This window comes from Zhongshania borealis (genome assembly GCF_039539625.1).
GTDB classification, from domain to species: domain Bacteria; phylum Pseudomonadota; class Gammaproteobacteria; order Pseudomonadales; family Spongiibacteraceae; genus Spongiibacter; species Spongiibacter borealis.
Map to the genome: position 1 here is coordinate 518872 of NZ_BAABDM010000002.1, position 57549 is coordinate 576420.

Annotated in this window: 56 protein-coding genes (2 of these 56 cut by a window edge); 29 read left to right on the forward strand and 27 right to left on the reverse strand. The window is 52.1% G+C overall.

From position 1 onward, the window contains the following. Together glnE and ABD836_RS08705 are read left to right on the forward strand one after the other, a co-directional pair. Positions 1–1667: the 3' portion of a bifunctional [glutamate--ammonia ligase]-adenylyl-L-tyrosine phosphorylase/[glutamate--ammonia-ligase] adenylyltransferase gene (glnE, locus tag ABD836_RS08700; protein WP_344934682.1), read on the forward strand. The gene continues 1258 nt to the left of window position 1, outside the view; the window shows 1667 of its 2925 coding nt (coding positions 1259–2925); its start codon lies off the left edge, out of view; the stop codon is at positions 1665–1667. A 44-nt stretch (positions 1668–1711) separates the two neighbouring features. Next, positions 1712–2638 (forward strand): branched-chain amino acid transaminase, encoded by a 927-nt coding sequence (locus tag ABD836_RS08705; protein ID WP_344934684.1) that lies wholly within the window; start codon positions 1712–1714, stop codon positions 2636–2638. Positions 2639–2680: 42 nt separating this feature from the next. Here the strand turns inward: ABD836_RS08705 and ABD836_RS08710 are convergent, their stop codons facing one another. Further along, positions 2681–3121 (reverse strand): hypothetical protein, encoded by a 441-nt coding sequence (locus ABD836_RS08710; RefSeq protein ID WP_344934686.1) that lies wholly within the window; start codon positions 3119–3121, stop codon positions 2681–2683. Positions 3122–3327: 206 nt separating this feature from the next. On the opposite strand from ABD836_RS08710, the gene ABD836_RS08715 reads away from it, so the two are divergent. The 3 genes from ABD836_RS08715 to ABD836_RS08725 are packed head-to-tail and all read left to right on the forward strand — an operon-like array spanning position 3328 to position 6426. After that, on the forward strand, positions 3328–4644 hold the full coding sequence (locus tag ABD836_RS08715) for a glycosyltransferase family 4 protein (RefSeq protein ID WP_344934688.1): 1317 nt from the start codon (positions 3328–3330) through the stop codon (positions 4642–4644). After that, positions 4631–5347: a class I SAM-dependent methyltransferase gene (locus ABD836_RS08720; protein ID WP_344934690.1), complete on the forward strand. Its 717-nt coding sequence runs from the start codon at positions 4631–4633 to the stop codon at positions 5345–5347. Before ABD836_RS08715 ends, ABD836_RS08720 begins: the two co-directional genes overlap by 14 nt. Then, positions 5344–6426: a prenyltransferase/squalene oxidase repeat-containing protein gene (locus ABD836_RS08725; protein WP_344934692.1), complete on the forward strand. Its 1083-nt coding sequence runs from the start codon at positions 5344–5346 to the stop codon at positions 6424–6426. Before ABD836_RS08720 ends, ABD836_RS08725 begins: the two co-directional genes overlap by 4 nt. A 48-nt stretch (positions 6427–6474) precedes the next feature. Here ABD836_RS08725 and ABD836_RS08730 read toward each other — a convergent pair whose 3' ends face one another. Continuing rightward, complete coding sequence (locus ABD836_RS08730) at positions 6475–9594, reverse strand: efflux RND transporter permease subunit (protein WP_344934694.1); 3120 nt, start codon at positions 9592–9594, stop codon at positions 6475–6477. Between the two features lie 3 nt (positions 9595–9597). Next, positions 9598–10659 (reverse strand): efflux RND transporter periplasmic adaptor subunit, encoded by a 1062-nt coding sequence (locus ABD836_RS08735; protein WP_344934696.1) that lies wholly within the window; start codon positions 10657–10659, stop codon positions 9598–9600. Positions 10660–10825: 166 nt separating this feature from the next. Between ABD836_RS08735 and ABD836_RS08740 the strand changes: the two genes are divergently transcribed. Both ABD836_RS08740 and ABD836_RS08745 read left to right on the forward strand, forming a co-directional pair. After that, positions 10826–11299 (forward strand): septal ring lytic transglycosylase RlpA family protein, encoded by a 474-nt coding sequence (locus ABD836_RS08740; protein ID WP_344934699.1) that lies wholly within the window; start codon positions 10826–10828, stop codon positions 11297–11299. Between the two features lie 82 nt (positions 11300–11381). Next, entirely contained in the window at positions 11382–11870 is a 489-nt protein-coding gene (locus tag ABD836_RS08745; RefSeq protein WP_344934702.1) for a P-loop NTPase family protein, read from the forward strand. A 59-nt stretch (positions 11871–11929) separates the two neighbouring features. Here ABD836_RS08745 and argH read toward each other — a convergent pair whose 3' ends face one another. After that, complete coding sequence (gene argH / locus ABD836_RS08750; RefSeq protein ID WP_344934704.1) at positions 11930–13333, reverse strand: argininosuccinate lyase; 1404 nt, start codon at positions 13331–13333, stop codon at positions 11930–11932. Between the two features lie 18 nt (positions 13334–13351). Beyond that, complete coding sequence (locus ABD836_RS08755) at positions 13352–13474, reverse strand: hypothetical protein (RefSeq protein WP_344934706.1); 123 nt, start codon at positions 13472–13474, stop codon at positions 13352–13354. A gap of 55 nt (positions 13475–13529) precedes the next feature. On the opposite strand from ABD836_RS08755, the gene ABD836_RS08760 reads away from it, so the two are divergent. From ABD836_RS08760 to tmpT, 11 genes are all read left to right on the forward strand, one after another. Beyond that, positions 13530–15167, forward strand: coding sequence for a hypothetical protein (locus ABD836_RS08760; RefSeq protein WP_344934707.1), 1638 nt, complete (start codon positions 13530–13532; stop codon positions 15165–15167). Between the two features lie 146 nt (positions 15168–15313). Beyond that, a complete protein-coding gene (locus tag ABD836_RS08765) occupies positions 15314–16393 on the forward strand; it encodes a sensor histidine kinase (RefSeq protein WP_344934709.1) in 1080 nt (359 codons plus the stop codon). Further along, a complete protein-coding gene (locus tag ABD836_RS08770; RefSeq protein ID WP_344934711.1) occupies positions 16390–17136 on the forward strand; it encodes a LytR/AlgR family response regulator transcription factor in 747 nt (248 codons plus the stop codon). Before ABD836_RS08765 ends, ABD836_RS08770 begins: the two co-directional genes overlap by 4 nt. Positions 17137–17248: 112 nt before the next feature. After that, on the forward strand, positions 17249–18199 hold the full coding sequence (gene hemC, locus ABD836_RS08775; RefSeq protein WP_344934714.1) for a hydroxymethylbilane synthase: 951 nt from the start codon (positions 17249–17251) through the stop codon (positions 18197–18199). Next, positions 18177–18968: a uroporphyrinogen-III synthase gene (locus ABD836_RS08780; RefSeq protein WP_344934717.1), complete on the forward strand. Its 792-nt coding sequence runs from the start codon at positions 18177–18179 to the stop codon at positions 18966–18968. Before hemC ends, ABD836_RS08780 begins: the two co-directional genes overlap by 23 nt. A gap of 61 nt (positions 18969–19029) precedes the next feature. After that, on the forward strand, positions 19030–20190 hold the full coding sequence (locus ABD836_RS08785) for a uroporphyrinogen-III C-methyltransferase (RefSeq protein ID WP_344934720.1): 1161 nt from the start codon (positions 19030–19032) through the stop codon (positions 20188–20190). After that, complete coding sequence (locus ABD836_RS08790) at positions 20187–21413, forward strand: heme biosynthesis HemY N-terminal domain-containing protein (protein WP_344934722.1); 1227 nt, start codon at positions 20187–20189, stop codon at positions 21411–21413. The genes ABD836_RS08785 and ABD836_RS08790 overlap by 4 nt, the downstream gene beginning before the upstream one ends. Positions 21414–21421: 8 nt before the next feature. Continuing rightward, a complete protein-coding gene (locus ABD836_RS08795) occupies positions 21422–21733 on the forward strand; it encodes a tetratricopeptide repeat protein (protein ID WP_344934724.1) in 312 nt (103 codons plus the stop codon). A 91-nt stretch (positions 21734–21824) separates the two neighbouring features. Continuing rightward, positions 21825–22373, forward strand: a complete 549-nt coding sequence (locus ABD836_RS08800; RefSeq protein WP_344934727.1) for a glycoside hydrolase family 108 protein — start codon at positions 21825–21827, stop codon at positions 22371–22373. A gap of 79 nt (positions 22374–22452) precedes the next feature. Beyond that, positions 22453–23130, forward strand: coding sequence for a YoaK family protein (locus tag ABD836_RS08805; RefSeq protein ID WP_344934729.1), 678 nt, complete (start codon positions 22453–22455; stop codon positions 23128–23130). 47 nt (positions 23131–23177) lie between these two features. Further along, a complete protein-coding gene (gene tmpT / locus ABD836_RS08810) occupies positions 23178–23816 on the forward strand; it encodes a thiopurine S-methyltransferase (RefSeq protein ID WP_344934731.1) in 639 nt (212 codons plus the stop codon). Positions 23817–23968: 152 nt separating this feature from the next. On the opposite strand, the gene ABD836_RS08815 is transcribed toward tmpT, so the two are convergent. The 13 genes from ABD836_RS08815 to ABD836_RS08875 form a co-directional block, all read right to left on the reverse strand. After that, positions 23969–25159, reverse strand: a complete 1191-nt coding sequence (locus ABD836_RS08815; protein ID WP_344934733.1) for a hypothetical protein — start codon at positions 25157–25159, stop codon at positions 23969–23971. A gap of 3 nt (positions 25160–25162) precedes the next feature. Continuing rightward, positions 25163–26338: an MbnH family di-heme enzyme gene (locus tag ABD836_RS08820; protein ID WP_344934735.1), complete on the reverse strand. Its 1176-nt coding sequence runs from the start codon at positions 26336–26338 to the stop codon at positions 25163–25165. Between the two features lie 8 nt (positions 26339–26346). Then, positions 26347–27237, reverse strand: coding sequence for an MbnP family copper-binding protein (locus ABD836_RS08825; RefSeq protein WP_344934737.1), 891 nt, complete (start codon positions 27235–27237; stop codon positions 26347–26349). A gap of 343 nt (positions 27238–27580) precedes the next feature. Beyond that, complete coding sequence (locus ABD836_RS08830) at positions 27581–29218, reverse strand: TIGR03545 family protein (RefSeq protein ID WP_344934739.1); 1638 nt, start codon at positions 29216–29218, stop codon at positions 27581–27583. Positions 29219–29358: 140 nt separating this feature from the next. Beyond that, on the reverse strand, positions 29359–30018 hold the full coding sequence (locus ABD836_RS08835) for a 2Fe-2S iron-sulfur cluster-binding protein (protein ID WP_344934742.1): 660 nt from the start codon (positions 30016–30018) through the stop codon (positions 29359–29361). Then, positions 30018–30641 carry an RdgB/HAM1 family non-canonical purine NTP pyrophosphatase gene (gene rdgB, locus ABD836_RS08840; protein WP_344934744.1) on the reverse strand — a complete coding sequence of 208 codons (624 nt, stop codon included), beginning with the start codon at positions 30639–30641 and terminating at the stop codon, positions 30018–30020. The genes ABD836_RS08835 and rdgB overlap by 1 nt, the downstream gene beginning before the upstream one ends. A gap of 12 nt (positions 30642–30653) precedes the next feature. Continuing rightward, positions 30654–31127 carry a DUF4426 domain-containing protein gene (locus ABD836_RS08845; RefSeq protein ID WP_344934746.1) on the reverse strand — a complete coding sequence of 158 codons (474 nt, stop codon included), beginning with the start codon at positions 31125–31127 and terminating at the stop codon, positions 30654–30656. A 22-nt stretch (positions 31128–31149) separates the two neighbouring features. Next, complete coding sequence (metW, locus tag ABD836_RS08850; protein ID WP_344934748.1) at positions 31150–31740, reverse strand: methionine biosynthesis protein MetW; 591 nt, start codon at positions 31738–31740, stop codon at positions 31150–31152. Continuing rightward, positions 31730–32893 (reverse strand): homoserine O-succinyltransferase MetX, encoded by a 1164-nt coding sequence (gene metX / locus ABD836_RS08855; protein ID WP_344934751.1) that lies wholly within the window; start codon positions 32891–32893, stop codon positions 31730–31732. The genes metW and metX overlap by 11 nt, the downstream gene beginning before the upstream one ends. A gap of 49 nt (positions 32894–32942) precedes the next feature. Further along, complete coding sequence (locus ABD836_RS08860) at positions 32943–33242, reverse strand: DUF167 family protein (protein ID WP_344934755.1); 300 nt, start codon at positions 33240–33242, stop codon at positions 32943–32945. 13 nt (positions 33243–33255) lie between these two features. After that, positions 33256–33843: a YggT family protein gene (locus ABD836_RS08865; RefSeq protein ID WP_344934757.1), complete on the reverse strand. Its 588-nt coding sequence runs from the start codon at positions 33841–33843 to the stop codon at positions 33256–33258. Positions 33844–33848: 5 nt separating this feature from the next. Then, complete coding sequence (gene proC, locus ABD836_RS08870; protein ID WP_344935025.1) at positions 33849–34667, reverse strand: pyrroline-5-carboxylate reductase; 819 nt, start codon at positions 34665–34667, stop codon at positions 33849–33851. A gap of 122 nt (positions 34668–34789) precedes the next feature. Beyond that, entirely contained in the window at positions 34790–35503 is a 714-nt protein-coding gene (locus ABD836_RS08875) for a YggS family pyridoxal phosphate-dependent enzyme (protein WP_344934759.1), read from the reverse strand. A 150-nt stretch (positions 35504–35653) separates the two neighbouring features. On the opposite strand from ABD836_RS08875, the gene ABD836_RS08880 reads away from it, so the two are divergent. Next, complete coding sequence (locus ABD836_RS08880) at positions 35654–36688, forward strand: type IV pilus twitching motility protein PilT (RefSeq protein ID WP_344934761.1); 1035 nt, start codon at positions 35654–35656, stop codon at positions 36686–36688. A 37-nt stretch (positions 36689–36725) separates the two neighbouring features. Beyond that, positions 36726–37892 (forward strand): PilT/PilU family type 4a pilus ATPase, encoded by a 1167-nt coding sequence (locus tag ABD836_RS08885; protein WP_344934764.1) that lies wholly within the window; start codon positions 36726–36728, stop codon positions 37890–37892. Positions 37893–37899: 7 nt separating this feature from the next. Here ABD836_RS08885 and ruvX read toward each other — a convergent pair whose 3' ends face one another. Genes ruvX through gshB form a run of 4 tightly spaced genes read right to left on the reverse strand, consistent with a single transcriptional unit; the run spans position 37900 to position 40788 of the window. Next, positions 37900–38319: a Holliday junction resolvase RuvX gene (gene ruvX / locus ABD836_RS08890; RefSeq protein ID WP_344934767.1), complete on the reverse strand. Its 420-nt coding sequence runs from the start codon at positions 38317–38319 to the stop codon at positions 37900–37902. 12 nt (positions 38320–38331) lie between these two features. Next, positions 38332–38901 carry a YqgE/AlgH family protein gene (locus ABD836_RS08895; protein ID WP_344934769.1) on the reverse strand — a complete coding sequence of 190 codons (570 nt, stop codon included), beginning with the start codon at positions 38899–38901 and terminating at the stop codon, positions 38332–38334. Between the two features lie 46 nt (positions 38902–38947). Further along, complete coding sequence (locus ABD836_RS08900) at positions 38948–39826, reverse strand: energy transducer TonB (protein ID WP_344934771.1); 879 nt, start codon at positions 39824–39826, stop codon at positions 38948–38950. Next, the gene (gene gshB / locus ABD836_RS08905; RefSeq protein WP_344934773.1) at positions 39823–40788 is read right to left on the reverse strand and encodes a glutathione synthase; all 966 of its coding nucleotides are present in this window, start codon (positions 40786–40788) and stop codon (positions 39823–39825) included. Before gshB ends, ABD836_RS08900 begins: the two co-directional genes overlap by 4 nt. A gap of 245 nt (positions 40789–41033) precedes the next feature. On the opposite strand from gshB, the gene pilG reads away from it, so the two are divergent. The 6 genes from pilG (at position 41034) to ABD836_RS08935 (ending at position 50493) form a co-directional block, all read left to right on the forward strand. Beyond that, on the forward strand, positions 41034–41429 hold the full coding sequence (gene pilG / locus ABD836_RS08910; RefSeq protein ID WP_344934775.1) for a twitching motility response regulator PilG: 396 nt from the start codon (positions 41034–41036) through the stop codon (positions 41427–41429). A 91-nt stretch (positions 41430–41520) separates the two neighbouring features. Beyond that, entirely contained in the window at positions 41521–41883 is a 363-nt protein-coding gene (gene pilH / locus ABD836_RS08915) for a twitching motility response regulator PilH (RefSeq protein WP_344934777.1), read from the forward strand. Between the two features lie 29 nt (positions 41884–41912). After that, entirely contained in the window at positions 41913–42452 is a 540-nt protein-coding gene (locus ABD836_RS08920) for a chemotaxis protein CheW (RefSeq protein ID WP_344934780.1), read from the forward strand. Positions 42453–42497: 45 nt separating this feature from the next. Next, entirely contained in the window at positions 42498–44531 is a 2034-nt protein-coding gene (locus ABD836_RS08925; RefSeq protein ID WP_344934783.1) for a methyl-accepting chemotaxis protein, read from the forward strand. 107 nt (positions 44532–44638) lie between these two features. Beyond that, on the forward strand, positions 44639–50026 hold the full coding sequence (locus ABD836_RS08930; protein WP_344934785.1) for an Hpt domain-containing protein: 5388 nt from the start codon (positions 44639–44641) through the stop codon (positions 50024–50026). Further along, on the forward strand, positions 50023–50493 hold the full coding sequence (locus ABD836_RS08935; RefSeq protein ID WP_344934787.1) for a hypothetical protein: 471 nt from the start codon (positions 50023–50025) through the stop codon (positions 50491–50493). The genes ABD836_RS08930 and ABD836_RS08935 overlap by 4 nt, the downstream gene beginning before the upstream one ends. Before the next feature lie 16 nt (positions 50494–50509). On the opposite strand, the gene ABD836_RS08940 is transcribed toward ABD836_RS08935, so the two are convergent. Both ABD836_RS08940 and argA read right to left on the reverse strand, forming a co-directional pair. Next, positions 50510–51235 (reverse strand): 16S rRNA (uracil(1498)-N(3))-methyltransferase, encoded by a 726-nt coding sequence (locus ABD836_RS08940; RefSeq protein WP_344934790.1) that lies wholly within the window; start codon positions 51233–51235, stop codon positions 50510–50512. Position 51236: 1 nt separating this feature from the next. Beyond that, a complete protein-coding gene (gene argA / locus ABD836_RS08945) occupies positions 51237–52547 on the reverse strand; it encodes an amino-acid N-acetyltransferase (RefSeq protein ID WP_344934793.1) in 1311 nt (436 codons plus the stop codon). Between the two features lie 207 nt (positions 52548–52754). Here argA and ABD836_RS08950 point away from each other — a divergent pair, with 207 nt between their 5' ends. Continuing rightward, entirely contained in the window at positions 52755–53423 is a 669-nt protein-coding gene (locus ABD836_RS08950; RefSeq protein WP_344934796.1) for a 2OG-Fe(II) oxygenase, read from the forward strand. A 10-nt stretch (positions 53424–53433) separates the two neighbouring features. On the opposite strand, the gene ABD836_RS08955 is transcribed toward ABD836_RS08950, so the two are convergent. Continuing rightward, positions 53434–54051, reverse strand: coding sequence for a class I SAM-dependent methyltransferase (locus ABD836_RS08955; protein WP_344934798.1), 618 nt, complete (start codon positions 54049–54051; stop codon positions 53434–53436). A 212-nt stretch (positions 54052–54263) separates the two neighbouring features. Here ABD836_RS08955 and ABD836_RS08960 point away from each other — a divergent pair, with 212 nt between their 5' ends. Then, positions 54264–54926, forward strand: coding sequence for a glutathione S-transferase family protein (locus ABD836_RS08960; RefSeq protein WP_344934800.1), 663 nt, complete (start codon positions 54264–54266; stop codon positions 54924–54926). A gap of 25 nt (positions 54927–54951) precedes the next feature. On the opposite strand, the gene ABD836_RS08965 is transcribed toward ABD836_RS08960, so the two are convergent. Next, positions 54952–56835, reverse strand: coding sequence for an ATP-binding cassette domain-containing protein (locus ABD836_RS08965; RefSeq protein ID WP_344934802.1), 1884 nt, complete (start codon positions 56833–56835; stop codon positions 54952–54954). A gap of 33 nt (positions 56836–56868) precedes the next feature. On the opposite strand from ABD836_RS08965, the gene ABD836_RS08970 reads away from it, so the two are divergent. Beyond that, on the forward strand, positions 56869–57390 hold the full coding sequence (locus ABD836_RS08970) for a TIGR02444 family protein (RefSeq protein WP_344934804.1): 522 nt from the start codon (positions 56869–56871) through the stop codon (positions 57388–57390). On the opposite strand, the gene ABD836_RS08975 is transcribed toward ABD836_RS08970, so the two are convergent. Next, on the reverse strand, positions 57387–57549 hold the 3' portion of the coding sequence (locus ABD836_RS08975; protein ID WP_344934807.1) for a hypothetical protein. The gene runs 602 nt beyond the window's last position; the window shows 163 of its 765 coding nt (coding positions 603–765); its start codon lies beyond the right edge, outside the window; it ends in the stop codon at positions 57387–57389. The two genes, ABD836_RS08970 and ABD836_RS08975, sit on opposite strands and share 4 nt — an antisense overlap.

Genomic DNA, 57549 nt, shown 5'->3' on the forward strand with positions numbered 1-57549 from the left:
AATTACCGAGCGAAGATGATGAGCGCTGTGCGCTAGCATTGGCAATGGGTTTTGATGGCGACTGGGCTGCTTTTGAAAGCGAGTTAAGCGCGCACCGCAGTAGAGTGAGCCGCTGTTTTGCGAATGTGATTGCGCCGGCCGAGACCGAGCATGAAAACCCGCGTTTAAGTCATGACCGCTGGCGGACGATGCTTGATGATCTGCAGCTAGATTCAGTGCGAGAAACCCTCGAAGAGGCAGGATTTGACGCAGCGGAGGAGGCGGCGCGCTTATTGGTAGCTCTGTTAAAAGGCGCCAGTGTGCAGCGTATGCAAGGGCGTGGGCGCGACCGACTGTACGCCTTGTTGCCCTTGTTGCTAGAAGATTTAGGGGGAGTGTCGGCGCCAACGGCGACCTTGCTGCGCCTAATTCCCCTCATTGAAGCGGTGCTGCGCCGCACCGCCTACTTGGTTTTGCTCATCGAAAATCCCGGAGCCCGGGGGCGTTTGGTTGAATTGTGTGACGCCAGCCCGTGGATTGCACGTCAGCTTGCCGGCCATCCGGTGCTGTTGGATGAATTATTAGATGCGCGCAGCCTGTATTCCGTGCCCGAGCAAAGCGCGATGGAAAGCGAGTTGCGCCAACAGTTATTGCGTATCGAAAGTGATGATCTGGAAGCCCAAATGGAGGCTTTGCGATATTTTCGTCTTGCCCACGTATTGCGCGTGGCCGCTTCGGAGGCCACCGATAGCCTGCCGCTAATGAAAGTGAGTGATTACCTCACTGCGATAGCGGAAGTGGTGTTGGCGGCGGTATTGGATATCGCTTGGCAAAACTTGGTGGATAAACACGGTAGCCCAGCGCCGGCGGGGGATGATCGCCGCCACTTTTTGGTGTTGGGCTACGGGAAGCTGGGTGGTATCGAGCTAAGTTACGGTTCGGACCTCGACTTGGTGTTTTTACATGATCTACCGGCCAATGCGATGACCGATGGCGCCAGACCAGTGGATGCGGGGTCATTTTTCACCCGCCTTGGTCAACGCATTATTCATATTCTTACCGCGACAACGCGACTCGGTGACCTGTATGAGGTTGATATGCGTCTGCGACCTTCGGGTAATTCGGGCTTACTAGTATCATCTTTCACTGCGTTCAGCGAATACCAGCATAAGCAAGCGTGGACCTGGGAGCATCAGGCATTGGTGCGGGTGCGTGCCGTTGCCGGCGACGACGTTTTGGCGAAAAAATTTGCCAAATTGCGCCAGCAAATTTTGTGTATTCCCCGAGCTCAGGACGAGCTTGTTAGCGAAGTCATTGCCATGCGCCAGAAAATGCGCGATCACTTGCTGTCTGGAGTGAATAAAAGTGCCGAATTTGACCTTAAACAAGGTGAGGGAGGTATCGTTGATATTGAATTTATGGTGCAATATGCCGTTTTAGCATGGTCACATCAGCACCCACCGCTTACACATTACACTGATAACATCCGCATACTGGAATCACTGAATAATAACGGTCTGATTTCGAGCGCGGATACCCAGGCACTGATTGACGCTTACAAGGCGTTTAGAAGTCAGGCGCATCGCCTCAGCTTACAAGAGCAGAAGGGGCGGATTGCCATTACGGCATTGGGCGCGGAGCGGAAAAATGTCAGTCGACTCTGGCAGCAACTGATGTTGTCTACTTAATTTTGTTTTTTTGCTTGCCCGCTTATTTTGAGGAGTAACACGCGATGTCCATGGCTGATCGTGATGGCCTGATTTGGTTTGACGGCGAAATGGTTCCTTGGCGCGATGCCAAAGTCCACGTATTAACGCACACCTTGCACTATGGCATGGGCGTGTTTGAAGGCGTGCGCGCCTATAAAACAGAAGACCGTGGCACCTGTATTTTCCGTATGCAGGAACACACTGACCGCCTATTTCGTTCGGCGCATATAATGCGTATGCAAATGACGGTAAGCAAAGAACAGGTTAATGAAGCGCAACGCGCGGTGGTGCGTGAGAACGGTTTAGAAGAAGCCTACCTGCGGCCAATGTGTTTTTACGGCTCAGAAGGCATGGGTCTGCGCGCCGATAACTTAAAAATGCACGTTATTGTTGCCGCTTGGGATTGGCCTAGCTATATGAGCCCTGAAGCGCGGGACAATGGTATTAAAGTGCGGTGTTCTTCTTATACCCGCCATCATGTCAATATCTCCATGTGTAAGGCGAAGGCCAACGGCCACTACATCAACTCGATGTTAGCGCTGCGTGAAGCGCTCGACAGCGGTTGTGAAGAGGCCTTGCTGCTAGATAACGAAGGTTATGTTGCTGAAGGCAGTGGCGAGAATATCTTTATTATCCGCAACGGTAAAATTTTTACCCCAGAACTCACTAGCTGCTTAGATGGCATTACCCGTAATACCATCTTTGAATTCGCCAAGGAGTTAGGGCTGGAAGTTGCGGAGAAGCGGATTACTCGCGATGAAGTTTACGTGGCAGATGAGGCTTTTTTCACTGGCACCGCGGCAGAAGTACTGCCGATTCGCGAATTAGATGGTCGGGTGATTGGCGCTGGTAAGCGCGGTCCGATTACCACGCAACTGCAAACCATGTACTTCGATCAAGTTAAGGGTCGTCGTGAGCAATTCCCCGAGTGGTCCACACCTGTTCGTTGATTTGTTCTGATATAGCTGGGTGGCTTATCGCGCTCAGCTATGTCATTCCGCAGAATATTTGCATTCCCCGCGAATTATAATTTCGTTCAACACCGCGTATTTATCAATCACCGTATAGCCGTTCGGGCAATACTCTTTCAGACGTGGGTGCTCACTTAAAAAGTAGTCAGCCCGTTTTAGCTGGGCTTCTTCGCCTTCGGCCCGGTCATTGTTGCGGTTTTGGCCGCCACCGGCGCGGGGTTTTTGTTTTTCTCTAAATAGCGGCAAGGTATAGCGAAAGAGGCGAATGTCGTCGCCTTTAATCGTAGTGTCCAATAAACCGACCTCTGGCCCCGCACCCGTTGTGCAAGCAGACAAGATAAATAATGCGATAAGGCTGGTCTTTTTATAGTGGCGTAAAGCAATTCTATGCATTGCTAACAGGGTCTCTGTAGGGGTTGATTGGCCATTGGCGAGTGTAACATGACAAAGTCTTAATGCCATTGCAGGGCCTATGGGGCATCGCGAGTGGATTTATGGGCATGCCAAAGTTAGAATCCTGTTACTCGATTGCGGCATTCTTCGATAAGATGACAGCTAAAAGGGCTATTTGTTCTTAAACGTCGTCTGGCTAGGCTGTTGAAAAGCCGCTGCGTTAGCGCTGAAGAATCCCAAATTTCCATAAAAGACGAATAACAGCGACCCCTGATATGGCGTTAACACCCACAGCAGCCTCTTCCTCTGACTCCGCTTTTAGCGCCAAGGTAATTCCACTCGACGAGGCGCGGCCAAAGCGTGCTTTGAAAGTTTGCTTACTTGGCTACCGAAGCGCGCCTTTTGGCGGCGGCCAAGGGATATACCTCAAATACCTGAGTAAAGCCTTAGTTGAGGCGGGGCATACTGTCGACGTGATCTCTGGCCAGCCGTATCCGCATCTTGATCCTCGGGTGAAGCTAATCAAGATGCCTGGCATGAATTTGTTTGAAACCGGCCTTGGCTCAATTCGCCCGCATCACTTACGTTCAATGACCAATATTATTGAGTGGAGCGGTAAACTGACGGGTGCGTTTTCTGAGCCCTATTGCTTTGGTCGGCGGGTGGTTAAATACCTCAATAAGCATGGTCGGCACTACGATATTATTCATGATAATCAGTGTCTTAGCTATGGCATGCTAGAATTGCAAAAGCGCAAATTTCCGCTAATCACCACCATTCATCACCCGATAACCAGTGATCTAAAAATTGCCTTAAAAGCCGCTAAAAACTGGCGAGAACGGGTTTTGATCAAGCGCTGGCACAGTTTTTTGATCATGCAGCGCCAGGTAGCGCGTCAATTGCATCATGTGGTGACAGTGTCGGAGCGCTCGCGGCAGGACATTGCCGTTGCCTTTGATATGCAACCGGCGGGCATTAGCGTGGTATTAAACGGCATTGATACCGAAGAATTTCGCCCGCTGCCAGATGTCGTTAAAAACCCCAACAGGGTAATGGCGGCGGTGTCCTCAGATCAGCCCTTAAAAGGTATGCGCTATTTGCTTGAGGGCGTAGCGAAAGTACTGCCGAAATACCCCGATTTAGAATTGCTACTGGTTGGCCAGCCTAAAGAAGGTGGCGAGAGTAGCAAACTCATCCACGACTTGGGTTTAAGCAAACATATTCGCTGCGTTAGCGGTATTAGCACCGAGGACTTAGTGGGCTTCTACAACGAAGCGTCGGTGGTTATTGTGCCCTCAGTTTACGAAGGTTTTGGCTTGCCTGCGGGTGAGGCTATGGCTTGCGGAACCGCCTTGATTTCCACCGACGGTGGCGCGCTGCCAGAGGTGGTTGGTGACGCCGCTATGCAGGTGCCGGTGCGGGATAGCGCAGCAATTGCCGAGGCTTTGGAGACGCTGTTGGCCTCGCCCAACATGCGCGAGCAATTAGCGGCGGCTGGCCGCCAACGCATAGAAGAACTATTTTGCTGGCGCCGTGCGGCTCAGCAAATGACCAATTATTACTGGCAGGTGCTACAACGTGAAAACAGTTGATTTCCGTCATTTCCACCTGAACCGTGGCGATAGAGTATTAGACTTGGGCTGCGGCGAAGGCCGTCACGTTATCTCGGCGTACGTCGAAGGTGATATCACTGCGGTTGGCGTGGATTTGTGTCTGAATGATCTGCAAACCGCACAGACGCGCTTTGCAGACTTTAATGAGCCTGCGAACGAGCACAAAGCATTTGGCCTGGCCAACGCAGACGCCTTAAATCTGCCCTTTGCCGACAATAGCTTCGATAAAGTGATTTGCTCAGAGGTGCTTGAGCACATTCCGGATTACGCGGCGGTTCTCAAGGAAATCGAGCGCATCCTCAAACCTGGCGGTTTATTTTGCGCCAGCGTCCCCCGGGCTTGGCCAGAGCAAATTTGTTGGGCATTGAGTGAGGCTTACCATAAAGTTGAGGGTGGTCATTTACGCATTTTTAAGGCCAGTCAATTGCGTAAGCAAATCCAGAACTTGGGCTTTCGCTTTTATCGTCGCCATTGGGCACATGCATTGCATTCCCCTTATTGGTGGTTGAAGTGTGCATTTTGGGACGGCCAAGACAGCAATCCGCTGATCAAGCAGTATCACCGGTTTTTGGTCTGGGATTTAATGGATCGCCCACTGTTCACCCGCACCTTAGAGGCGGGATTAAATCCGGTACTGGGTAAGTCTGTGGTGATGTATTTTGAAAAGGCGACCCCGGCATGAGTGGTTTATTTTTAAGTAAGGGACTGTTTCCGCAGGAGTTCTTTAAGCCGACCGTGGACTTTTTGGTTCGCGCGCAACAGGCTGACGGCAGTATTCCATGGTTTGAGGGCGGCCATGCTGACCCATGGGACCACGTTGAATCGGCGATGGGACTGAGCATTGGTGGTGAATTTGAAGCCGCCGAAAACGCTTATCGCTGGCTTAAAAACACCCAGCTCGACGACGGCAGCTGGTGGGCGGCTTATCGCGAGGGAGAAGTTGATAATCACGAGCGCCGTGAAACCAATTTCGTTGCCTACGTTGCTACAGGGGTTTGGCATCACTTTTTAATTAGTAAGAACCGGGCATTTTTGCGCGAAATGTGGCCCTGTGTGCAGGGCGCAATTGAATTTGTATTGGCCCAGCAGTCAGCGCATGGGGAGATCAATTGGGCGGTAGATGCCAATGGCGACGCCATGTGCGACGCATTGATAACTGGCTGTTCTTCGATTTATAAGAGCTTAGAGTGTGCGGTGAATATCTCCGTGGCGCTGGGTTCGCCGCGGCCGATATGGCGTGATGCGCGACAGGCACTGGGCGAGGCGCTGCGTAAAAAGCCTGAGCGATTCGACCGTACGTGGGAAAGTAAATCGCGTTACTCAATGGATTGGTTTTACCCAGTACTAAGCGGCGCGATACCACCAGCTAAGGCCGGGGCCCATCTGCAAAAGCGCTGGGATGAGTTTGTTGAGCAGGGCTTAGGGTGTCGCTGTGTGTCAGACGAACCATGGGTTACGGTGGCGGAGTCTTGCGAACTAACCATGGCGCTGCTAGCTGCTGGAGATCATGCCCGTGCCGTTATGGTCTACAGCTGGCTGCATCAATGGCGCGAGAGTAATGGTGAGTATTGGACCGGCTACCAATTTGCCGAAGATCTATTGTGGCCAGACGAGCGCCCAACCTGGACCGCCGCAGCGATATTACTGGCGGCAGATGCACTAACGGAATACACCGCTGCGCATCGTTTGTTTAAAGACGTTTGTATGTTGGATGTCGATGCGGCCGAGCATATTACAGAAAAAAGCCGAGTGCGGGTTTAAGTCTGGAGCGCTAAGCGACGAACAACTCTCGTCGCTTAGCGCTTGCCGCTAGAGATATTCAGTGCTTTCTTTGTCTTCGTTTTCTGCCAACTCCTTTGCTAACTTCCGGGCTACCGCCTGCGGTGAAGCGCTATTCGCCGCGAGTAGTTTGTAGGCCATCGGAATAACAAACAAGGTGAGCAGCGTCGCCGCGCTGACCCCAAACACCACAACAATACCAATTACATAGCGGGCCTCGCTGCCTGCGCCAAAAGCCAGTAATAGCGGCACTGCACCCATTACCGTTGTGATCGCTGTCATCGCAATAGGTCGTAGCCGTTGTTTGGCCGACTGCAAAATAGCGCGGTCAAATTCCATGCCTTGATCCCGCAGTTGGTTAGCAAACTCCACCAGTAAAATACCATTCTTAGCGGCCAAACCCACCAGCATGATGAGCGCTATTTGACTGTAAATATTTAAGCTTTGATCGAATAAATATAAGCCAAACAATGCCCCAGCTATGGCAAGCGGAACGCTGAGCAAGATAATGAAAGGGTGAATAAAACTTTCAAACTGGGCGGCGAGTACTAAGTAGACGACGAGCAGCGCCAGCGCAAAGCTAAAGTAAATGCCGCCACTGGTGTCATGATAATCTAATGATTGGCCTTTGTAGTCGATTAGCGCCGTGGGAATTTTGTCGGCGACGATGGCCTCGAGTGATGCAAGTGCTTCGCCCAAGGTATAGCCGTCGGCTAAGCTGGCGTCGATGGTTATAGCGCGGATTCGGTTGTAACGGTTTAGCACCGCCGCGTCGCCACGCTCGATCACCGTCACTAGATTGGCGAGGGGAATTAAACTGCCCGTGGTGGCTGAGCGCACGTAAATATTATTGAGGTCCTCAGGGCTGCGTTGATTTTCAGCCTCGCCCTCTACAATAACGTCATACTCTTCGCCGGCCATCATAAAGGTCGTTACGCGGCGTGAGCCGAGTAACGTTTCTAAGGTCCGATTTATTTCAGTGGCGTCGACCCCAAGCGTTGCGGCGCGGTCACGGTTGATATTGATCGCCAGTTGCGGTTGAGTTTCACGGTAGTCGCTGTCGATACTCACTAAGCCTGGGTTCTTTCGGGCTTCGCTAATTAAAATATCTCGCCATTTGGCCAGTTCTTGGTAATCGCTGCCGCCGAGCACGAATTCTACTGGCTTGTTAAAGCCGCCGCCCAGAGATTGAGGTGTAATTGGGAACACCGACAAGCCGGTGAAGTCTGCTAGGCGCTTGCGAATATCCGTGACAATCTCTGACACGGGGCGGCGCTCAGACCAATCGGCCAGCACCATAATACTGGTGGCTTCATTGTAGATGTCTGCGCCACCACGGCCGCCGGGCGCCCGTATCAAAAAGCGCTTAATCTCACCACCGTCAACCAGCGGCATCAATCTGGATTCGACCTCAGCCAATTGCCGGGTGGTGTAATTGAATGAAGACCCCTCGGGTGCGCGTATTGCTAAAATAACTAGGCCGCGATCTTCTTTTGGCGCGAATTCGGAGGGCACGGTTTGCAGCAAAAGCCCGCAGGCAAGAAACGTGAAGACTAGGGCGCCAGCGGAAATGATAGGGTGGCGCAGGCTACGGCTTAAAAGCTTGCCATAGTGGGTTTCCATACTTTGTAGCAAGCCTTCGACAAAGTTGGCGAGGCCGCCGTGAATGGCTTCGCGCCTGAGCAACCATGCACATAGCACGGGTGACAATGTCAGCGCTACAAGGCTCGAAAACATAACAGCGACGGCCATAGCCACGGCGAACTCACCAAACAGTCGACCGACATTGCCCTCTAAAAAGCTGATAGGCACAAATACTGCGACTAATACTGCCGTGGTGGCTAGCACCGCAAAACCTACTTGACGACTGCCTCGATAGGCGGCAACCAGCGGTGACTCACCGCTAAGTAAGCGGCGGTGGATGTTTTCGAGTACAACAATACTGTCGTCAACAACCAGTCCAATGGCCAATACCAGGGCGAGTAAGGTCAGCAGGTTTACGGTATAGCCAAGGGCGTATAAGACTGTAAAAGTGGCGATCAGCGAAATGGGTACCGTGAGCGCGGGCACCAGCATGGCGCGAAAATCACCGAGGAATAAAAAGATGACTAAAACCACTAGCGCGGCAGCAATGAACAAGGTGCTATAAACCTCGCTGATTGCACTCGCAATGAATACCGAGCTGTCAAAACTCGAGTGTAATTCAACGCCGGGTGGCAGAATTTTGCGTATATTCTCTGCCTCAGCCCTTACCGCGACAGCGACCGCCAAGGTGTTCGCTACACTTTGTTTTACAATACCGAGGCCGACCATTGGCACGCCGTTACCACGGAATAGATTGCGTTCTTCGTCTGAGCCCAATTCAACTCGGGCCAATTCCTTTAGCCGTAATAGATAGCCATCGTCTTCCCGCTTTACGACGAGATTTTCAAAGTCGCTGGCACTGAGGTAGTGACGATTAATTTTAACCACAAAGTCACGGTCGATTGACTTTAAAAACCCCGCGGGGAGCTCGACGTTCTCGTTGCGCAGTGCGGTCTCAATATCGGCCACGGTTAAATTGCGGGCTGCCATGGCTTCGCGGTCGAGCCAGATACGCATCGCATACGCGGGGCCGCCGCTGACACGAACACTCGCCACGCCGTCGAGAACTGCAAATCGGTCGACCAAATAGCGCTGGGCATAGTCGGCTAATTCCACGGAGCTATGGTTCTCTGACGTCAGGTTATGCCACATGATTACCTGTTCGTCGGCATCGGTTTTCCGAACCTCGGGAATGTCGGCTTCATCGGGAAGATTGTCGAGGGCGCCAGAAACGCGGTCGCGCACGTCATTGGCGGCAGCATCAATGTCACGAGTTAATTCAAACTCAATATTGATCGACGAAAAACCATCGCGACTGCTTGAATTAATCGTTTTAATGCCTTCGATACCGGCAATACGATCTTCAATAATTTGCGTAATACGGGACTCGACCACCTCTGCCGACGCACCAGTATAAGTGGTGCGTATCGACACGATAGGCGGGTCGATGTCGGGGTATTCGCGCAGCGGTAGCCGCTCAAACGCGAGGAGGCCAAAGGCGAGTAAAAGTAGGCTGATGACCAGTGCAAAAACCGGTCGTTTTATGGCGGTATCACTGAGCAACATAAATTAATCGCGCTCCTGTGGTGCAACTGCCATACCGGGTTGCAGTCTGCCATAGCCTTCATAAATAAGTTTATCGCCCACCGTAACGCCGCTGCGAATCTCGACAAAGCCGGGCTTGCGAATGCCAATTTCAACTTTGCGCTGCTCTGCTTTATTCTCGCCGTCCATGAGCCAAATAAAGTGCTCTAACTGCACGCTTTGCAGTGCAGATTCTGGCACCACAATACCCTGTCGCTCAGCGGTAATAAGGTCAATCTTCATTAGCATGCCGGGCTTTAGCCGTCCGTCCGGGTTTTTGATCAGCGCACGCACCTTGAGGCTACGGTTGATCGGGTCAATGCGGCTGTCGATGGCTGAAATTTGGCCGTTAAAGTCTTCGTTTAAGGCCTCGCTTTTGGCAACAATCAGCTGCTCCAAGGCGACAGCGCTGATATTTAAGCTTGGAATAGAAAAGTCCAAACGCATCACGCTGAGATCATCAAGACTGGTAATCCGCGTGCCGGGGCTGAGTAAGGCGCCGGGACTGAGTTCGCGCAAACCCACTACGCCACTAAAGGGCGCGCGGATACTGCGCTCTTCAATAAGCGCGGTAATTTCGGCGATTTTACTTTTAGCGCGTAGCTTTGAAGTTTGACGCTGGTCGTACTCAGTTTGTGCGGCAGATTGTTTGGCGAGTAAACCTTTGAGGCGTTTCAGTTCTCGCTCATGTTCTGCCAAATCGGCCTGCGCTGATTTCAGCTGTGCGGCTTCTTCGGCTTGCTCTAGCGTCACCAATAGCTGCCCTGTTTTAACGCGCTGGCCGTCGTCAAAATGTAGGCTTTGAATTTTCTCTGTGACATTGCTGCTGATATCTACTGATTCCCGTGCGAGCAAGCTGCCCAGTGCTTGAAGCCGGGATTGCACGGTTTCAAGTTTTAAGGTCTGTATTTTCACTGGCGTTGCGGGTCGCGCTTTAGCGGCGGCCTCCGGTGCGGGTTGGCAGGCTATCAAGCTTATGCTGAGAGAGCACACGCTAAAGTAGGGCAGGATTACGTTTAAAAAATGACTGCGGTCAACGCCGAACATCGGTGCCTTTCTCCCTGAAATGGATCGCGTTAGCGAATGACGTAGTGGATATAACTGAGAATAATATTTAGCGCGTGAATACTGCTATAGACTGCTAATGTAACGGCTGAGACGTTATTTTTCAAAGCTTAATAAGAAGTATTTTCAATTGGATTGGTCAGACAGCATGACTGATGTACAAGGGCTTTATGTGTCATTGCGGCGTAAACGTGGATTTTTTGTGTTACTTATCAATCGTCTAAATGGATATAAAATGCGTATTTTCTTAAGAAGTCTGTCGGTTTTTAGTATCGTCATGTTTGCTTCAGCCTGTAGTTCGGTTCAGCAAAGTGATGGTGGTGGACGCAGTTATAGCGAATCAGGTATGGCATCATTTTATGGTGATGAATATGTAAACCGTCAGACCGCGAGCGGCGAGCGATATCAACATGATTTAAAAACAGCCGCGCATAAAACGCTGCCATTCGGTTCAGTAGTGAGAGTGACAAGCAGCGATAATGGTAAAAGCGTTGTTGTGAAAGTTAATGATCGCGGCCCGTTTGTAAAAGGCCGAATTATTGATCTCTCCAAGTCGGCGTTTAATGCCATAGGCAATAGCACTTCTGGTCTGATACATGTTGATATTGAAGTGATACCCTAGCTTGCCAGCTTACTCTGTAGGACTGGCGCGAGAGGCTTAGCCATAGGGAATCTATAGAATAATTTAAGCGAGAGATTAAATTGTGAAAAGGATTTTAATTTTTGGAAATTCGGGCTCGGGAAAGTCGACGCTTGCAAAAAAGCTGTGTGAAAGCAAGGGTTTGGCTCACTTAGATATGGATACGCTAGCGTGGGACAACACCGTGCCTCCACAACGAAAGTCGCTAGATGAATCTATTTGCCAAATACGGGAATTTATCGATTCTAGTGAGAGTTGGGTTGTTGAGGGTTGTTACGCCGATTTACTAGAACAGTTGCTCCCGCTTTGTGATGAATTAATTTTTATGAATTTGCCACTTGCCGAATGTATCGCCAATGCTAAGGCGCGGCCATGGGAATCACACAAATACGAATCGAAAGCTGCGCAGGATGCGAATCTTGAAATGCTGATCGAATGGATAAAACAATACGATCAGCGGACGGATGAATTTTCTTATTCGGCGCATCGTCGTCTTTTTGACGATTTTACCGGGCCAAAACGAGAGTTTAATGCTAACGATCAAGGGGAATAGTTCTGTTCTGTGAGGATTGCCAGTTTGTTGGCAACCCTCACTACGTTGCTCAGTAGCAATTAGCTTTTGCGAAGCTCGAGCCGTGCTAAAGCTCGCTCGCCTGCGGCAAGTACTTGCTTGGGGGCAGTGCCGCCAATGTGATCTCGGGCATTGACCGAGCCTTCTAAAGTCAGCACGTCAAACACGTCTTGTTCAATATCGGCGCTAAAGGTTTGCAATTCAGCAAGACTCATTTCCGATAGGTCTTTGTTTTCGGCTATGCCATAGGCAACTGATTTGCCGACAACTTCGTGAGCGTCACGGAAGGGCAAGCCTTTGCGTACTAAATAGTCGGCGAGATCGGTCGCAGTCGAGAAACCGCGCATAGCCGCTTCTCGGGTAACGTCGGCGTTCACGGTAATTGCGGGAACCATGTCAGCGTAGGCTTTTAGGCAGTCTTTAACTGTATCGATAATATCGAACAGCGGCTCTTTGTCTTCTTGGTTGTCTTTGTTGTACGCCAGCGGCTGTGATTTCATTAGTGTTAATAAACTAATCAAATGGCCGTTCACCCGACCGACTTTGCCGCGAATGAGTTCAGGTACGTCTGGGTTTTTCTTTTGGGGCATGATCGATGAGCCAGTGCAGAAGCGGTCTGGCAATTCAATAAACTTGAACTGGGCCGAGGTCCACAGCACCAGTTCTTCGCTGAACCGTGACATATGCGTCATAAGCAAACTCGCTGCCGCGGCGAATTCAATGGCAAAGTCGCGGTCGCTGACCGAGTCCAGCGAGTTCTCGGTTGGGCGGTCAAAACCCAATAATTCGGCACTGTAGTGGCGGTCGATGGGGTAAGTGGTGCCAGCTAATGCGGCGGCGCCAAGGGGGCATTGGTTTAAGCGGGCGGCGCAATCTTGGAAGCGACTATAATCCCGCTCAAGCATTTCGTTCCAGGCTAACATATGATGACCAAAGGTCACTGGCTGGGCGGTTTGTAAATGGGTGAAGCCCGGCATAATGGTGTTGGCTTCGCGTTTCGCCAATTCAATTAGACCCTGCTGCAGGCGGCTCAATTCGATAACAATTAGCGCTAACTCATCGCGTAAATAGAGGCGGATATCGGTGGCGACTTGGTCGTTGCGAGAGCGGCCGGTGTGCAACTTTTTACCGGTAATGCCGATTTTGTCGGTGAGCCGCGCCTCAATATTCATGTGCACGTCTTCAAGACTGATCGACCACTCAAAGCGACCGCTGAGAATCTCGGCGCGAATCTCCTCTAGGCCTTCTTGAATTTTGCTGAGCTCGTCGGTGGTTAATACGCCGACCTTGGCAAGCATGGCGGCGTGTGCGAGTGAGCCATTAATATCGTGATGATACAGGCGCTGATCAAAGCTAACGGACGCCGTAAAGCGTTCTACGAACTGGTCAGTGGCCTCAGTAAAACGGCCGCCCCAGGGCTTAATGCTCGGATCTTTGTCACTCATTGCGCTGTAGTTCCTGTATCACTTAGCTGCGGACACACTCTTTGGCTTTGCGCCGTAGGGACCGTCAGCGGTTGAAAAGCCGCCATTATAGCAGTTTTGTTGGCGGCCGCCTGTGCGGCCGTCATGTAATAAAGTTGTCATAGGCCGTCGCCATACTGCGCTTCCTGAAAATAGGCTAATAACAGAAGGGTGCGCAATGACCGACATTAGTTCCCCCCGCGCGAAACTGGTGGAAATGCTCTGGCAGCTGAAGTTGGGATACGACAAACAGGGCGACAAGGGCGTTCGTTATATCCACTTTAATACCCTATTAAATGACCCAGCCTACCGCAAAGAGTTAATTGACCAGGCGGCGGTGAGCAGCAACGCCGAAATAAGCGAGCTGGGCTTGGCCCTGCGTCGTATTAATATCAATACCGCGCTTACGCAGGGGCGTCACGAACGACGGGTGACGACTATGAACCCGGACATTGCCGAAACCATTGGTTTTAAAGCGCCGTCCTCATCGACTACGTCTTCTTTACGTAAATTTCTATTGATTGCCGCCGTGCTAATGCTCGGCGGCTTGGTGGGCGCGGGCATCTTTAGCGATGAGCTAAAAACGCGGTATAGCGGTACGCAAGTAGTGAGTGGCTCGCTACAGGGTGAGCAGTTGTGGACGGCTGACAAGACCTGGGTGCTCGATGGCATTGTGTACCTTGAAGCGGGCGGGCGCTTGGTCATAGAAGCCGGCACGGTTGTGCAGGGGCGCGCGGCTAGCGCTTTACTGGTAACCCGTGATGCAACGATACACGCGCGTGGAACCGCGAGTGCGCCAATCGTCTTCACCAGCGCGGTGGCGCCGGGCAAGCGTCAGGCTGGTGATTGGGGCGGTTTAGTTTTACTGGGCAATGCGCCGGTAAATAATGCAGATGCGCATATAGAAGGCTTGGATGCGGGCGATACCCGCGGCCTATTTGGCGGCCAAGACGCCACGGATAATTGCGGTGTTTTGGAGTTTGCTCGTATTGAATTCGCTGGCTTTGAGGTATACGCCAATAATGAGCTAAATGGTCTAACCTTGGGTGGCTGTGGCAGTAAAACCATTATTCGTAATGTGCAGGTGCACCGTGCCTTGGATGACGGAATCGAAATTTTTGGCGGCAATGTCGACCTCCGCCATATATTGATTACTGGTGCGGCGGACGACTCTCTAGACTGGGACATGGGCTGGACCGGTCGAGTGCAGTTTTTGCAAGTTCAGCAATACCCTGGTGTGGGCGACAATGCTTTTGAGGCCGACAATGACGCTCGCAATTATTACGCGGAACCGGTGTCGGAACCGACCTTTTACAATGTCACCTTGCAAAGTATGCAGAGCGGTGACAAGCACCAGCGCGCAATGACCTTGCGGCGGGGAACCGGTGGTCATTTCCACAATATGCTTATTGATGGATTTTCGGGTGAAGCCATCGACATAAAAGATCGCAGCACGGTGGAGCGTATTGAGAGCGGTCAGCTTAGTTTTGGCGGCATACTTATTGCTGACATCGGTAGTGGTGGTCGCAGTTATTTCGCCGCTGAGACGGGAGATCAAGACGATGATGGTGGTTTTGATGAGGCGGTCTACTTTAGCGCAAAGGCGGATCTAGGGACTAGCCCCCAATTCGTTCATCGATTGCAGGGCGAAACCGACCACGACTATCGGCTCGCGGCGAGTTCACCGGCGAGAAACCATTCCCAGGGAATTCCGCAGGGTGAATTTTGGGATGAGGCTGCTAATTATCGCGGGGCGTTCCGGCCGGGCGCGAATGTGATGTGGACAGAGGGTTGGACGGCCTACCCAATTAACTGAGGCTGATACGCGATTGCGGGTTTGGGCCGTGCTCGCGGGCAAGGCCTCAACTGATTGTATTCGCGCTATTTTTTGAATATGCGCTCTTCCGTATGCCTGCTATGCTCTTAGTTTACCCAGCTAAATTATTGACATAGGCAGGCACTGTGCAGCGACGCGAAGTAGATAAACCTCTGAACGACCGAATTAGCCGTATTTCTTTTATTGGCGACCTTCTCACGCCGCAATCACTGCTGTTAATTGTGTTGTTGGCGGTGCTCCTGTCACTGTCGTTGACGATTTTGAAATCGGGTTTGCAAAACTTTGATTGGTTTTTGCTGGGCATGTCCGGCATGTACATCATTTGGTGTTTGCTTGGCGCGGCGACCATTTTGAGCTGGTGCAAACCATTTTTTCAGAAGACCAGCACGGCCTACACTGCGGGCATCAGTTTTGTGATTGGTTTGTGTTGGGTCACCGTAGTCACGGTCACCGCCCAGTGGCTGGCCAGCGGGGTTATGCAGGGTGAGGCTTGGAATATTGATTTTTGGCAGGTGGCCGACACACTCGCGGTGGCGAGTCTTATTCTCGGCGTGGGCATGCGCTACGCCTATCTCAGCCTGCAATTTAGATTGCGTGAGCAAAGTGTTTTGCACGCGCGCCTCGACGCGCTGCACTCGCGAATTCGCCCGCATTTTTTGTTTAATACCCTCAATAGTATTAGCAGCTTGATTAGTGTCGAGCCAATGAAAGCAGAGCAGGCCGTCGAAGATCTGGCTGCCTTATTTCGGGCCAACCTACAGGGCGGTATGAGCATGGTGCCCTGGGTTGAGGAGCGTGATTTGTGTGAGCGTTATTTGCGCATTGAAAACGCGCGGCTCGGGGATCGCTTAAAGGTCGATTGGCAGCAAGCTGAGCTGGGCGACAAAGTTTTGGTGCCTTCGCTGTTATTGCAGCCCCTTTTAGAGAATGCCATTTTACATGGTATTCAACAGCTGCCTGATGGTGGATCGGTCGTGGTGAAGGCCAGGCTAAACGGCGATATGGTTGAAATTGATATTATTAATCCCTTGGCGAGCACTGCAGAGAGCGCCAGCGGCAACGGCATGGCCAATGAAAATATCCGGCTGCGTTTGCAAGTGTTGTTTGGTGATCGCGCAAAATTCAGCGCGAGCCAATCAAATGGTCACTACCACGCCCACGCGTCTTTTCCTTTGGCCTATGAGCGCAGGGCAATGGCGCGGTGAGAGTACTGCTGGTTGACGACGAGCCACTCGCGCGTCAGCGCGCCGCGCGCTTATTGGCTGAATTAGACAATATTACTGTGGTGGGCGAGGCCGCCAATGCAGAGCAGGCGTTAAGCGAATTTGAGCGCAATAGCCCCGATGTGGTGCTGCTGGATATATCGATGCCCGGTATGAGTGGCATTGAACTCGCCGAGCGGCTCAGTGAATACGAACCCGCCCCGGCCGTGGTGTTTTGCACGGCTTACGATGAATACGCCATCGCCGCGTTTGAAAGTCACGCAATGGGATACCTGCTTAAACCTATTCAACGCGATAAGCTCGCGGCGGTTTTTTCTCGGCTGGCCCGCTTAAATCAAGCCCAGTTATCGGCGCTGGCAGAATTAACGGTGAATGACGAGCGCAATGAAGCGCGCCAACAGCTGTGTGCTAATAGCCCGCAGGGCATGAGCTTGTTGCCGATATCGGCGGTTCGCTATTTTTACGCTGACAATAAATACGTAAGTGCGGTGCATTCTGAGGGCGAACTACTGCTAGACGAGAGTCTTAAAGAATTGGAAGATGAGTTTGCCGAGCAATTTGTACGCATTCATCGCAATGCACTGGTTGCCTTGGCGTATCTGCAGGGCATAGAGCGGGCTGGCATTGGCGCATATCGGGTGAGACTGCAGGGCATAGAGGAGGGGCCGCAAATCAGTCGCCGCCATTTGCCGGCGCTGCGGGCTAGGCTAAACCGAAAGCCTTAGCGAATATTATTGGCTTCCCGCCACTACTGGCGGCAGTAGACCGCCTTAAATGGTTTTGTCAGCGCCGCTGCTGACGTATCATGGAAGTCTACCTTGTCTTACGGAATGCCTTATGTCCGATAATCTTATCCGCATCGCCACTCGCGAGAGTTTGCTGGCCCTCTGGCAGGCGGAATTCATCAAAGCCGAATTACAGAAAGCCCACCCTGGTTTACAAGTAGAACTGCTGGGAATGACGACCCGTGGCGATCAGTTATTGGATTCGCCCTTGTCTAAAATTGGCGGCAAAGCGCTGTTTGTAAAAGAACTCGAGCAAGCATTACTTGAAGGTCGCGCCGATATTGCCGTGCATTCAATGAAAGACGTGCCGATGGAATTCCCTGAGGGGCTAGGGCTCGCGATAATTTGCGAGCGCGAAGATCCTCGCGATGCCTTTGTCAGCAATCAATTCGAAACCGTTGAATCCCTGCCTCAGGGTGCCAGAGTGGGCACCTCGAGCCTGCGCAGAGAGTGCCAATTGCGCGCACTGCGCCCCGATTTGCAGATCTCCAGTTTGCGCGGCAATGTGCAAACCCGCCTACGCAAGCTCGACGGCGGTGAGTTTGACGCAATTATTCTCGCTTCGGCTGGCTTAATTCGCCTCAAGTTGGAGGAGAGAATTGCCTCTTATATGCCGGTAGAAACTAGTTTGCCAGCCTGTGGTCAGGGTGCGGTGGGCGTTGAAACCCGCATTGACGATGAGCGCGTTAAGGCGTTGTTGCAGCCACTGCACAATAGTATTAGCGCCACTCAGGTAATGGCCGAGCGGGCGATGAACCGTCGACTCGAAGGCGGTTGCCAAGTGCCCATCGCAGGCTATGCCATTGCCGACCCAGCTGACCCGAGTCTGCTCTGGTTGCGCGCACTGGTGGGTGAGCCCAGCGGTGAGAAAATACTCACTGCGCAGGCGCGTGGACCTAAAGATCAGGCTGAAGCGCTAGGCATTGCGGTGGCCGACGATTTGTTGGCACAGGGCGCGGGCGCCATCTTGCAGGCGGTGTATGGCAACAGCAAGCCTGCCTGATCTTGCCGATTTGCGGGTATTAGTTACCCGCCCATCAGATCGCAGCACGGAATTAGTCACCGCGTTAACCGTGGCGGGTGCTGAAGTGCTGTCGCAACCGCTGTTGAATATCGCGCCCTTGGCAGCAGATAGTCACGGTGCTGAATTGCAGCGTTGTCGACAGTTGTTTATGAATTTAGACAGCTACCAACATCTGATTTTTATCAGTGTGAACGCGGTGCATTACGGGTTAGACGCTATTGACCAATTTTGGCCGCAATGGCCGCTTGGTGTTCAGGTGCACGCCATCGGGCAGGCAACCGCGGCGGCGTTGGCGGCACGTGATATTGACGTGCAACTGGCTGACGATGTTGCCATGAACAGTGAAAGTTTACTGGCTACCCCAGCCTTGCAGCACTTACAAGGCCAGAAAGTACTTATAGTCAGGGGGCTCGGTGGCCGCGAGTATTTGGCGGAGCAAATTTCGGCGCGCGGTGCGCAGGTAGACTATGCTGAGTGCTATCAGCGTAAAAGCCCAGAACTTGATAGTCGCCAATTTCACGCTTTACTGTTACAAAACAATATTAATATTGTTTGCGTAAACAGTGGCGAGACCTTGCATTATTTTAGTACTTTGCTAGCAGAGTTGGCGCTGAATTATACCGTATTAGTACCGGGTGAACGGGTGGCTCGCTTAGCCGAATCGCTAGGTTTTACCCAAATAATTCAAGCTGAAAACGCTGGAACGGCGGCGACCTTAGCCGCGCTAAGGCGCTATATGCGTAAATAGGCGGGCTGTGCAAATATAGCCACAGCGCCTTTAAACTGTGTATTTGAACAGAGAGACAATAATGAGCGGTGACAAACCGGAAGATAAAAAAGACGTCGCGGCGGAGTCGATTCCAGCGGCCCCCGTTCCACCCGCTGCTGCAGCGAAAAAGCCGGAAGTAAAACCGGCTGAACCCCCAAAAGCTGCGGCGGCGAAACCAGAACAGGTAAAACCAAAGCGGACCGGCGTCGTCATCGCCTTGCTGGCATTACTAATTGCCGTTTTGGCCTTGGCGCTATCGGCATGGTTATACCAACAAGATTATTTAGCGTCGCTGACCAAGGACACCACCGTAAGTGATTTGCGGTCAGATATCCAAAGTCTTTCAGCTTCGCAGGCCGAGTTAGTCGCTAGCTTGTCGGCACAGCGCGAAGCGCTGGCGCAATTGCGACTCGACAGCAACGGTCAGCTGAACGCGCTGAACCGTCGCAGCCAAGAAGTAGAAACAAAACTTCAGTCACTTGCCACGGTTGATCGTCGTGACTGGCTATTGGCAGAAGTTGAATACTTGCTGCGGCTGGCGAATCAGCGTGCACAATTGAGCCACGACCCCCGCGCTGCCGCACAACTACTGAGTAGCGCCGACGCCATCTTAAGAGAGTTAGACGACACCGCTTTACACCAGGTGCGAGCTGAGCTGGCTAAGGAAATGAGTGCCTTACAAAACAGCGCTGATATCGACATCGAAGGCGTATATCTGGCCCTTCAAGGTTTGGCGACCGAGGCGGCGAAGCTTCAGCTATACCAAGCGCCAAGCTTTGTTGCAGAAGAAACTGAGGAAGTGACCGGCGAATGGCAGGAGCGGCTGCAGAATGGTTTAGATCGCGCGTGGAGCAAATTGCGCAGTTATATCCGGATACGTCATCACGATGAGGGATTTAAAGCTCAGCTGGCACCGGAGCAGGAGGCTGCGCTGCGCGCGAGCTTGCGGCTCATGTTTGAACAGGCGCAAATGGCATTGTTGGCGAATCGCCCGGTGCTCTACCAGCGCGCCTTAGATAAAGCCGCGGTGTGGCTTCAGGAATATTACCAACTCGACGACCATCGCGATGGTTTGTTAAAGCAAATTGCCACTGTTCGCGATATGCCGGTCAGTCCCGAAATGGCCGATATTTCCGGCTCCTTACGCAGTTTGAAAGTGTATTTAAAAAGTCATCGCTGGCAGCAAGAGGTACGTAAATGAAGATTTTCATTGCGGTACTGCTGGCCTTAGCGCTGGCCGCGGGTCTGGCCGCGGCCATACAGCAGGATTCGGGCTATATTTTAATTGCTTACGGTCAAACCACTGTCGAAATGACGATATGGGTTGGCGTGGCAGTATTAAGCGTGTTCCTAATACTGGTCATGCTAATTTTTATGAGTCTGCGACGGGGCGCCAAAGTATCCGACAGCATTGGCTCCTTTTGGAGCGTGCGCCGAGCGGAACGGGGGCGTAGCCACACCACCTTAGGAATGATCGCCTTTATTGAAGGTAATTGGGCGAAATCGCGCAAATTGCTCACCGACTCCGCAAAAGACACTGAAACGCCACTCATTAATTATTTGTTGGCGGCGCGTGCGAGTCACGCACTTGGCGATACACCTGGCAGCCGGCATTATTTGGGGCTAGCCGAGGAGACGACGAATAAAGCCAGTATTGCGGTGGCGTTAACGCAGGCAGAAATGCAGGTGGAAAGCGGTAGTTTGGAAGAGGCGCTCGCTACATTAACCCGTGCGCGACGTAATGCCGAGCGGCATCCTTCGGTGCTGACGCTGCTTAAAAAAGTGTATATCGGGTTACGAGACTGGAATTCCCTACTGGCCTTAATGCCAGATTTGCGTAAACACGGCGGCCTCAGTGATGAACGATTAGCGGAGTTAGAGCGTCAGGCCTTAATGGGCCAGCTCGAACACACCGCTCAGCAAGGTGACATTGGCGCATTGCAGCAGTGGTGGAAGCATGTGCCTCGCACCTGGCATCGAGACAGCGGCCTATTGTTAGCGTATTGCCGGGTGCTTGTCGCGGCTGGCGACGCCGGTAGCGCTGAAAAATTACTGCGGCAGTCGTTAAAGCTATATTGGCACAGTGACTTGCTGAAACTGTACGGCCTAATTGCCGGTAGTGACGTTGCACGCCAGCTCAGTGCGGCGGAATCGTGGATTAAAGATCACGGCGATGATGCGGTGTTGTTTTTAACGCTTGGTCGCTTAGCGTTGCGTAATGAGCTTTGGGGTAAGGCCCGGGAGTATTTTGAGCAAGGCTACCAGCTTAGTCCCAATGCTGAGCTGTGCTTTGAACTTGGTCGGCTGATGGCCAATTTGGACGAGCCAGCGGCGGCTGAGCGCTATGCCCAAGAAGCGCTGCAGCTTCAGGGCCAGTCGCTGCCAAGCTTACCGCAGCCGTCATTAAGCAAGCTCAAGGATTAACCTAGGCTGTGAATATTACTGCACTTGAAAAAATGCTGGCCAAAGGCAATGACAGCGCCATGCTGCGCTTTGGCCTTGGCAAAGCGTATCTCGATGATCAAAACGCCGAAATCGCCATTGGCCATTTTCGGCATTGTGTTGGCATGGACCCCAGTTATTCAGCGGCGTGGAAGCTATTGGGAAAGGCGCTTTTGCAAGGTGGCGATGCCAGTGAAGCAGAAACGGCTTGGCAGCAAGGTTTAGCGGCAGCGCAAGAAAAAGGCGACAAGCAAACCGAACGAGAAATCACCGTGTTTTTAAAGAAGCTGAGCAAGCGCTAGGGAGCTCGTTGTGCCGCTTTAATAATACGAAGCGAACGTTTAAGGAGTAAGTTCGATTGAGCTGAGGTGTTTGTTTACAGGGAGTAAGCTGATGTCGAACATAGAAAGTATTATTTCGGGGCTAATTCGTCGTGCTGGTGGCTACGTTAAGTATGCCGCTGATAGTGGTGGCCCCGCCCATTTTGGGATTAGTCAGCACACGCTGTCTATCTACTTAGGTCGGAATGCAAGCACTGCTGAGATCGAAAACCTAGATCAGTCTCTCGCGCACAAAATTTACCGACAGAACTATTACCTCGCGCCGGGTATTGATCAGCTACCCGCAATGATTCAGGGATTTGTGTTTGATAGCGCGGTGAATCATGGTCCCGAACAGGCATTACTGTTTGTGCAGCGCAGCTGTAATTTATTGGGCGCGAAGCCAGCACTGAACGAAGATGGTGTAATGGGGCCTCATACTCGCAGCGCGACAGAGACCGCGGCGCGACAGTTTTCATCGCGATTGATGCGAACCTTGTTGGCCGAACGCCGAAATTTCTATTTTAAACTGATCGAAGCCCGACCCGCGCAGCAAGTCTTGTTAAAATCGTGGTTAAATCAACTTGCGGAATTTGACAGTAGTGACACGTGGATAGTGTGAGCGGCGTTATTGTGCTAGAAATAGTGTTTGTGCGCTCTACTAGTTGAGCTTTGCACAATACTCTTAGCGGGATGATTTAATGATTTCGAGGCTACCTCGGTGGGTGGAGTACGGCGCTTTTGTGCTGGCGTTTGTCGCGGGCAATGTCAATGCAGTCGGTCTAATGGGGTTTAAACATCAGTCTATTTCCCACCTTTCCGGTACGGCAACACTACTCGGAACTGGCTTAAGCCAAGGTACATTGAGCAGCACGCTTCACTTGCTCGGGATCCTGCTCAGTTTTCTCTTTGGCGCCGCAATATCTGGTGTATTTCTTTCAAGTGACTCCCTGAAGCTGGGCAGGCATTACGATACTTTGCTGGTGTTTGAAGGCAGCTTATTACTTGCCTCAATTTACTTTCTAAATAACGGCTCATTGCTCGGCCATTACACCGCCTCAGCCGCCTGCGGCTTGCAGAACGCCTTGGCGTCTAGTTATAGCGGTGCGGTGGTGCGGACCACGCATGTTACGGGGATATTTACGGATCTCGGATTGATGCTCGGCGCTAAATTGCGCGGAGGTCAATTCGACAAGCGCAAAGCGCTGCTATTTGTATTGATCATCTTCGGCTTTATTTTAGGCGGTACACTCGGCGCCTATTTGTTTAGCCTGTGGCAATTTTTTGCTTTAGGTTTGCCCGCGATGATTTGCTTTTTATTAGCCATCGGCTATCGAGTTTATCGTGCGGCTGCACGCAGGAATCTGCGCGTTTCATAAACACAATAGTCGAGCTAGCTAGTTCCACTAAGCACTTGGGAAAAGAAATGGAAGCAAGTTTTTGGCATAAAAAATGGGCAAGTAAAGAAATCGCCTTTCACGCTGCAAGCCCCAACCCTTTATTGACTCAGTATTTCAATCGCCTCGGTCTTGCTAGCGGAGCCAGAGTGTTTATACCGCTGTGCGGGAAAACTCTGGATATTGGCTGGCTGCTGCAGCAAGGCTATCGCGTGGTGGGCGCGGAATTAAGCGCCATCGCAATAGATGAACTATTTGCAGAGCTTGGCCTTATACCGCAGCGTTCAGTGTTAGGCTCCCTGGTGCATTACCAAGCAGAAAACATAGACATCTTCGTGGGCGATATTTTCGACCTAACGCCAGCTGTACTCGGTGCGGTCGACGCAATATACGACCGCGCTGCATTAGTTGCTTTGCCAGATACACTTCGCGCCGACTACACCGTATTACTTAGAACAATAACAAAATCGGCCCCGCAGCTTTTAATTAATTACGACTACGATCAGAGCAAGCAAGCAGGGCCGCCGTTCTCAATTAGTGATGAAGAGTTGGCAAGCCATTATCAATCCACGTATCACCTAGCATTATTAAGAAATAAAATCCTGGAAGGCGGACTTAAAGGCCGGTGCCCAGCGCAGGAAAAAGTGTGGCTATTGCAGTCTCACTAATTCATTAGCGTTTTAGATTGCATGGCAACAAATATGATTATTTAGACGTATCGGAATCGATATTAAATAAGTGCTTGGGAAATTCAATTTTTGTTCACTGTTGTCGCGCGATGGTGAGACGTGTGGAAAATCTCGCTAAACGAATTTTCGACTTAGTTAAAAATGCCGTGCAGTACAAAGCCTACAAGCCATCGTTGTTGATCGATATTTCCAAAGCTTTCGTCTATCCATTCGGTACGTAATGTTAGATTGGAACTATATTGGAATCGGTAGCTAAGTGTTGTGCGCTTTGGATCAATTCCATCGGGGTTGTCTAAGCTTGTATTACGCCCTACCAAGATGGCTGCCGCACCGGTCATGGTATTATCTAATGTCAAATTTTCGTATCGTGAACTCAGTTGATGACGGCCATTTTGCCATGTCGCTTCTAGCTGGGTGGATTGGTATTGGCTATTGATTGACGCTTCGCGTTGAGACTCTTGCACCAAACCATCATATTCTAACTGCGTAAGGCTCAGCCCCAGACGCAGGGTGTTATGGTGGGCAATACTAATTTCAAGTTCACCGTCGATGCCGCCAGCCAAGATATCGCCGGTAAATGAGGCATCGTTGCTAGTGACAACGACATTGCCGTGGCTATGTCCGCCAAAGTAGCGGGTATCGCGGCGCTCATTTGCTTCTGCGCTTAACAGCCAAGCGCCAAGCTGGTACTTGAGATTGTGATATTGGCCGTCGTAGCGAGCAAATAGATCGCCGGCGTGACCATTGTTGGCCAGCCAGCTATCGCCTTGCCAAAGCTCTACCCCATAGCTCCATGCGCCGCGTTGCTCGCTGGCGCGTATACCCTTGTCGACGAGGCTTCGGCCCCAGAGAATATCCCCCGTCAGACTGGCTTCGCTATAGGCATCTTGGCTTGCATGCCAATTGGCATGCGGCGTGAAGGCCGCAAACATTTTGCCCGCTTCTAAACGTAGGGTGCTGTTGTCAGTGCGCCATTGATGCATATACCAGTAGTGCGAAAATTTAAATTCAGTTTCGCCATGGCCACCATGGGCTTCAGCGCTGAGTTGGAAACCGTTATTGCGGCTAAGCGCATATCGATAATCGGCGGTGGCGTCGTCCAGTGCCGCGTCATCGTCTACTGGTAGCGCTTCCCCGCCCATTAGGGTGCCGGGAATTTGCCAGTCTGCGGTTGGTGCAACATAGGTTTTATTGCGATAGCTGTAGGAAAGCGATACCGCCAGTTCAGTTTCGATGAGCGCTTCGTCATTAAAATTTACAGTGTGACTAAATGCAGTGTGACTAAATGCCAATGTCGCCAACAACAGGCTCATTTTCTTCATTGATTAGTTTTCCCAAGGATCGGCAAAGCGAGGATTGTTGATGAGCTCAAAATCCGTGAGGCTTTCGAGAAAGGCGATCAGGTTTTGAATATCATCTTCGCTGATATTAAACCCTGAAATAAAGCCGTCACGAAAAGGATTTGTTCTGCCATCGCCAGCATTTGGACCATTGCTAATATTGCGGCCACCGGCGGCGTAGGTGCGAATGACTTCTCCAAGAGTCGCTATACTGCCATCGTGCATATACGGCGCTGTAAGGTTAACGTTGCGTAAACTGGGTGCTTTAAATTTGCCCATATCACTGGCTTTACCGGTGATTTCAATGATGCCCTGACTGATCTCGGGGTAGGCGCCTTCGCCATCGATATTATAAAGACCGGTGTTATGAAAAGGCATATCCACAAACAGCTGGCTGCTATCTGCGGTGGCATCGCTGAAGTTATAGCCGCCATGGCAGTGGAAGCACTCTAAACCTTCGCTAAAAAATAAGCTTCGGCCCCGTTTTGCGGCGTCGGTGAGTATAGTGGTCTCGCCATTTTCATAGCGGTCTGTATCGCTGCTAAAGGAGTTGATCCCCCGCACAAAGGTCGCCAAGGCTTTGACGATGATGTCGAAATTGAGTAGCTCGCTGCTGTCATTATTTGGAATGTCGGCAGCGAGTTCTTGGTATACAGGGTCATCGCTTAGTTCTGCCAGAATCGAGTCTTTGTTGTCTTCGTTAATACCTTGTTCTACCGGAAATTCACCGAACAGGGGCACTAATATTTGTTGTTCTAAACTTATTAGTGCGGGGTTTGCCCATGTGTATGTGGTGTTGAAGGCGACATTGACCAAGCTTTGCGCATTGCGGGGATGGAGTTCGCCGGTAGAGCCAATTGAACGCTCTAAGGACTCAGCAAAAGCAAGGTTTTGGTGATGGCATGATGCGCAGGACTGGCTGGCGTTGCCTGATAAACGCTGATCGTAAAATAGGTGGCGACCTAGCGCAAACATGCCCTCGCTTACGGGGTTGTCGGTTGGCACGATCGGTAGCGGGACATGCTCGGGAAGATTCCAGTTAAATACCTGAGCTTCGGTGTTTGAACCGGTTTGGTAGCGGGTTTCGCTACCGCCACCACAGGCTGATAAGACGGTAACAAAAATGGCCGCAAACGCGGCCATGGAATAGGTTTTTTTCATGGTGGGCTCTATAGCGATTGGGCGCTAAATACAGTTTGGCCATCCGTGGGCTCATCATTTTCGCCAAGGCCCATGCCGAGAGAATCGAAAATATCTGTGCAATCTAAATCAGTGCTGCCCGACATGCAGCCAGGCGCCCCGCCTTGGTCAGTCATAAGCGCATTGTTTTCAACTAGTTTGCCATAATCAATGACGATGGTTTGATTCTCAATATCGCTAACATCAATTTCAATTGTTGGGCGATTAATTGCGCTGCAGCTGACGGCTTCATCGTTTTGCGGATTACCGACACAACCAGTACTGCCTAGGTGAATATTCCAAGTGGTGGTGCTGGTATTGTCTGGTTTCATTACGCCGCCATCGGGGGCAAAATCCATGCGCAAATGTTTGTAACCAGACTGCCATGACCAATGCATATCGGTGCGGTTTAAGGGTGAAGTCGCAGCAGTTAAGTCTTGGTGATTTAGATCGCCGGGAACACCGACGGTGAAGCGAATGCGATCAACATTGTTGAGGCCACCCGCTACGCTGCCAAGCACTACTTTATTGGTAGGTTTGTCAGTATCGCTGGCGCAGTTATCTAGTTTATCTTGGTAGTCTAAGAGCGCAACGCTGCTACTTTGCCAGTCATTGTCGTCGAGGGTGAGGGGCATTTCGCTGCCGTCGCTATTGATTAACACCACATCGTGGATATACAGGGCGAAACCACGAATCGTGCCGGATGAGCCGTCAGTCCCTAGGCCGGTCAGTTGCGCATTGCAATTTATATCAGTGTTGTTCGCCTTGGCAGCAAAGGGAATGCTCACTTCGCTGCTACCGCCGCTACCTGACGAGCCGCCACAGGCAATTAAGGTCAGCGATGTGGATACAATTAATCCTAGTTTTGACAATAGATTCATTTTTCTTCCCCTCGAAAATGCAAGGAAGTCTAGCGACAAAATAGGCTTCTGAAAATGCGGCTAATTGTCGCAGCCAAAGGGTATAGGCTGGGTAAAGTCGCTAGCGCTAGCCTGTTTTCTGGGGGGTAATTATTTTAAAAAGCGTGTTGTTGCGTTGAGCATGCGTGATCTTATTCACTAACTGCAGCGGCTGGCTACGGTGTGCGAAGACGTACAGCAGGCCTAGAAAATGCCTGCCCTAACTGGATTTGCGTCTAGTGCAGGGCAGGCCTAGCGGGCGATATTTTTTAGCACATTTGCTGAGGCCTAGATTTTTCCGTTGGTCGCCGCTTGTAGGTAAGGCTTAAAGCATTTCCTTCATTAAGGCTTGCAGCGCGGCCTCGCGATTACCGAGCAGTTCTTGGTATTCACCAAGGATATTTTTCTTCTCTTGAAGCTTGGCCATTTGTGGCCCGTAGTCGCTGCTGAGCTTGGCTTTGAGTTCGTTTTCTGCCTCGCCAAGTTTGGCTTTAAGTTCTGCGCCGAGAACATCGCCCAGTATACTGTCGAGGTTGGATTTTAATTTAATGGCTGGTTCGTTAACTGTGCCGTTAACACTTAAATCCATCACTAGGCGGCTGACGTCTTCTAGCGCGGCGGCCAATAAGTTGGCTGTTTTGTTATCGGCGGCAGCATTAGCAACCAAGAGTTTGGCTTGGTTGACGAGGCCTTTGGCGGAGCCTTTGAGGGTGTCGCCGTCGATGCCAAAGTTGGCGCTAATATCGGCAATGCCTTTTTCTAATTGCAGGGGCAGGTCGGGGCTTTGCGAAAGTGATACGCCAGACAGTGCCAGTTGTTTCAACGCCATATTGAAAACACTTTTTAGGGTGTTATTGCGCTGGTCAAATATGCCGTCGATGACAAGCTGAGATTTTTCTTCCATGCCGCCGCGGAGGGCCATGGTGATGGGTTTATTCCAGTAGTCTTGCTGGTCGGTAACGTCATTAATTTCACCAGAATAGGCGAGCTTTTCACCGCCAATCACTTGGTAGCCGTCGATGAGTATTTGGCGAATGAGGAGTTTTACGGGTAATTCAGTCGGTGCCTCGCTCGGTGCGGGTTCTTTTTCTGCCATGCTACCCATGGTTTCTTGGTAGAGGCTGAGGCCACGTTGCACAAAGGTATTTACTTCGTCGCCAAGCAAAAAGCGGAGCATGCCTTCGCTGCCTTGATCAAGGCCGTATTTAGAGAGCATGCGCTTAGATTGGTCGGCGGGTAAATTCGCCGCGCGCAGCGTGAGGCTTTTTACTTCGGCTGAGTCGGTTTTAATATCGTCGTTTAAAGTTTTGAATTGTTTCAGGTCGTCTTTGATGTCGTCGCGCAATTGCTTGGCACCGGCAATGCGCTCGATCATGTTCTTTTGCTTTAGTTCTTTCCAGCGCTGCTGGTAGGTATCTAATTGGGCTTGGTCTGGTAGGGAATCGGTTTTGCCCTCCCAACGGCTTTCAATATCGCTAAAGCCAGTTTGAATGGCGTCGACTTCGGCTTGTATTGTTGCTTGTTCTTCAGCTAATAGGGCGCTGGGGTCGGGTAGTGCTATACCGGGTAGGCCGCTGTCGCTCTCGGGTTTTGGTGGTGGCAATTTACCGTCCAAGGTGCCGGGGGTTGTGCGCTCGGTATACATTTGTAGGCCAGACAGAAGTACCTGATCGGCGATCAGCTGCATTTTTAACAGCGCTTTGGTATCTACATCAGCCGAGACTGTTTCGCTTTGCAGCAAGTTGCGCATTGGCTCTTGTGGATTGGCAACGGTGAGTCCGTGCAGGGCAACGTGGGTTGGGTAAAACTGAATATCGACGCTGTCGACATCAACCCGGGCACCTACTTGCTTGCTGCCCTCGTGTTCAATCATGAACTTAGCGATGGGCTCCAGCGCGAAAACCACGCCGATTACTATGACGGCCAGTAGGGCGAGAACGCCACGAAGAATCCATTTGAACATGCCAGTGTGTCTCCAGACTTATGATGTTGCATAGGGTAGTTGCGAATGTGTGCACTACTCAAGGGTGTTTTCTAATTTACGTTGATAGGCTGAGACCACAGTAGTATTGATAAGTGCAATAAGCCATAAAAATTAAGGGCTTAGTCGCGATCATTGGTTCGCAGCTGGTACCGCCCTGGGTTACCACCGCTGCGGTATGCGGCCTGCGCGGCGATGCCGGTAGTGTGATTTATTCCCTGCCATAACAAAGTTTGCTGGTGGTTGCTGATGTGCCATAGCGCAAAGTCGCCGCTATGCTCGCGATCAATATTGAGGAGCGCAATACTGTGGTGATTATGCGGGTGTTGCGCGACCTCAATGCACTCGTCTTGCAGGGTGATGACTCTGCCATCAATTCCGCCGATGCTGTTTATGTGCACGGTATTGTTGAGTAAAACGGCAACAATATCACCGGGCTTTGGTGGGCTTTGGCGCCCAGCGGGAAGCCGTAATTGTCTTGCGTTGACGCCTTCGCAACGCCAGTGCTGAGGGCTGCTGATCAGTGGTAAATGCGCGATTTGCAGATTGCTGCGAGCGTGGCTTATGCAAAGAGCGATTTTATTGGGGGCATTAAGCTGAGTGCCGTTGCGCAATGTCACTGAGCCCGCTTCTAGCTGGCAGTCACAGCGGCCACAATTGCCATTGCGACAACTGCGAGCCACGGGCAGCTTGGCGGCAAGGCATTGCTGTAGCAGGTTATCTCGGTCGTTAATGGCTAGGTTGAGTGCGGTGTCGGCCACCGTTAAAGAGTGGGTGGTCATTAGGCCCTGGCCAAATATTCCGTTTGCAGGCGAGGTAATAACTGCTTTAACGCCAGTGCGCGATGGCTGATTTGGTTCTTCTCAGCTTTGCTGAGTTCGGCGGAGCTTTTTTCTAATTCGGCAATATAAAATAGCGGGTCGTAACCAAAGCCATTCTCGCCGCGCGCTTGCTCAAGAATAGTACCCTGCCATTGGCCTTCGCAAACAATGGGCGCCGGGTCGTCGGCGTGACGCACAAACGCCAGTGCACAATGGAAGTGAGCGCCACGCTGAGGCTTGTTGTTCAGCTCGGTAAGAAGTTTGGCATTGTTTGCGGCGTCATTCGCGCCTGCGCCGGCATAGCGTGCTGAATAGATGCCCGGTGCACCGCCAAGGGCGTCGACACAGAGACCAGAGTCGTCAGCAAGCGCCGCACAGCCGCTTTGGCGGGCGGCGTTGCGGGCTTTTAAGATAGCATTTTCAATGAAGCTCAGGCCGGTTTCTTCGGCCTCAACAACTTGGTAGTCGGCTTGACTGCGCAGCGCAATGCCGAGACCGCCAAGCAGGTCATTCAATTCTTGTAGCTTGCCGCGATTTCCGCTGGCGAGCACAACGATGTGGTTGGCGGCTTGAGTGTGAGTCACTTTATAAACTTCCTACTTGTCGACGTAGAGCATTTTAATAAATTGAATATCGTAGCTGGATTTGTCGTCTACGCTAACTTGCAGGCGGAAGTCGCGGCGCTCGTCATTGCTAATAGCAAACTCAGCAATATAGTAGGTGGCGTCTTGCTCTATGACTTCGCGGAAATCGAGCGGGGTCCGGTGAATTAAGTCAGACTGGGTGCCGGTGATCGCGGCGCGCACGGCGCTGTTGCTGCCATCGCTTTGGCGACGTACCGAAACATTAACCAGGAATTTGTTTTTACCGCGCACAATGCCGTAGCTGCGCGCGACCTTTGGGCTAAGAAAGCTGGTGTTCAATACGCTGAAGTGAACCGTGTCATTGCCAAATTGCTTGCTGGTTTCGGTAACTGGCGGTGTCTCTTGTACTTGCGCTTGGCTTGCTGCGCTAAAACTGAATAGCAGGCTAAGGCCGAGGGCCGCGAAAAAGCGATAGGTAAAATTCATAATAAATACTCTTTTAGGCAGCTCATTTACTGATGTGGTAAACGGCTGTAACGCCAAGTAAATTTGGGAAACGATCGGCAAGCGGGCTTTGATTATTTTCGGCTCCAATTACCGCGCTATTGAGAATGCGGATCTGCTTGTCGGCGCACAGCGCCTCGAAATCTTTCACGGTACAAAAGTGAATATTGGGGGTGTCGTACCAGGTGTAGGGCAGGAATTTAGACACCGGCATTCTGCCGCGCTGCCCTAAATACCAACGGCTGCGCCAATGACCAAAATTAGGGAAGGTGACAATGCACTCTTTACCAACCCGCAGCATTTCATCAATGACCAAATGTGGGTAGCGCAGGGTTTGCAGTGCTAGGGTCATCACCACCATGTCAAAGCTATTGTCGCGAAAATTACCCAGGCCAAGGTTAAGGTCGTGTTCAATGACGTTCACGCCTTTGGCGAGGGCGAGGTTGATATTGTCGGCATCTATTTCAAGGCCGATGCTGGATACATTCTTTTGCTGGGCGAGTGTCGCCAGCAAGGTGCCGTCGCCGCAGCCAAGGTCGAGCACGCGGCAGCCTTCCTTAATCCACGGCTGAATCAGGGTGAGGTCAAAGCGCATGGCCAAGCTCCTGTTTGAGTCGTTTCATATAGGCGTGAAATACATCCATATAACGTGGAATGGGAATTAAAAAGGCGTCATGGCCGTGGTCAGCTTCAATCTCGGCGTAGCTGACCGGCTTATTGGCGGCGACGAGGGCGTCGACAATCTCCCGTGAGCGGGCTGGGGCAAAACGCCAGTCGGTAGTGAAGGAGATCACCATGAACGAGCAGGTGGCGTTGCTAAAGGCCTGTGCGGGATCGTCGTTGTACTCGCGCGCCAAGTCGTAATAATCCAGCGCCTTGGTCATGAGTAAATAGGTGTTGGCGTCAAAACTGCCGGAAAAGGCTTCGCCTTGATAGCGCAGATAGCTTTCGACCTCAAATTCGACATCGCTGTCGGAGCCAGAGCCCAAGGTCAGATTGCCGGTTTTTAACTCCCGACCAAATTTCTGCTTCATGCCGTCTTCAGACAAATACGTGATGTGGCCGACCATGCGCGCTAATGCCAAGCCCTGACGGGGCAGGGTATCGTGCTCTAGGTAGCGACCCTCATGAAAATTGGCGTCTGAGGTAATCGCGCGGCGGGCAATTTCGTTGAAGGCAATATTCTGCGCCGATAATTTCATGGCCGAGGCAATAACAATGCAGTGGCGCAGGGCGTCGGGGTGCTCCAGCGCCCAGCGCATGGCCTGCATGCCGCCGAGGCTACCGCCAATAATGGCTGCCCACTGATTGATGCCAAAGTGCTGCATCATTAAGTATTGGCTCTCCACCCAGTCGCGACAGCGCAGCGGGGGAAAGTCTGGCCCCCACGGCTTGCCGGTCTCGGGGTTGATGGCGGTGGGGCCGGTGGAGCCATTGCAGCCGCCAATATTATTAATGCTTAAAACAAAAAACACATTGGTGTCGATGGGCTTACCGGGGCCGATACAGCTGTCCCACCAGCCGGGTTTGCGGTCGTCGGGATGATGAATGCCTGCGGCGTGATGGTGGCCGCTCAGGGCGTGGCAGATCAGTATGCCATTGGATTTGTCGGCGTTGAGCTCACCATAGGTTTCATAAACAATGTCGTGCTCGGGCAGCGACCGTCCGCAGGCCAAGGTCAGCGGCTGATCGAAATGCAGGGTTTGTGGCATCACAATGCCGACGCTGTCATTTACTTGCTGTGTCATCGAGACCGTTTTCCTTGCTGTGCTTGTGCCGCGTAGCGACTTGGTTTGTTTATTTTATTACCTTGTTCAAGGCGTCGGGAATACTTGTTGGCGCTTGAATCCTAAGGGTTTTTTGCCGACTTTGACTGCCTGCGCTCAGCCTTACCCGCTGCTTGCTGACCCCAAACTCCGCGGCGACAAAGGCAATTAAGCCCGCGTTGGCCTTGCCGTCAGTTGCCGCTGCGGTGATCCTAATTTTAAGCCGATCACCGTGTTGGCCGGAAAACTCATTGGCGCTGGCTTTGGGCTGAATATGGCAGAATAAAATTAAATCGTCATCTTGCCACTGATAGTACTGAGCGTCGGTCACCGTATTGCCGTTTTTATAAGCCCATCACCAAGGCCGGGTGCAGACCGGCGCTGGCGGCCATGTGCCGGAGCAGGACCTCAAGCACATTGATAATTAAAAACACAAAGATTGGTGATAAATCGAGCCCACCCATGGGCGGCACTATTTTACGAAACGGCGCCATAACCGGTTCGGTGATTTGGTAGAGCAGGCGCGCGGCGGGATTACTGCCGCCTTGGGCAACCCAGCTCATGATGATGTTACCGATAATGGCGAAAAAGTAGAGGTTGAGCAGGGCGCTGCAAATACCCAAAACCGACCACACTAGCAATTGACCAATATTGGGCAGTCCGGCGCCGTAAATCTGCAGTAACATGGCGATGCCGAGGGCCTGAACGAGCAGCGCGAGTAGCAAGGACGCGGTGTCGACTTTGCCAACACTGGGAATAATTTTGCGCAGTGGCAATACCAAGGGGTTGCTGACTTTTACTAAAAATTGGGAAATAGGGTTGTAATAGTCGGCTTTCACCAGCTGTAAAATCATCCGCAGTAAAAACACGGCAATGCCGAGGCTAACTACGGTATTGAGTAACAGTGTCGTAATTTCGTTAACAGCACTCATTGGCACTATTCTCCATCTAATTCAATTGCGAGCTCTTCGGCGCGAAGGCGTGCGCCTTCTAGCGCTTGGTCAAACAAGGCTTCAAGGCCGCCGGCTTGTAAAATATTAATTGCCCGCTCGGTTGTGCCGTTTGGCGAGGTCACGCGGCGGCGTAACTCGGCGGCATCGACGTCGCTGCCAAGGGCCATTTGTGCAGCGCCAAGCGCAGTTTGCAGGGTTAGCTGCTTGGCGACCTCGGCGCTTAAGCCCATTTCCAGTCCTTTCGCCTGCATGGCCTCCATCACTAAAAAGAAATACGCTGGGCCGCTGCCAGACAAGGCGGTAACCGCGTCTAATTGCGCTTCATTGTCTACCCACAGGGCCAAGCCAACTGCTTGCAGAATTTGCTCCGCCTGCGCGCGTTGGGTGGCGTTTACCTCGGTGTTGGCAAACAGGCCCGTTGCGCCGCTGCGCACCAGTGCCGGGGTATTCGGCATGCAGCGCACAATGGCAGTATTGCCGCCTAACCAGCCGTCTAAGCTTGCGCTGGTGACACCGGCGGCAATAGTAATGACCAGCGGCTTGCGATCTTGCACGCTGGCGGCGATATCACCGGCGACGATTTTCATTATTTGGGGTTTAACCGCCAAAATTACAATATCGACGGCGGTAATTAAGGCGTTATTGTCGCTTGCGGTATTCACCGGCGCGACCGCGAGGAGTTTGTTTAGGCTGTCGGCATTGGGGTCGCTGGCCCAGATTTGCTCAGCGGCGAAGCCGCTGGCCACCAGACCGCCAATAATACTGGAGGCCATATTGCCACCGCCGATAAAGCCAATACGCATTGTACTCACAACGTTAATCCTTGTTTGCTGATACTCGTCGCTACGACTGTTGCTGCGCCGCGCGGGGAATTTGCCGACGGCAGTATATCAGCCCTGTTTTGATACTGGCAGTGAATGCGGCTTCAATCGGGCGTGGTGGCTGTGCGTGGGCCAAAAATATCACTGCCGATACGCAATATGCTTGCCCCTTCGGCAATGGCGGACTCCATATCGGCAGACATGCCCATGGACAAGGTATCGAGTTGCGCATTCGGAAAGCGCTGGCGCAGCGTAATGAGCAATTCGCGCACAGCGGCAAAATTGCGGCGTTGCTCGTCGGTATTGGTGGTGTTCGCAGGAATCGCCATTAAGCCACGCAGGCGCAAGTGAGGCTGGCTGAGGGCGAGTTCGGCCAGCGCAGGAATATCGCCAAGGCTTGCCCCGGCTTTGCTGGCCTCGTCGTTGATATTCACTTGTAGGCAAATATTCAGTGGCCCAAGCGGCGAGGGCCGCTGGTCGTTTAAGCGATTGATGACCTTGGCGCGGTCGACGCTGTGGACCCAGCTGAAGTGTTCGGCAATGGTGCGAGTTTTATTACTTTGGATCGGGCCAATGAAATGCCAGCAGATGGCTAAGTCTCGCAGCGCGTCTTGTTTGCCTAGGGCTTCTTGTAAATAGTTTTCGCCAATATCGTGAATACCCGCGCTCACAGCAAGCCGGATGTCGGCCGCGCTGCGGGTTTTACTGACCGCCATTAAGGTCGGTGCTGGCCCGTCGGCGTGAGAAATTTGATAGGCGGCGGCGATCCTCGCTTGAATCGCTGCTATATTAGGTATGATGGTATTGGATGCTGTCATAGGGGAATTATGCCCGATCTCCGCCGAGGCGTCGCATCCCAGCCGATCGGTCGGCAAAATAAAAACATTGTGCTGTACGCCGCCGCCGTCGCGTTATAAAGTTTTGAGTCTGGTGCTGCCTGTGCAGTTTTGATGTGCTTGAGGAATTTCATGGATATTACCGAATTATTGGCGTTCAGTGCTAAGCAAAATGCGTCTGATTTGCACCTGTCGGCGGGCTTGCCGCCGATGATAAGGGTTGATGGCGATGTTCGTCGTATCAATCTACCGCCTCTTGAACACCGTGAAGTTCACAGCCTGATCTACGAGATTATGAATGACCGCCAGCGGCGGGATTTTGAAGAGTTTCTGGAAACCGACTTTTCCTTTGATGTGCCGGGGGTGGCCCGCTTCCGGGTTAACGCCTTTAACCATAATCGTGGTGCGGGTGGTGTATTCCGGACAATTCCCTCTAAGGTTTTGTCGATGGATGATCTTGGCATGGGCCAAGTATTCAAAGATATTTCGATGCTGCCGCGGGGCTTGGTGTTGGTAACGGGACCGACTGGTTCGGGTAAATCGACTACCTTGGCGGCGATGATTGACTATATTAATGACAATAAATTTGACCACATTCTGACCATTGAAGACCCGATCGAATTTGTTCATGAATCGAAAAAATGCCTGATTAACCAGCGAGAGGTGCATCGCGATACTCATGGATTTAACGAGGCCCTGCGCTCGGCGCTGCGTGAAGATCCTGATATCATTCTTGTTGGCGAATTACGTGATTTGGAGACTATCCGTCTGGCGCTAACCGCGGCAGAAACCGGTCACTTGGTATTTGGTACCTTGCACACGACCTCCGCGGCCAAGACCATTGACCGGATAGTCGACGTTTTTCCGGGTGATGAGAAATCCATGGTGCGCTCAATGTTGTCGGAGTCTTTGCAGGGGGTTATTTCCCAAACGCTGCTGAAGAAGCCAGAGGGCGGTCGCGTGGCAGCCCACGAAATTATGATTGGTACACCTGCGATTCGAAACCTGATTCGCGAAGACAAGGTGGCGCAGATGTATTCGGCGATTCAGTCGGGCGCCGCGCTGGGTATGCAGACCATGGATCAATGTCTGAAAAACATGCTGGCGAAGCGCTTGATCAACCGCGATGCGGCACGCTTAAAAGCGCGTTTTCCTGAAAACTTTTAATAATGATATTTGAGTGCGATTTCCGGGGACAAAATAAGTGGAAATAGAAAAACTGCTAAAGATCATGCAGGATAAAGGCGCCTCGGATCTCTTTATTTCGGCGGGGGTGGCGCCGTCGATAAAGATTAATGGTCAAATGATTCCCATGAGCAGCAATGCGCTGAGCCCTGAGCAAGCGCGTGAAGTGGTGCTGGGTGTGATGAACGATCAACAGCGCCGCGAATTTGTGCGTGATAAAGAGTGCAATTTCGCGATTAGTTCTAGGGGTATTGGCCGTTTCCGAGTCAGCGCTTTTTACCAGCGCAATTTAGTCGGCATGGTGTTGCGCCGAATTGAGACAAAAATACCTAGCAGCGATGAGTTGGGCCTGCCAGAAATTGTGAAAGAACTGGCGATGACCAAGCGCGGCCTGATTGTATTTGTTGGCGCGACGGGTACGGGTAAGTCGACCTCGCTGGCGTCAATGATTGGTCATCGCAATGAAAACTCGCGGGGTCATATCATTACCGTAGAGGACCCCATTGAATTTGTGCACCAGCATCATGGCTGCATTGTGACGCAGCGGGAAGTCGGTATCGACACTGAGTCGTTTGAAGTGGCCTTGAAAAATATGCTGCGGCAGGCGCCCGATGTCATCATGATCGGCGAAGTTAGAACCCGGGAGGCGATGGAGCAGGCCATTACCTTTGCTGAAACGGGGCATCTCTGCTTGTGTACTTTACACGCGAACAACGCCAACCAAGCACTGGATCGGATTATTCACTTTTTCCCAGCCGACCGTCATCCGCAGTTGTGGATGGATCTGTCGCTCAATCTCAAGGCCATGGTTGCTCAGCAGTTGGTCCCCACGCGCGATGGTCAGGGGCGCCGGGCCTGTGTGGAAGTGTTGCTGAATACTCCGTTGGCCTCCGATTTGATACGCAAGGGTGATGTGGCGGGCATTAAGGACTTAATGCGCAATTCCACCGAGCAGGGCATGCAGACGTTTGATCAGGCGCTTTACGATCTGTACCAGTCTGGTGAAATCACCTATCAAGATGCTATCGCCCATGCCGACTCGGCTAATGATTTGCGCTTGCTCATTAAGCTTGGCGCGGACAATGACCCAGAGAAAATGCATTCTATGGCAGGTGGTTTTAAAATGCAGGAGGACGAAAATGACAATAGTCCGAGTTCAGGCATTACCACTAGCCGGCGGCGCTAGCTAAATTTTAACTGCGCATCCAGCTTTCCAAAATAATCACGGCGCTGCGGCTGTCTACGCCTTGGCCTTTAAAGTCACGAGAGCCGCTGTCTGCAATGATATCGCCCTTGGCTTCAAAGCTGGACAGGCGTTCATCGGCAAAGTGCACGGCTAGGCCAAAACGTCCGTGCAGGCGGTTGCCAAACTTGCGGGCGCGGTGCGACATCTCAGATTTACTCCCATCCATATTCAGTGGTAGGCCGACCACAATGGCATCGGGTTGCCATGTTGAAAATAATTCGTCGATATCGTCCCAGCGAGGGATGCCATCTTTGGCCGTTACCGCGCCCTGGGGTGACGCGGTGCCCGTGAGGGTTTGACCCACAGCACAGCCGATCCAGCGCAGGCCAAAATCAAAGCCAATGAGGGTTTGGGGTTTTGCTGTCATGGGGCTTGGTCCTTAGGCGTGACCGCTGTCCGAGCCGAGCTGGGAAAAGGTAATCCCAAGCATGGCGAGTGCCGCATCCACTTTCTTGTCTGAGGGCACATTAAACAGGACTTCCTCATCTGCCGGTAGGGTTAGCCAAGTATTGCTTTGAATTTCTTCTTCGAGCTGGCCGGCGTCCCATCCTGCGTAGCCGAGTGCGATTAGGCACTGGCTGGGGCCGAGATTGTGGGCAATGGCCTCAAGAATGTCGAGAGAAGTGGTAAGGGCGACAGTGTCAGTGACCTCAATACTGGCATCCCACTTTTGGTGGTCACGACGATGGAGAACAAAACCGCGATCCGTGTGCACTGGACCGCCGGCGAAGACGGGTTCTGGGTGTTCAAAAATTTGGCCGTCAATATCGAGCTGCTCTAGTATTTCATCGACCTCCATGTCGGTGGGGCGGTTGATGACTATGCCCATTGCTCCCTGGTCGTCATGCTCGCAAAGGTAGGTAATGCTGTGCGTAAAGATGCCGTCCCTCAGGCCGGGTAGGGCGATAAGGAAGTGGTTTTTCAATGAGGGGAAGGCAGTTGGCTTCATGTTAATGAGTATGGTTTAAGTTGTGGTAAACACAAGAACAAAACCGTTAGTTCACATTGGCTTTCAGCCCTTGACGCTCAAAACGCCAGGTACGAACAATACCGAGGCGATTCTTGCCGTCTAATACGTCGGCGGGAATGGCCTCGAAAGGTGCTGCTTTGCGAACAATGCGGTGAGCCGCTTGATCGAGCACGGCGCTGCCAGAGCTGCTGAGGATCCGCACTTCGTCAATACGGCCGTCGGGCATCAGCATGAGCAATAAGCGCAACTCCCCCTCGATACCCTTGCGGCGCGCTTCGTCTGGGTAATTGGCATTGCCAATGCCTTCGATTCGCTGCTCCCAGCGGTTGAGGTAGAGTGCGTCTGGTGAGCCCTTGGTGGCCACCGAGGTAATAAATTTGGGTCTGGGCATCCGCGCGTAGGACTGGTTGAGCGTATCGAGCTGGGCTTCGAGGGAGGCGATGTTGTCGCTTAGTTCGGTGCTGTCATCATTGCCTTGCCACTGCTGCTGTTGCAGGATCATGCGGGTACTTTGGGTGGTGGTTTGCCGGGTATTGCTTGCTGTGCTGCTTAACTCTGGCGACGGCGCTTGCTTGGGGGTGTTCTTGGCTAATTTAAGCGCGTTCTCGCTGGGTGTGCTGTCGTGAAATGCGCTGTCAGACATGCTGCGCAATTCGGCCTTTTTATCGAGACTACCGCTGCCGGCTTGGTCGTACTGGGCTAGGTAATCGGCTTCAGCGGGAGCATCTTTGCTGCGGTATTGAGCAAGGGTGATCTCGAGGCTTGGCAGCGTTATACGGGCATCCTCTGGGGCAAAATTAAGGCCCAGAATCACCGCTAAATGCATGGCGGTGGCGATAACAATGATAAAACCCAGCCGCTCTGGCGGCGGCTGGGTTTCAATGAACATGGTGCTATTGCTCATGCTTTAGGGGTCGCTGCGGCGAGTTTGTCAGCAATGCAATCCATTAGCTGGCCCGCGATATCGGTAGAAAATTGGTCGTCAATTTCGCGTATACAAGTGGGGCTGGTGACATTTATCTCAGTGAGGAATTCGCCAATAACATCTAAACCAACGAAAAGCAGGCCCTTCGCTTTGGCGATTGGACCCACTTCGGCGGCAATGCGCCGATCGCTATCGCTAAGTGGCTGTGCACGGCCGGTGCCGCCGGCAGCCAAGTTGCCGCGGGTTTCACCCTTGGCAGGAATTCGGGCGAGGCAGTAAGGCACGGCTTCGCCATCGATCAATAGAATGCGCTTGTCGCCGTCGCGAATTTCCGGCACATACACCTGCGCCATAATGGTGGTTTGGCTGTGATTGGTGAGTGTTTCGAGTATCACACCTACATTGGCATCGTCAGCGCGGAGCCGGAAAATAGAACTGCCGCCCATACCGTCTAGGGGTTTCATGATGACATCGCCGTGCTCAGCATGAAACGCGCGCAGGCGAATCTGGTCACGACTAACTAAGTGAATTGGGCCTAAATGCGGAAATTGCAGGGCGAAGAGTTTTTCATTGCAGTCGCGTAAGCTTTGCGGCTTGTTGACTACCCAGGCGCCTTGGGTTTCGGCGAGTTCTAAGATGTGGGTCGCGTAAAGAAATTCATTGTCAAAAGGTGGGTCCTTGCGCATAAGAACCACATCGAGTTCGCCTAGGTCGATGTCTTGCGTCGCGCCGAGTTCGTAGAAATGTGCAGGATCTTTAAACACCTGGAGTTGACGCGTGGCGGCCCGAGCCCGGCCGCCGCTGACGTAAAGATCTTCAATGGTCATGTAGTGAATTTGCCAATTGCGCTCGGCGGCAGCCCAAAGCATGGCCAAGGTGGAGTCCTTTTTGTACTTAATCTGCTCAATGGGATCCATTACTATGCCCAAACGAATTGTCATTTTGATACCTATGTCGAAAACTTCAAGGAAAAGGGTTTCTTATAACCTGCTGCTGAGCTAATAATTAGCGTCAACAGAATACGGCTAAAATAGCGCATTATTGTAAGTACAGGCAATTTTGCGTGACTGATATCTTTCGCGATGATGGTGTCAGCGGGTATTCCGTGTAAAAATCGCGGTAGGGTGCGCCCAAATAAGGGAGTATAGGTGCATAAATTGAAACCTGAAAAAGGTTCGCGTTACCTATGGAAGTCAATTTTTCTAGTTTAAAGGTTATGATTATTGATGACAGCAAGACCATACGTAGAACCACTGAAACCTTGCTTGCCAAAGAAGGTTGCACAGTCGTTACTGCCGTTGATGGTTTTGATGCCTTAGCAAAAATAGCCGATACTAAGCCCGATATCATTTTTGTTGATATTATGATGCCGCGTTTAGACGGTTATCAAACCTGCGCCTTAATTAAAAATAATACTGAATTTAAGGCTACGCCGGTAATTATGTTGTCCAGCAAGGACGGCTTGTTCGATAAAGCGAAAGGCCGTATTGTTGGCTCAGATCAATACCTGACAAAACCGTTTAGTAAGGGCGAATTGCTTGAAGCAATTCAAACTCACGTACAGAGTGCGCAAGCGCAGTAATTGTCAGATCCACCGCTAAATATGTGCTCCTAGCCACTGCCTTAGGCAGAGTTATGTGCATTATTAGTGCGGTGCTCGCGAGGGAAGCTACATGCCACGGGTGTTAATAGTCGATGATTCACCGACTGAAATTTTTAAAATATCGCAAATACTTAATAAAAATGGCTATGAGGTATTGACCGCAGACAGCGGTGAAAAAGGGATTGAGCTCGCTAAGCAAGAAATGCCAGATGTGGTATTGATGGATATCGTCATGCCCGGTCTAAATGGTTTTCAAGCCACACGGCAGCTTAGTCGCGACCCTGAAACCAGCGGTATTCCCGTTATTATCGTCACTACCAAAGATCAGGAAACTGATCGCCTGTGGGGCCAGCGCCAAGGCGCTAAAGGCTATTTGACCAAACCGGTTGATAGCAAAGGTTTGTTGACGGCAATTGATGCAGTACTTAATTAAGTGCATAGCGAGCCACGGTGACTGGAATAATGACTGACACCTCGTCGTTTGATTATTTGCTGGAGATATCTCGGCGCTGCGACGTCGGTACAACGAGTTTGCCCAGCGCTAGGGATCAGCTCGCCGTGAGCTGGAGTGGCGTTGGCTTTTTGTTGGGCGAACATTACTGCGTGGCGGCAATGGATGATATCGCTGAAGTGCTGACCGAGCCTGCCAGCACTCGCCTGCCTGGGGTTAAGCCTTGGGTGCGTGGCGTGGCAAATGTGCGCGGTCGCCTTTTGCCATTGATCGATTTAACCGTTTTTCTTGGCGAGTCCAGAACCACCGAACAGCGGCAACGGCGGGTGTTGGTTATTGAAAAAGGTGACACCTATATTGGTCTAATTGTCGATGATGTCTTTGGTATGCAGCATTTCCCAGTTGATCAATATCAAGTCGATTCGGTTTTTTCCAGTGAAAAACTGGCGAAATATGCCCAGGGCGCTTACCAGCAAGCAGAGCGTAGATGGGCGCTGTTTCGGCCAAGCCAATTAATTAATGACAGTGATTTTTACACGGTTGCTGCTTAATAAAGCAGCGCTAAAAATTTTTTAAAATGCCGGGAGTCGGAGTAAATGAAAGCAGGTAATCACGGCGCGATGGCGCGACTACGAACCAGCCGTGCAGTCAGTGTACTCGTCTTATTTATGTTAGTGGGCTTTGTTGGCGCCGGGATTAACACCTTTATAATCCTGCGTGATGCCGATCATGATCAGCGCTATTTAGAGTTGACCAGTGAAATGCGTCTTTTCGCGCAACAGCTCGCCAACAATGCCCGCGAGGCAGCTTTGGGTGATCAGAGTCAATTTGACTCCCTGGCCCGTGCGCAGAGAAATTTTGAAACCGCACGCGGCCAATTGGTGTCGGGCAGTAAAAATCTCCCCTCGCCGGCGGCAATGTTAGGCGGCAATATTGATGAACTTAATCGCCTGTGGGCACAAACCGATAGCGCTGCTGAAACAATCGTAAGCAATCAGGAGCGCATTGTTTTTCTCTATGGGGTTGCTGAAAACCTCAATAGACTGATTCCGCAATTGCAGGTTGGCAATAACAAGCTAGTTGAAATTCTACTCAAGAGTGGCGCGCCGGCTCAACAGGTTGCTATCGCGCAACGCCAGTCATGGTTAGCTGAGCGTATTGCGCGCAATGTAGATAAAATGATTGGCGGTACCGACGCCGCTACGCTTGCTGCGGAGCAATTCACTATAGACGCCAGCGAGTTTGCGACGGTATTGCGCGGAATGTTAACGGGTAACAGTGCGATTGGTGTCGACAAAGTTAGCAGTAGAGACGCGAGACTCATTCTTTCGGAGATGGCGACTTCCTTCCAAATGATCAGTGGCTCAATGGAAGAAATATTCCAGGTTTCGCCGGAGTTGTTAAAGTCTTCGGAAGCTGCGACCTTGATTGCCACAAATGTGCCGCAAATCACTCAAGTAACCAGCAAACTATCCACGGATATTGCCAAACTTGATGAGAAACGCTCGTGGTCAGTTGTGACTGCGATGATGTTTGTTGCGCTAATTTTGGTGTCTTTGAGTTTGTTGGCTTGGCAATCCACTCGCAATACGCGGCTGCGCCTGCGTGAAACGGCAGACGCCAATGAGCGTAATCAAACTGCTATTTTGCGTTTACTGGATGAGCTTGCCGATCTCGCGGACGGTGATTTGACTACATCGGCGACGGTAACCGAGGACTTCACTGGGGCGATTGCTGATTCGATCAACTACACCATCGACCAATTGCGGGTACTGGTGTCGCAGATAAACGAAACCGCAGTACAGGTATCGTCCGCCGCGCAAAACTCGCAGTCTACCGCGCTGAACTTAGCGCAAGCGTCTGAAAGCCAGGCGAAAGAAATTGCGGGCGCGTCGGCGGCGATTACTGAAATGGCACTGACCATCGACAGAGTCTCGTCCAACGCCCGCGAATCAGCGGCGGTAGCACAGCGTTCGGTTGCCATCGCAAACACGGGTGCAGAAGTGGTGCAGAACACCATCAAGGGCATGGATAATATTCGTGAACAGATTCAGGAAACCTCCAAACGGATTAAGCGTCTCGGCGAATCGACTCAAGAGATCGGCGACATCGTTTCTTTGATTAACGACATTGCTGACCAAACCAATATCTTGGCACTAAACGCGGCGATTCAGGCATCGATGGCTGGTGATGCTGGTAGAGGCTTTGCGGTTGTTGCCGACGAAGTTCAGCGTCTGGCAGAGCGCTCCTCTGGCGCGACCAAGCAGATTGAAGCACTTGTTAAAACCATCCAGTCAGATACCAACGAAGCGGTTATCTCTATGGAGCAAACGACGTCTGAAGTTGTGCGTGGTGCGCGTCTCGCACAGGATGCGGGCGCGGCTTTGACCGAGATCGAAACGGTATCTCAGGAATTGGCTGAATTGATTGAAAATATCTCCAGCGCTGCGGCAGATCAGGCCACTTCGGCAGGGCAAATATCGTCCACCATGCGGGTAATTCAAGAGATCACCTCGCAGACCTCGGCGGGTTCAACTGAAACGGCTCGCTCGATTGGTGCGCTGGCGGAGATGACCAATGATCTGCGTAGTTCGGTGGCCGGTTTCACGCTTCCGGAGCAGCGGGCTTAGCGCAGTCGCTGCTAACAAATGCTGTGTAAGGATTTATTAGTGCGGCGACGGGCAGGTAAATTGGCTTGTCGGGATCAGGCGGGCATTGAATATCAGAGTTTAATTACATGACGGATCGCCGAGATTATATAGCGCTGGAGTGGGTTTCCGGAGAGATTGCGGAATCCCTTGGTCAGTGTGTTGCACTGCTTCAGGAGATGCAGCTCACTGGAAATCAGGCTGCATTGGCGCGCGCGACAGCAATACTGCACCAGGTGCAAGGCAGCTTGCGCATGATCGAATTCAGCGGCCCTGCGTTGTTGTTAGAGGAAATGGAATTAGCGCTGCTGTCTATACAGGACGGCGGCATGCCTCGCTCGCAGGCAGATTTAATGCAGGCGGTTTTAAGCAGTGCACAAGCCCTACCCACTTATTTACAGCGTTTAAGTGAATCGCAACGCGAGCTGCCGGCGTCGTTAATTCTTATTTTTAATGATTTGCGGGCGGTGACTAGGCAGCCTTTGTTGTCGTCCTCAGTGTTGTTCAATCCGACACTGGATGTGGTTAATTCCGGTGTTGAAAATCATCAAACGCTAGCCGATGGCACCTTCTTAGAGCTAGCTGGTAAGCTTCTAAAAATGTACCAAATTGCCATGGCGGCGTATTTCCGCGGTGGTGACGACCAGCAAAACTTAGTCTACCTCGGTAAAGTTTGTGGTCGTGCAGCGAAATTGTGCAGTGGCAAAGAACAGCAGTATCTCTGGTTTGCCGCATTAGCTTTAATTGAAGGTCTGGCGAACAAGTCGATAGGTCGCGGTTTCGCTATTCGCGATTTATTAGCGCGTCTTGAAATTGAGCTATCGGCGTTTGCTGAGCTTGGCGCGGAAGCGAGCGATCGCAGAGTAGCGAGTGCATTACTGAAAGACATTCTTTTTTATGTGGCCAGTAGTAAGGCGTCTACCCGTTATATAGCGGAAGCTTCTGAACGTCATCAACTCCAAACTGCGTTTAGTGGCGAAGGTATTGGTGGCGACGAATTGACCGTATATAGAACGGGAATTCGCGGGGTTGTTGAGCGAGAATTGCTTAGTATTGCAGAGCAGTTGTCGAATAATGCGCATGCTGCTGATATCAGCGTGCGCTGTAAACAACTGAGCGACACTCTCGCCGTCGTTGGCATGGTAGAACCCTTGTACTCCTTAAGGGCAATTTCTGACGGGCTTGAACATGGTCTTAGCGTTGGTGGTAACCAAAGTTTGGCGAACTCCCTTCGCCGATTAGCCGAGCGCTTGGTCGAGAAACCGGTGGAATTGTCTGAGCCCGATACGGCGGTAGCGAGCGAAGAAGACGCTCACTCGGCAGTTGCTAAGAAATGCCGAGCGGTTTTGTTCGATGCGCAGGAGTCGATTATTGCCTATGTTGCTGAGCAGTGGCAGAGCAGTCATCTGGAGAAAGTGCCCGAGCAATTACGAGAATTGGCTAGCGATTTACGTGCCGCGGACTATGTCGATTCCGCTGGAGTACTGGAAAGCTGCGCAGATTACATTAACCAAGAGATCGTGTCTGGCCAAAATGTGCCAGAGTGGCAAATGCTAGATGCCCTCGCAGATGCATTGACGGCGGTAGATTATTATCTTGAGCGCAGTGCTAAGGGGCGGCAATACGCCGATCAGGGTTTGTTGGTGGGCGCACAGCGTGGTGTTGCTCGTTTGGGCTACCCGGTAAGCGGTGCTGAGGCCAGTGCCTCTGCAACAGTACTACCTTGGCCTAACTCTGTTCGAAGCCCAAGCGAGGATTCTGCTACCGGGAATGCGGCGCGATTAGCGCAAGCGACGCCCGAAGTCGACGCCACGATTGAACTTGATCCAGATATTCTTGAGGTGTTTTTAGAAGAAGCCGAGGAAGTTCTCACTCAGTTGAATGAAACCCTGCCGCAGTGGCACGCCAGCGTGGCGTCTAGTGAGCACTTAGCCGTTGTGCGTAGAGCATTTCACACCCTTAAGGGCAGCGGCCGCATGGTGGGCGCAGAGCAGCTTGCCGAGTTGGCGTGGTCTGTAGAGGCAATGTTAAACAAGATAGTAGATGGCCGCCTGAATATGGACGAGGCGCGTTTACATTTAATTGATCAAGTCATCGATCAGTTGCCAGAAATGACCACCGCTTTAGCGGCTGGGCGCGAAATTTCAAACACCGTTGTTAACGGTTTAATGAGCCGAGCGAAGGCACTGACTGAGCAGCAAGCACCGGCTGTGACCGCCGACGGCGCCAGCGATGATGATGGCTTAATTGCGGTCTTCGTGGGCGAAGCTGATACCCACCTCAGCGTATTAGAAACGTTCATTGAGGGTGTCGATAGCTATCCGGTGCGCTTGACTGATGAAGTACAGCGCGCCCTGCACACGCTCAAAGGCTCATCAAAAATGGCTGAGGTTGGGCCAATCGCTGCTATCGTCACGCCCCTTGAAGGCTTGGTGAAAGAGCTACGCTCAATGCGGGTGACGGCTGAAGAGCGTTTAATTGCCTTAATGTCAGATGTCGTGCGCGAGGTTCGTGCGACGATCGCTGAGATGGACTCGGTGCCGGTGTCTGCATTGAGTACGCCGCACGAACTCGCCCGTCGAATAAATGCGCTGGCTGTGCAGTTGGTGCATGAGGCTGAGTTCTCTACTGACCGAGACAACAGCGGGGAATTATCGCCTGGCGCCTTAGATGCGTTTTTGGCGAGTAACAGCGACAGCATCCAAGCCTTAAGTGATTTACTTCACGAAGAAAGTAACTTGCAGGCGGCAAGCTTAATAGAGCACGCACCGGTCATGGGCGTGTTTGCCCAGCGCGCTGAAGAAATTAATTGCGAGGCGATTGCCGAGCTTGCGCAAGCAGTGCAGGTCTTGCTCAGCCACGCTAAAGATCCGGTTGGTGACGATTTTACCGCGCTGCTAGACGCCGCGCTCGATCAGTTAATGGAATACTTGAATCAATTGGCCGGTGAGCAGACGGTGCTGGAAAACTCAGCGCTTATTGATCAAATTCGGAATTATGAAGCGAGTGCCAAATCGGCTGACGTCGTGGCGGACGCCGATAGCTTGGTGCCCGCAGAGCCGCTGCCATCTGTGGCAAGTTCAGCACCGATTACCCAAGAATCTGCAGCAGTAGACGCTGATTCTGTGGTCGCGTCTGAAAACGACGTCGACCCTGAAATTATTGAAATATTTATGGAAGAAGCCCATGACCTGATTGAGGGTATGGACGAATCCATTCACCGATTTTCTGAAAATCGTGAAGACCAAAGTCGGCTCGATGACATTCAGCGTTACCTGCATACCTTGAAAGGGGGTGCGCGCCTGTCGGGCATGACGGTACTGGGTGATCTTAGTCATGATTTTGAAACCGCGATATTCACTGCGGTGACGAAATCCGCCAGTAACACTGATGCGTTTTTTAATACCCTGCAAGGTTTCCAAGATCGCCTAGTCAGTGAGTTAGGCCGAATTAATGGCGTAGCGCCGCCTGAAGAATTATCGGATGTTCAGCCCCTTGCGCAAATTGAAGAAAGCGTTAGCGATGACGATGTGCTGGGCCAAGTGGCTGAGTTACTGCCGCAAAATGTGACTGGTCGCGCAAGCTCACAATTAGACGCTGAATCCGGTAATAGTCTTTCCAATAGCGCCGGGCGCGCACCCCAGGAAATGATTAAAGTGCCCTCGGCGCTACTGGAGCGCTTGATTAACCTTGCGGGTGAAACGTCTATCGCGCGCGGGCGGGTTGAGGAACAGGTCAGTGAGATTCATTTTTCCCTCGAGGAAATGGAAATCACCGTCGAGCGTATGCAGGAGCAGGTCCGGCGTCTGGATATTGAAACCGAAGCGCAGATTATTTTCCGTCAAGAACAAGTCGAGAGCGAAGGCGCTGACGGTTTTGACCCCTTGGAGTTCGACCGCTACTCGCAGCTGCAACAGTTGTCGCGCTCATTACTTGAATCGGCGTCGGATCTGACTGACTTGCGCGGCACCTTACTCGAAAAAAGCCGCGATATGGAAACTTTGCTGGTGCAGCAGTCGCGGGTTAATACCGAACTGCAAGAGGGCTTGATGCGCTCGCAGATGGTTCACTTTGCGCGCATGGTCCCGCGTCTGCGGCGCGGGGTGCGGCAAGTGGCGAGTGAGCTTAACAAGCCCATTGATTTTAAAGTGTATAACGCCGAAGGCGAGATGGACCGCCGGGTGCTCGAGCGCATTATTCCCGCGTTGGAGCACATGTTGCGTAATGCGGTTGACCACGGCATTGAATCTCCGGCAGAAAGACTTGCGACAGGAAAACGTGCAGAGGGTGAAATCATCATGCGGTTTGACCGCCAAGGCGGTGACGTGGTGATTGTGATTAGTGATGACGGCGCCGGTATTGATTTGGCGGCGGTGCGCGGCAAAGCCGAAGCCTTGGGTTTGGTCAGCAGCGATGCCGAGCTTAGTGAGCGGCAGATACTGGAGTATATTTTCCACGCTGGTTTCAGTACGGCCAGCAACGTTACCCAAATCTCCGGCCGTGGCGTTGGTATGGATGTGGTGCGCAGTGAGATCAAACAGCTGGGTGGCGCCATTGAAATTCAAACTATCCGAGGTCAGGGCTCTCGCTTTGAGATTCGTCTGCCCTTTACCGTATCGGTTAACCGTGCACTGATGGTGAGTGTCGGCGGTGAAATTTTTGCAGTGCCGCTCAATAACATCGAGGGCATTGTGCGGGTCAGCCCCTACGAACTGGATGTTTACTATCAGGACGACGGTCCGGATTTTGAGTACGCCGGTCAGGATTACAAGTTACGTTATTTGGGTAATTTACTGGGAGCGTCAAAAGCGCCGCATTTAGAAGGGCAGGTTGAACCGCGTCCGGTGTTGTTAATACGCAACGCGGAGCCGGCTACGGCGGTGCAGGTCGACTCTTTGCTCGGCTCGCGTGAGGTGGTGGTTAAAACCTTGGGGCCACAATTTGCGGCGGTGCCAGGCTTGTCTGGGGCAACGGTGTTAGGTGACGGTAGTGTGGTCGTGATTCTTGATATGCTGGCGAGCATCCGCGCTGATACTGCCCGGCAGTTGCTGTCAGATCGGTCTGAGGCCACGCCCCAAATTGAGCAAGCCAATAACCGCTTGGTGATGGTAGTGGATGACTCGGTGACGGTGCGCAAGGTAACGTCCCGACTCTTGGCACGCCAACATATGGAAGTTGCACTCGCCAGAGACGGTATCGATGCAATGAACCAGCTGCAGGACAGCGAGCGCTTACCAGACGTTATTCTGCTGGATATAGAAATGCCTCGTATGGATGGCTTTGAAGTGGCGAGCCGCGTGAGGAGTAATCCGCGCCTTAAAGAAATTCCAATTATTATGATTAGTTCGCGAACGGGACAAAAGCATCGCCAGCGCGCTTTTGCTTTAGGTGTGCACAACTTCCTTGGCAAGCCCTATCAGGAAATACAATTATTGAAGGCGATTGACGACGTGACCTCGGCAATGGTGACCGAATGAAAGCCTTAAACTCAACATCTTCGGTATTGGCGAATATTGTTTTACCTCTAGCTGACGGCGCGTTGCTTGTGCCGAATGCCGCGGTGGCGGAAGTGACGATTGCTGGCGGCCTAAGTTCGGCGATTGCCTCGTCTTTTTTACTTGGCACTGTGGCATGGCGTGAGCAAGAAATTCCGCTGTTTAGCTTTGAAGGCTTGCGCGATGGCGAGCTGCCGAAGGAATTGAAACTGCGCCACATAGCTGTGCTATATGGTATTAGTGATCGCGCTGAGCTCCCTTTCTTTGCGGTAGCGCTAAGTGGTATGCCGCATATTGAACGCCTCATTAGCGCAGATTTACAGCCCCTGGATTCGGAACCGCACCCCTTGATTCACAGTATGGTGGGCTTGAACGAGCAGCGATTGACGATCCCAGATTGGGATTATATGGAACAGCAATTAATGGATGCGCTGAACGGCGTGATCTAATGAGTGTGAACAAGCCCTAGGCTAAGTCGCCCCAGCGATATTGCAAAATACTGATAGCGGCAATTGGCGCAGTTTCGGTGCGCAAAACCCGAGGGCCAAGTTGCAGTGCGGCGAATCCTTGGGCCAAGCAGTCTGTTATTTCACTGTCACTCAAACCGCCTTCAGGGCCGACCAGCAGCGCGACATCACTGGCGTGAGTGGTGGCAATGCCGCCTTTGACTGCCGGACACAGCACTAACTTTAATTCTGAACTTAAGCTGTTGCGCCACTGCGCGAGTGGCTGGGCCGTGTTTATGGTGACCAAGTCATTGCGGCCACACTGCTCACAGGCACTGATCATAATTTGTTGCCAGTGACGCTGTTTTTTTTCCAGTCGTTCGCCGCTGAGTTTGACATCAACACGTTCGCTAAAAAGCGGCGTTATGGCGGTAACACCTAATTCCGTGGCTTTTTGAATAACCCAGTCAAAGCGATCACCTTTTGAAATGGCAATGCCCAGCTCGATTTTAAGCGGTGAGCTCGTTGTTGCCGTTAGCGGCGCCGCGTCGAGCTGACATAAAACGTGTTTCTTGCCCGTTTCAGTAATTGTGGCAGTGTAGGTATTGCCGTCGCCGTTAAACAGCACCAACTCGCGGCCAGCGCGCATCCTTAGCACTTGTCCTACATAGTGGGCAGCGCGCTCGTCGAGGCTGATTTCGTCGTTGTTGAGTGCTTGATCGACATAAACCCGTGGCACTCGCATGTTAGTTCAGCGCCTTTATAAATGCCTTGGAATTGCGCTGGAAATTATAAAGCTGTTTTTTGGCTGGTGGCAGGTCGTCTATTTTACATTCAATATAGCCCTGTTCCTGAAACCAGTGGGCTGTTTGGGTGGTGAGCACAAACACGGAGTCTAGGCCTTGCTTACGCGCCTCAATTTCAAGCAGCGCTAATAGCCGTTCGGCGCGATCCGCTCCCCGATAATCCGGGTGTGTTGCAACGCAGGCGATTTCGCCGCTACTTTGCTCGGGGTAGGGGTAGAGCGCTGCGCAAGCGACGACCATGCCGTCGCGCACCAGAATTTTGAAATGGCTAATTTCATTTTCGAGCAATTCGCGGGAGCGCTTTAATAGCACGCCCTTGGCTTCGAGCGGCTCAATAATCGCCAAGAGGCCACCGACATCGTCGATGCCGGCGGTCATGAATTGCTCGTAGTGCTCTTGAGTTATCAGGGTGCCGGCGCCGTCGCGGGTGAATAGCTCTTGGAGCAGCGCGCCGTCTTGCTGAAAAGACACCATATGGCAGCGATTGATACCAATATCACCCGCTTCAACCACCGCCTGTACGATGCTGTCGTGCTTCAGCTGGGGTTGAATGAGCAGTTCGCTATCGACGTCGCGGTACTCGCACTGGCGGATTAATTGACCCGCACTGTCCAGTAAGCCCGCATCATTGGTAAATAAGATGAGCTTGTCAGCTTTCAGGCTGGCGGCAGTGTGTACTGCCACGTCTTCCGCCGTGAGGTTAAACACCTCGCCAGTTGGGGAGTAGCCAATGGGTGACAAGATTACAATGTGCTGGTTGTTTAATTGCTGTTGAAGCGCTGCTGCGTCAATTTTACGGACATAGCCGGTATGTCGTAAATCGACGCCATCAACGACGCCAATCGGCTTGGCGGTGACGTAATTACCCGAGCAAACCCGGATCGCTGCGCCGTGCATGGGTGAGTTGGCAACACCCATCGACAGCAGCGCTTCAATATGGGCGCGTAGCGTACCTGCCGCGTCTGTGACGCAGCGCAATTCGATGTCGTCGGTAACCCGTAAATCATTGTGATAGCGGCTCTCAATACCGGCTTCTGCTACCCGCTCCTCAATCTGTGGCCGGGCGCCATGAACCAGAATAAGGCGAACGCCCAAGCTATTGAGCAAGGCGATGTCGTGAACGATATTGGCAAAATTAGGGTGCGCGACGGCTTCGCCACCAAACATCAATACAAAGGTTTTACCCCGGTGGGCATTGATGTAGGGCGCAGAGTTGCGGAACCATTTTACGTAATCGGTTTGTGCAGACATGGCGGTGGCGTATGTTATGGCTAATGGCTTTATTTTGTTTGGAATGTCATAGGCTTACAAGGCATTTTTACACTCGCGTGTTTGCTTGGCAATTTCAAGGCTTCTGCGTTTGTCGGCGTTGGCAAGATTATTAGGTGAACAGCGTAATTAATTAGTGACAGAGAACATCTTTGGCGCTACAAAGGCGGCTATTTGCGGGAGCAAAAAGTGACAGCGGAACTATTAGCATCGGCACTGGACTCGGAACAGATATTTGACCTGATTGCCGATGCGTTGGTGGCGACCGGCTATGTGGTTTTGCCACTCGCACTGCCGCCGAGCGTCACTGAAGCCCTATTTTTGCGGATTGCGTCTTTTGAAGATGAGGTCTTTCAAGCGGCGGGGGTGGGCCGTGCCGGGGAGTTTCAGCTCAACCCTTTTGTGCGCAAGGATGAAATTCGTTGGTTGTCAGTGCAGGACCCTGTAGAGGCAGGCTATTTGGCGTGGATGGAGCGCTTGCGGCTGGGGCTTAATCAACGTCTCTTTATGGGCCTATTTGATTACGAGGCCCATTTTGCCCGGTATAGCGATGGCGCATTCTATAAGAAACATGTAGACGCGTTTAAGGGCAGCACTAACCGGGTGTTATCCACGGTGTTTTATTTGAATCCGGGCTGGGCTTTGGCCGATGGCGGCCATTTACTAATGTACAGCGACGCAGCCGTGCCGGCCTTGGAGCCCATTGCTAGAATAACGCCGCTCATGGGGAGCTTGGTGGTATTCCTCAGTGACCGCTTTCCCCATGAAGTTACCGCGGCCAGTCGGCTCCGTTACAGCATTGCCGGCTGGTTTCGGGTCAATGCTAGCCTTGGCCAGCAAATAGACCCACCGCGTTAAGGTAAAGCCCTCAGATTCGACGCAGTAGGCCGAGGGTATTTACTCTCGCGATCTCTTCAAACAAGCCCGATGCGAGCGCCAGTTTGTAGATGGCATAGGGCGCTTGCCCGCCTTCTTCTGGGGCGGGAAATAAATCGTGGATCGCGAGAATACCGCCTTTCATTATATGGCCAGCCCAGCAACGATAGTCGCAGAGCGCCGCGTCGAGACTGTGGCCGCCGTCTATAAAGACCATGGCTAGAGGAGTTTGCCAGTGGCGGGCGCTGACCTCAGAGGTCGCGACTAGGGGCACCACGGTGTCCTCTAACCTGGCGCGGCGAATATTCCGGCGAAATTCTTTAAAGGTGTCGAAGCGTGCTTCGCTGGCGTCGTAGAGCTCAGGGTCGTGAAACATTTCGCCGAGCTGATGCTCCTCGGAGCCAATGTGGTGGTCGACGGCGTAAACCACGCCTTGCTTCTGTTGACAGGCAAGGCCCAGGTAAATGGTGGATTTGCCGCAATAACTGCCAACCTCTAAAACGGGGCCACGCTCTGCAAGGCTCAGCGCATAGTTGTAGAGCGCCTCAGCTTCGTCTTCGGCCAAAAAGCCCTTGATGTCGGTCATATCCAGTGGAAGCGCAATGGTCATTTTCTACTCATTGTATGGCGGAGGGGGTGGTTTATTGCTTGCTAAGCTGTATTTAGGACGGAACCTTAGCCAATAAGCGGTCGCTGAGCAAATTACCATCTTGTCAGCTTGCCAGTACTGCAGTGGACAGGGCAATGGTGTATGTTGCTGATGGCAACATTATTGTCTTGCGGGGAGCGAGGCGATTCAATTAATAATATGAGGGAAGTGCCATGCTCAAACTATACGGTTTTGCCGTGAGTAATTATTTTAATATGGTTAAGCACGCGATGCTTTACAAGGGTATTCCGTTCGACGAAATTACGATGTTTCCCGGTGCCGATCCAGCCTATCTGCAAAAAAGCCCGATGGGTAAGGTTCCTTGTATTGAAACCGATCAAGGCTGTATTGCTGAGACCAGTGTAATTCTTAATTATCTAGACGCAAGTTACCCTGACAAACCACTTTACCCTGCGGATGCGTTTCAGCGCGGCAAGGTAAATGAGATGATGAAAGTAGCGGAACTGTATATTGAGTTACCTGCTCGGCGCTTATTTCCCGAGGTCTTGGCCGGTAAACCCGTAAGCGAGGATATTAAAGCTGAGTCCCGGGAAACCTTGGAAAAAGGCTGCAAGGCCTTGGAGGCGCTAATCCAATTAGCGGATAGTCCCTATGTTGCTGGTCAGGAATTGACCATGGCCGATATATTTCTACGCTATGCCTTAATCCCCGCTGGAATGTGCGCGAACGTGATTTACCAGTGGGATCTTGTGGCTGAAGTACCGGGCTTGGCTGACTGGAGTAAACGCATGGCCGGACTGGAAATTTCACAGCAGTTGGACAAGGCGAATCAAGAGGGAATGGCGGCGTTTCTAGCGGCGATGAAAGCCAAATAAGTTCGCGGTTTAATGGCGCCGGGGCTTACGCCCCGGTCTCCAACAGCTCTAATTCTTCCTGCAGTGCTAGCCACTGTTCTTCAATATCATCATTTTTGCTGCGCAGCTGACTTTGTTCGGCGAGTATCTGCTTGAGCTTATTCTTATTCGCCTCGTCGTAAAGGCTAATATCCGCTAGCTGTTCCTCAATAGCGGCCATTTGCTCGCCGAGCTTGTGCATTTGTTGCTCAAGCTTTTTGATTTTCGACGTCAAGGGAGCCAGTTGCGCACGGCGAGCCGCGGCGTCTTGGCGGGCCTGTTTTTTGTCGACAAGTGGCGTGTTCGCTTCAACTGCCGTTGATGGCGTACTTTTGTCGCGGTTAAGAAGCCAGTGACGGTAGTCGTCCAAGCTGCCATCAAAAGGCTCGGCCTTACCACTGTCGACCAGTAAAAACTCATCTACAGTGTTACGCAGCAGGTGGCGGTCGTGGGACACCAGAATGACCGCGCCCTCAAAATTCTGCAGGGCAGTGGTGAGTGCGTGACACATTTCTAAGTCGAGGTGGTTGGTCGGTTCATCGAGTAGCAGTAAGTTTGGTTTTTGCCAAACAATTAAGGCGAGTGCTAGGCGGGCTTTTTCACCGCCAGAGAAGTTCTCGCAGCTCTGTTCAGCGTGACTGCCGTGAAAATTAAAGCCACCTATAAAATTGCGAATCTCTTGTTCCCGCGCCGTTGGCCGCAGTCGTTGCAACTGCAGAATTGGACTGGCGGCGAGATCGAGAGATTCCAATTGATGTTGGTTGAAGTAGCCCATATACAGGTGTTCACCCTGTTGGCGCTGGCCGTGCAGGGGCTTGAGGCTCCCCGCCAAGGTCTTCATCAAGGTTGATTTACCCGCGCCGTTGGCGCCGAGCAAACCGAGCCGCGTATTGGGGTGAATGCTCAGGTTGAGCTTTTTGACAATCGCACTGTCGTAGCCGAGGTCGGCTTGCGACAGGCTCAATAGTGGGTCGGAAAACTGCGTGGCCTCATAAAATTTAAAATGAAACGGCGAGTCGATGTGTGCGGGGGCAATATCGGCCATGCGCTCTAGTGCTTTGAGTCGGCTCTGGGCTTGTTTTGCCTTGGTGGCTTTGGCACGGAAGCGGCGCACAAAGTCTTCCATGTGTGCGCGAACAACTTGTTGTTTTTCAAAGGCTTGCTGCTGCTGGGCCATACGCTCGCCGCGTTGGCGTTCAAAGGCTGAATAGTTGCCGCGATAGCGAGTAAGGGTTTCGCGCTCTAGGTGCACAACGTGGTCGCAGCAGGCGTCGATAAAGTCGCGGTCATGGGATATCAGTAGCAGGGTGCCTTCGTAGCGGTGTAGCCACTGTTCAAGCCATAGACTGGCGTCGAGATCGAGGTGGTTAGTGGGTTCGTCGAGCAACATCAGGTCTGACGGGCACATCAGGGCCTGTGCTAGGTTGAGACGAATGCGCCAACCGCCAGAAAAGTCGTTTACCGGCTTTTCCAGCTCATTGAGTTTGAAGCCAAGGCCCGTGAGCAGGCGCTCCGCGTCGCTGCGAATTTGGTAGGCGTTGATCAGGTCGAGTTCGCCATGGAGTTCGGCCAATTGGTGATCGTCTTGGCAAGAGGCAATGCCGGCCTCTATCTCGCGAAAACGGTGGTGACCGTCAATTACATACTCTATTGCTGGCTGGTCGCTGGCGTCGACTTCTTGGCGCATTTGCGCAATTTGCCAGGTGCTGGGCAGGCGCAACTCGCCGCTGTCGGCAACTAGTTTACCGCACAGCAATTGGAAAAGGCTGGACTTCCCACTGCCATTGGCGCCGACTAGCGCGATATGCTCACCGGGGTTTACTCGGAGATCAACGGCCTCTAGCAATGGTTTGCCGCCGCGTTGTAAGTTGAGATTCAGGAGTTCTATCATGATGGGCCGCGATTATAGCGTGAGTATTGCCTAATGGATGAAAAATTTGTCGATGATCGAGCCCCAGGCGCGTTGCAAGATTACTCGCTCTGGGAATACGCGCTGGCAGTGTACTCGCAACCGGCGATTCAAGCCCAGTGTTTAGTCCTTCAAGATCGTTATGATTTGGATGTTAATTTACTGCTGGCGGCGGGATATTGGGCCTGTGCGGAGCGGTGCTGGTCGGCGGCGCAAGTTGAGTTGTTGGTGACAATGTCTGCGGAATTGCGGGTGGACTATGTACTGCCCCTGCGGGAATTGCGCCGTAAGGCGGAGGACCCTAAGCGCCAAGGCTTATATCAGGCCTTGAAAACGGCTGAGCTCGCGGCAGAGCGTTTACAGATAGAAGCCATTGCACAGCAATTAAGCCTATTTGCTGGCAATGCTAAGCCAAAGAGCCAAAACCGTTATCTCGCCAACTTAACCGTGTATGCCCGGGCTAATAAAAGCGACGAGCCAACTAAGCTGGCGGCTTGTCTTGGCGAGTTGGCCGCATCACTGGCTGCGGCCGGCTAAAAATCGTCAAACAAGCTGGCAAGACGGTCGGTGGCTTTGTCTGGGTGGCTGGGAATATCGCTCATTCGTCGCACGCGGCGCTTGGGCTTTAACAGTGCGACTGGCGCCGGCTTAGCGGCTGGCGTATTTACCGCGGCAGACGCCGCCTCTGCTGATGGT

Bases quoted from the DNA above. Each gene is read 5' to 3' on its own strand.
- ABD836_RS08705 (WP_344934684.1), top strand. From the start codon at position 1,712: ATGTCCATGGCTGATCGTGATGGCCTGATTTGGTTTGACGGCGAAATG.
- ABD836_RS08710 (WP_344934686.1), bottom strand. From the start codon at position 3,121: ATGGCATTAAGACTTTGTCATGTTACACTCGCCAATGGCCAATCAACC.
- ABD836_RS08715 (WP_344934688.1), top strand. From the start codon at position 3,328: ATGGCGTTAACACCCACAGCAGCCTCTTCCTCTGACTCCGCTTTTAGC.
- ABD836_RS08725 (WP_344934692.1), top strand. From the start codon at position 5,344: ATGAGTGGTTTATTTTTAAGTAAGGGACTGTTTCCGCAGGAGTTCTTT.
- ABD836_RS08730 (WP_344934694.1), bottom strand. From the start codon at position 9,594: ATGTTGCTCAGTGATACCGCCATAAAACGACCGGTTTTTGCACTGGTC.
- ABD836_RS08735 (WP_344934696.1), bottom strand. From the start codon at position 10,659: ATGTTCGGCGTTGACCGCAGTCATTTTTTAAACGTAATCCTGCCCTAC.
- ABD836_RS08740 (WP_344934699.1), top strand. From the start codon at position 10,826: ATGACTGATGTACAAGGGCTTTATGTGTCATTGCGGCGTAAACGTGGA.
- argH (WP_344934704.1), bottom strand. From the start codon at position 13,333: ATGAGTGACAAAGATCCGAGCATTAAGCCCTGGGGCGGCCGTTTTACT.
- ABD836_RS08755 (WP_344934706.1), bottom strand. From the start codon at position 13,474: ATGACAACTTTATTACATGACGGCCGCACAGGCGGCCGCCAACAAAAC.
- ABD836_RS08760 (WP_344934707.1), top strand. From the start codon at position 13,530: ATGACCGACATTAGTTCCCCCCGCGCGAAACTGGTGGAAATGCTCTGG.
- hemC (WP_344934714.1), top strand. From the start codon at position 17,249: ATGTCCGATAATCTTATCCGCATCGCCACTCGCGAGAGTTTGCTGGCC.
- ABD836_RS08780 (WP_344934717.1), top strand. From the start codon at position 18,177: ATGGCAACAGCAAGCCTGCCTGATCTTGCCGATTTGCGGGTATTAGTT.
- ABD836_RS08785 (WP_344934720.1), top strand. From the start codon at position 19,030: ATGAGCGGTGACAAACCGGAAGATAAAAAAGACGTCGCGGCGGAGTCG.
- ABD836_RS08790 (WP_344934722.1), top strand. From the start codon at position 20,187: ATGAAGATTTTCATTGCGGTACTGCTGGCCTTAGCGCTGGCCGCGGGT.
- ABD836_RS08800 (WP_344934727.1), top strand. From the start codon at position 21,825: ATGTCGAACATAGAAAGTATTATTTCGGGGCTAATTCGTCGTGCTGGT.
- ABD836_RS08805 (WP_344934729.1), top strand. From the start codon at position 22,453: ATGATTTCGAGGCTACCTCGGTGGGTGGAGTACGGCGCTTTTGTGCTG.
- tmpT (WP_344934731.1), top strand. From the start codon at position 23,178: ATGGAAGCAAGTTTTTGGCATAAAAAATGGGCAAGTAAAGAAATCGCC.
- ABD836_RS08815 (WP_344934733.1), bottom strand. From the start codon at position 25,159: ATGAAGAAAATGAGCCTGTTGTTGGCGACATTGGCATTTAGTCACACT.
- ABD836_RS08820 (WP_344934735.1), bottom strand. From the start codon at position 26,338: ATGAAAAAAACCTATTCCATGGCCGCGTTTGCGGCCATTTTTGTTACC.
- ABD836_RS08825 (WP_344934737.1), bottom strand. From the start codon at position 27,237: ATGAATCTATTGTCAAAACTAGGATTAATTGTATCCACATCGCTGACC.
- ABD836_RS08830 (WP_344934739.1), bottom strand. From the start codon at position 29,218: ATGTTCAAATGGATTCTTCGTGGCGTTCTCGCCCTACTGGCCGTCATA.
- ABD836_RS08835 (WP_344934742.1), bottom strand. From the start codon at position 30,018: ATGACCACCCACTCTTTAACGGTGGCCGACACCGCACTCAACCTAGCC.
- ABD836_RS08845 (WP_344934746.1), bottom strand. From the start codon at position 31,127: ATGAATTTTACCTATCGCTTTTTCGCGGCCCTCGGCCTTAGCCTGCTA.
- metW (WP_344934748.1), bottom strand. From the start codon at position 31,740: ATGCGCTTTGACCTCACCCTGATTCAGCCGTGGATTAAGGAAGGCTGC.
- metX (WP_344934751.1), bottom strand. From the start codon at position 32,893: ATGACACAGCAAGTAAATGACAGCGTCGGCATTGTGATGCCACAAACC.
- ABD836_RS08865 (WP_344934757.1), bottom strand. From the start codon at position 33,843: ATGAGTGCTGTTAACGAAATTACGACACTGTTACTCAATACCGTAGTT.
- proC (WP_344935025.1), bottom strand. From the start codon at position 34,667: ATGCGTATTGGCTTTATCGGCGGTGGCAATATGGCCTCCAGTATTATT.
- ABD836_RS08875 (WP_344934759.1), bottom strand. From the start codon at position 35,503: ATGACAGCATCCAATACCATCATACCTAATATAGCAGCGATTCAAGCG.
- ABD836_RS08880 (WP_344934761.1), top strand. From the start codon at position 35,654: ATGGATATTACCGAATTATTGGCGTTCAGTGCTAAGCAAAATGCGTCT.
- ruvX (WP_344934767.1), bottom strand. From the start codon at position 38,319: ATGACAGCAAAACCCCAAACCCTCATTGGCTTTGATTTTGGCCTGCGC.
- ABD836_RS08895 (WP_344934769.1), bottom strand. From the start codon at position 38,901: ATGAAGCCAACTGCCTTCCCCTCATTGAAAAACCACTTCCTTATCGCC.
- ABD836_RS08900 (WP_344934771.1), bottom strand. From the start codon at position 39,826: ATGAGCAATAGCACCATGTTCATTGAAACCCAGCCGCCGCCAGAGCGG.
- gshB (WP_344934773.1), bottom strand. From the start codon at position 40,788: ATGACAATTCGTTTGGGCATAGTAATGGATCCCATTGAGCAGATTAAG.
- pilG (WP_344934775.1), top strand. From the start codon at position 41,034: ATGGAAGTCAATTTTTCTAGTTTAAAGGTTATGATTATTGATGACAGC.
- pilH (WP_344934777.1), top strand. From the start codon at position 41,521: ATGCCACGGGTGTTAATAGTCGATGATTCACCGACTGAAATTTTTAAA.
- ABD836_RS08920 (WP_344934780.1), top strand. From the start codon at position 41,913: ATGACTGACACCTCGTCGTTTGATTATTTGCTGGAGATATCTCGGCGC.
- ABD836_RS08925 (WP_344934783.1), top strand. From the start codon at position 42,498: ATGAAAGCAGGTAATCACGGCGCGATGGCGCGACTACGAACCAGCCGT.
- ABD836_RS08930 (WP_344934785.1), top strand. From the start codon at position 44,639: ATGACGGATCGCCGAGATTATATAGCGCTGGAGTGGGTTTCCGGAGAG.
- ABD836_RS08935 (WP_344934787.1), top strand. From the start codon at position 50,023: ATGAAAGCCTTAAACTCAACATCTTCGGTATTGGCGAATATTGTTTTA.
- ABD836_RS08940 (WP_344934790.1), bottom strand. From the start codon at position 51,235: ATGCGAGTGCCACGGGTTTATGTCGATCAAGCACTCAACAACGACGAA.
- argA (WP_344934793.1), bottom strand. From the start codon at position 52,547: ATGTCTGCACAAACCGATTACGTAAAATGGTTCCGCAACTCTGCGCCC.
- ABD836_RS08955 (WP_344934798.1), bottom strand. From the start codon at position 54,051: ATGACCATTGCGCTTCCACTGGATATGACCGACATCAAGGGCTTTTTG.
- ABD836_RS08960 (WP_344934800.1), top strand. From the start codon at position 54,264: ATGCTCAAACTATACGGTTTTGCCGTGAGTAATTATTTTAATATGGTT.
- ABD836_RS08965 (WP_344934802.1), bottom strand. From the start codon at position 56,835: ATGATAGAACTCCTGAATCTCAACTTACAACGCGGCGGCAAACCATTG.
- ABD836_RS08970 (WP_344934804.1), top strand. From the start codon at position 56,869: ATGGATGAAAAATTTGTCGATGATCGAGCCCCAGGCGCGTTGCAAGAT.